Annotated in this window: 53 protein-coding genes and 2 tRNA genes (1 of these 55 running past the window's edge); 28 read left to right on the top strand and 27 right to left on the bottom strand. The window is 66.9% G+C overall.

Annotated elements, in window-relative coordinates; translation table 11 throughout:
- From RMCN_RS07440 to RMCN_RS07410, 7 genes are all read left to right on the top strand, one after another.
- On the top strand, positions 1-287 hold the 3' end of the coding sequence (locus tag RMCN_RS07440; protein WP_067388091.1) for a UTP--glucose-1-phosphate uridylyltransferase. 625 nt of this gene lie to the left of the window's left edge; the window shows 287 of its 912 coding nt (coding positions 626-912); its start codon lies beyond the left edge, outside the window; the stop codon is at positions 285-287.
- Positions 288-315: 28 nt separating this feature from the next.
- Positions 316-1,572 (top strand): molybdotransferase-like divisome protein Glp, encoded by a 1,257-nt coding sequence (glp, locus tag RMCN_RS07435; RefSeq protein WP_067388089.1) that lies wholly within the window; start codon positions 316-318, stop codon positions 1,570-1,572.
- Positions 1,573-1,589: 17 nt separating this feature from the next.
- The gene (locus RMCN_RS07430; protein ID WP_067388087.1) at positions 1,590-2,243 is read left to right on the top strand and encodes a GNAT family N-acetyltransferase; all 654 of its coding nucleotides are present in this window, start codon (positions 1,590-1,592) and stop codon (positions 2,241-2,243) included.
- Between the two features lie 222 nt (positions 2,244-2,465).
- Positions 2,466-3,455: a divisome protein SepX/GlpR gene (gene sepX, locus RMCN_RS07425; RefSeq protein WP_067388085.1), complete on the top strand. Its 990-nt coding sequence runs from the start codon at positions 2,466-2,468 to the stop codon at positions 3,453-3,455.
- A gap of 53 nt (positions 3,456-3,508) precedes the next feature.
- Positions 3,509-3,581: transfer RNA gene (locus RMCN_RS07420), tRNA-Ala, on the top strand.
- A gap of 236 nt (positions 3,582-3,817) precedes the next feature.
- Entirely contained in the window at positions 3,818-4,816 is a 999-nt protein-coding gene (locus RMCN_RS07415) for an AAA family ATPase (RefSeq protein ID WP_067388084.1), read from the top strand.
- A 5-nt stretch (positions 4,817-4,821) separates the two neighbouring features.
- Positions 4,822-7,374 carry a S8 family peptidase gene (locus tag RMCN_RS07410; RefSeq protein WP_067388082.1) on the top strand — a complete coding sequence of 851 codons (2,553 nt, stop codon included), beginning with the start codon at positions 4,822-4,824 and terminating at the stop codon, positions 7,372-7,374.
- 433 nt (positions 7,375-7,807) lie between these two features.
- Here the strand turns inward: RMCN_RS07410 and RMCN_RS07405 are convergent, their stop codons facing one another.
- Positions 7,808-9,778, bottom strand: a complete 1,971-nt coding sequence (locus RMCN_RS07405) for a heavy metal translocating P-type ATPase (RefSeq protein ID WP_067388101.1) — start codon at positions 9,776-9,778, stop codon at positions 7,808-7,810.
- Between the two features lie 69 nt (positions 9,779-9,847).
- Between RMCN_RS07405 and RMCN_RS07400 the strand changes: the two genes are divergently transcribed.
- Positions 9,848-10,201, top strand: a complete 354-nt coding sequence (locus RMCN_RS07400; protein ID WP_067388080.1) for an ArsR/SmtB family transcription factor — start codon at positions 9,848-9,850, stop codon at positions 10,199-10,201.
- 186 nt (positions 10,202-10,387) lie between these two features.
- Here RMCN_RS07400 and RMCN_RS07395 read toward each other — a convergent pair whose 3' ends face one another.
- Both RMCN_RS07395 and RMCN_RS07390 read right to left on the bottom strand, forming a co-directional pair.
- Positions 10,388-11,188, bottom strand: a complete 801-nt coding sequence (locus RMCN_RS07395) for an SDR family oxidoreductase (protein WP_067388078.1) — start codon at positions 11,186-11,188, stop codon at positions 10,388-10,390.
- Positions 11,189-11,242: 54 nt separating this feature from the next.
- Complete coding sequence (locus tag RMCN_RS07390) at positions 11,243-11,863, bottom strand: superoxide dismutase (RefSeq protein WP_064412084.1); 621 nt, start codon at positions 11,861-11,863, stop codon at positions 11,243-11,245.
- A gap of 354 nt (positions 11,864-12,217) precedes the next feature.
- Here RMCN_RS07390 and RMCN_RS07385 point away from each other — a divergent pair, with 354 nt between their 5' ends.
- Positions 12,218-13,216 (top strand): acetyltransferase Pat, encoded by a 999-nt coding sequence (locus tag RMCN_RS07385; protein WP_067388077.1) that lies wholly within the window; start codon positions 12,218-12,220, stop codon positions 13,214-13,216.
- Positions 13,216-14,034 (top strand): shikimate 5-dehydrogenase, encoded by an 819-nt coding sequence (locus RMCN_RS07380; protein ID WP_201028802.1) that lies wholly within the window; start codon positions 13,216-13,218, stop codon positions 14,032-14,034. The genes RMCN_RS07385 and RMCN_RS07380 overlap by 1 nt, the downstream gene beginning before the upstream one ends.
- 1 nt (position 14,035) lies before the next feature.
- On the opposite strand, the gene lpqN is transcribed toward RMCN_RS07380, so the two are convergent.
- On the bottom strand, positions 14,036-14,740 hold the full coding sequence (gene lpqN / locus RMCN_RS07375; RefSeq protein ID WP_067388075.1) for an envelope biogenesis lipoprotein LpqN: 705 nt from the start codon (positions 14,738-14,740) through the stop codon (positions 14,036-14,038).
- Positions 14,741-14,928: 188 nt separating this feature from the next.
- On the opposite strand from lpqN, the gene RMCN_RS07370 reads away from it, so the two are divergent.
- Complete coding sequence (locus RMCN_RS07370; RefSeq protein WP_084377235.1) at positions 14,929-16,674, top strand: PE-PPE domain-containing protein; 1,746 nt, start codon at positions 14,929-14,931, stop codon at positions 16,672-16,674.
- A gap of 5 nt (positions 16,675-16,679) precedes the next feature.
- On the opposite strand, the gene RMCN_RS07365 is transcribed toward RMCN_RS07370, so the two are convergent.
- On the bottom strand, positions 16,680-16,991 hold the full coding sequence (locus tag RMCN_RS07365; RefSeq protein WP_064412319.1) for a hypothetical protein: 312 nt from the start codon (positions 16,989-16,991) through the stop codon (positions 16,680-16,682).
- Positions 16,992-17,015: 24 nt separating this feature from the next.
- On the opposite strand from RMCN_RS07365, the gene RMCN_RS07360 reads away from it, so the two are divergent.
- Both RMCN_RS07360 and RMCN_RS07355 read left to right on the top strand, forming a co-directional pair.
- A complete protein-coding gene (locus RMCN_RS07360; RefSeq protein ID WP_067388072.1) occupies positions 17,016-17,711 on the top strand; it encodes a DUF5642 family protein in 696 nt (231 codons plus the stop codon).
- A 29-nt stretch (positions 17,712-17,740) separates the two neighbouring features.
- Positions 17,741-18,403, top strand: coding sequence for a DUF5642 family protein (locus RMCN_RS07355; protein WP_067388070.1), 663 nt, complete (start codon positions 17,741-17,743; stop codon positions 18,401-18,403).
- Here the strand turns inward: RMCN_RS07355 and RMCN_RS07350 are convergent.
- Both RMCN_RS07350 and soxR read right to left on the bottom strand, forming a co-directional pair.
- Complete coding sequence (locus RMCN_RS07350) at positions 18,400-18,996, bottom strand: alpha-ketoglutarate-dependent dioxygenase AlkB (protein ID WP_067388068.1); 597 nt, start codon at positions 18,994-18,996, stop codon at positions 18,400-18,402. The two genes, RMCN_RS07355 and RMCN_RS07350, sit on opposite strands and share 4 nt — an antisense overlap.
- A 33-nt stretch (positions 18,997-19,029) precedes the next feature.
- A complete protein-coding gene (gene soxR, locus RMCN_RS07345; protein WP_064412077.1) occupies positions 19,030-19,464 on the bottom strand; it encodes a redox-sensitive transcriptional activator SoxR in 435 nt (144 codons plus the stop codon).
- A gap of 46 nt (positions 19,465-19,510) precedes the next feature.
- Here soxR and arcA point away from each other — a divergent pair, with 46 nt between their 5' ends.
- A complete protein-coding gene (gene arcA / locus RMCN_RS07340; RefSeq protein ID WP_067388066.1) occupies positions 19,511-20,713 on the top strand; it encodes an arginine deiminase in 1,203 nt (400 codons plus the stop codon).
- Between the two features lie 67 nt (positions 20,714-20,780).
- Here the strand turns inward: arcA and RMCN_RS07335 are convergent, their stop codons facing one another.
- A complete protein-coding gene (locus RMCN_RS07335; RefSeq protein ID WP_067388064.1) occupies positions 20,781-21,644 on the bottom strand; it encodes a type IV toxin-antitoxin system AbiEi family antitoxin in 864 nt (287 codons plus the stop codon).
- Between the two features lie 122 nt (positions 21,645-21,766).
- On the bottom strand, positions 21,767-23,308 hold the full coding sequence (locus tag RMCN_RS07330; protein ID WP_064412074.1) for a dolichyl-phosphate-mannose--protein mannosyltransferase: 1,542 nt from the start codon (positions 23,306-23,308) through the stop codon (positions 21,767-21,769).
- Positions 23,309-23,331: 23 nt separating this feature from the next.
- Between RMCN_RS07330 and rsmI the strand changes: the two genes are divergently transcribed.
- Positions 23,332-24,168 carry a 16S rRNA (cytidine(1402)-2'-O)-methyltransferase gene (rsmI, locus tag RMCN_RS07325; protein WP_064412073.1) on the top strand — a complete coding sequence of 279 codons (837 nt, stop codon included), beginning with the start codon at positions 23,332-23,334 and terminating at the stop codon, positions 24,166-24,168.
- Here the strand turns inward: rsmI and RMCN_RS07320 are convergent.
- The 7 genes from RMCN_RS07320 to metG all read right to left on the bottom strand — a co-directional run bounded on the left by RMCN_RS07320 (position 24,124) and on the right by metG (position 32,695).
- Positions 24,124-25,377, bottom strand: coding sequence for an aminodeoxychorismate synthase component I (locus RMCN_RS07320; protein ID WP_067388062.1), 1,254 nt, complete (start codon positions 25,375-25,377; stop codon positions 24,124-24,126). The genes rsmI and RMCN_RS07320 overlap by 45 nt on opposite strands.
- Positions 25,378-25,389: 12 nt before the next feature.
- Positions 25,390-26,292, bottom strand: coding sequence for an RNA polymerase sigma-70 factor (locus RMCN_RS07315; RefSeq protein ID WP_064412071.1), 903 nt, complete (start codon positions 26,290-26,292; stop codon positions 25,390-25,392).
- On the bottom strand, positions 26,289-27,458 hold the full coding sequence (locus RMCN_RS07310; protein ID WP_064412317.1) for an NAD(P)/FAD-dependent oxidoreductase: 1,170 nt from the start codon (positions 27,456-27,458) through the stop codon (positions 26,289-26,291). The genes RMCN_RS07315 and RMCN_RS07310 overlap by 4 nt, the downstream gene beginning before the upstream one ends.
- A 127-nt stretch (positions 27,459-27,585) precedes the next feature.
- The gene (sigJ, locus tag RMCN_RS07305; RefSeq protein ID WP_064412070.1) at positions 27,586-28,491 is read right to left on the bottom strand and encodes an RNA polymerase sigma factor SigJ; all 906 of its coding nucleotides are present in this window, start codon (positions 28,489-28,491) and stop codon (positions 27,586-27,588) included.
- Positions 28,488-29,693: an NAD(P)/FAD-dependent oxidoreductase gene (locus tag RMCN_RS07300; protein ID WP_067388060.1), complete on the bottom strand. Its 1,206-nt coding sequence runs from the start codon at positions 29,691-29,693 to the stop codon at positions 28,488-28,490. The genes sigJ and RMCN_RS07300 overlap by 4 nt, the downstream gene beginning before the upstream one ends.
- Positions 29,694-29,754: 61 nt before the next feature.
- Positions 29,755-31,104 (bottom strand): NADP-specific glutamate dehydrogenase, encoded by a 1,350-nt coding sequence (gene gdhA / locus RMCN_RS07295; RefSeq protein WP_064412068.1) that lies wholly within the window; start codon positions 31,102-31,104, stop codon positions 29,755-29,757.
- A 7-nt stretch (positions 31,105-31,111) separates the two neighbouring features.
- Positions 31,112-32,695 carry a methionine--tRNA ligase gene (gene metG / locus RMCN_RS07290; RefSeq protein ID WP_064412067.1) on the bottom strand — a complete coding sequence of 528 codons (1,584 nt, stop codon included), beginning with the start codon at positions 32,693-32,695 and terminating at the stop codon, positions 31,112-31,114.
- Between the two features lie 24 nt (positions 32,696-32,719).
- Between metG and RMCN_RS07285 the strand changes: the two genes are divergently transcribed.
- From RMCN_RS07285 to rsmA, 3 genes are all read left to right on the top strand, one after another.
- Positions 32,720-33,568 (top strand): TatD family hydrolase, encoded by an 849-nt coding sequence (locus RMCN_RS07285; protein ID WP_064412316.1) that lies wholly within the window; start codon positions 32,720-32,722, stop codon positions 33,566-33,568.
- Positions 33,569-33,658: 90 nt separating this feature from the next.
- Positions 33,659-34,786, top strand: coding sequence for a resuscitation-promoting factor (locus RMCN_RS07280; RefSeq protein ID WP_064412066.1), 1,128 nt, complete (start codon positions 33,659-33,661; stop codon positions 34,784-34,786).
- The gene (rsmA, locus tag RMCN_RS07275; RefSeq protein ID WP_067388058.1) at positions 34,783-35,691 is read left to right on the top strand and encodes a 16S rRNA (adenine(1518)-N(6)/adenine(1519)-N(6))-dimethyltransferase RsmA; all 909 of its coding nucleotides are present in this window, start codon (positions 34,783-34,785) and stop codon (positions 35,689-35,691) included. Before RMCN_RS07280 ends, rsmA begins: the two co-directional genes overlap by 4 nt.
- Here the strand turns inward: rsmA and RMCN_RS07270 are convergent.
- On the bottom strand, positions 35,678-36,475 hold the full coding sequence (locus RMCN_RS07270) for a serine/threonine-protein kinase (RefSeq protein ID WP_067388056.1): 798 nt from the start codon (positions 36,473-36,475) through the stop codon (positions 35,678-35,680). The two genes, rsmA and RMCN_RS07270, sit on opposite strands and share 14 nt — an antisense overlap.
- A 77-nt stretch (positions 36,476-36,552) precedes the next feature.
- Between RMCN_RS07270 and RMCN_RS07265 the strand changes: the two genes are divergently transcribed.
- From RMCN_RS07265 to RMCN_RS07245, 4 genes are all read left to right on the top strand, one after another.
- A complete protein-coding gene (locus tag RMCN_RS07265) occupies positions 36,553-37,527 on the top strand; it encodes a 4-(cytidine 5'-diphospho)-2-C-methyl-D-erythritol kinase (RefSeq protein WP_064412063.1) in 975 nt (324 codons plus the stop codon).
- A 391-nt stretch (positions 37,528-37,918) separates the two neighbouring features.
- Positions 37,919-39,553, top strand: coding sequence for a fatty acyl-AMP ligase (locus RMCN_RS07255; RefSeq protein ID WP_064412062.1), 1,635 nt, complete (start codon positions 37,919-37,921; stop codon positions 39,551-39,553).
- A 115-nt stretch (positions 39,554-39,668) separates the two neighbouring features.
- Entirely contained in the window at positions 39,669-40,628 is a 960-nt protein-coding gene (locus tag RMCN_RS07250) for an efflux ABC transporter ATPase subunit, DrrA-related (RefSeq protein ID WP_067388054.1), read from the top strand.
- Complete coding sequence (locus tag RMCN_RS07245; protein WP_067388051.1) at positions 40,625-41,491, top strand: ABC transporter permease; 867 nt, start codon at positions 40,625-40,627, stop codon at positions 41,489-41,491. Before RMCN_RS07250 ends, RMCN_RS07245 begins: the two co-directional genes overlap by 4 nt.
- Here the strand turns inward: RMCN_RS07245 and RMCN_RS07240 are convergent.
- Complete coding sequence (locus RMCN_RS07240) at positions 41,488-42,537, bottom strand: phosphotransferase family protein (protein ID WP_067388049.1); 1,050 nt, start codon at positions 42,535-42,537, stop codon at positions 41,488-41,490. The two genes, RMCN_RS07245 and RMCN_RS07240, sit on opposite strands and share 4 nt — an antisense overlap.
- 82 nt (positions 42,538-42,619) lie before the next feature.
- Between RMCN_RS07240 and RMCN_RS07235 the strand changes: the two genes are divergently transcribed.
- Positions 42,620-43,462 (top strand): alpha/beta fold hydrolase, encoded by an 843-nt coding sequence (locus tag RMCN_RS07235; protein WP_067388047.1) that lies wholly within the window; start codon positions 42,620-42,622, stop codon positions 43,460-43,462.
- On the opposite strand, the gene RMCN_RS07230 is transcribed toward RMCN_RS07235, so the two are convergent.
- Positions 43,437-44,006, bottom strand: a complete 570-nt coding sequence (locus RMCN_RS07230; RefSeq protein ID WP_067388045.1) for a TetR/AcrR family transcriptional regulator — start codon at positions 44,004-44,006, stop codon at positions 43,437-43,439. The two genes, RMCN_RS07235 and RMCN_RS07230, sit on opposite strands and share 26 nt — an antisense overlap.
- A gap of 105 nt (positions 44,007-44,111) precedes the next feature.
- Between RMCN_RS07230 and RMCN_RS07225 the strand changes: the two genes are divergently transcribed.
- From RMCN_RS07225 to RMCN_RS07215, 3 genes are all read left to right on the top strand, one after another.
- Positions 44,112-45,044: a metal-dependent hydrolase gene (locus RMCN_RS07225; protein WP_067388044.1), complete on the top strand. Its 933-nt coding sequence runs from the start codon at positions 44,112-44,114 to the stop codon at positions 45,042-45,044.
- A 9-nt stretch (positions 45,045-45,053) separates the two neighbouring features.
- Positions 45,054-46,214: an Rv3169 family protein gene (locus RMCN_RS07220; RefSeq protein WP_234787604.1), complete on the top strand. Its 1,161-nt coding sequence runs from the start codon at positions 45,054-45,056 to the stop codon at positions 46,212-46,214.
- A 91-nt stretch (positions 46,215-46,305) separates the two neighbouring features.
- Positions 46,306-47,013 (top strand): cutinase family protein, encoded by a 708-nt coding sequence (locus RMCN_RS07215; RefSeq protein ID WP_067388040.1) that lies wholly within the window; start codon positions 46,306-46,308, stop codon positions 47,011-47,013.
- 2 nt (positions 47,014-47,015) lie between these two features.
- Here RMCN_RS07215 and pth read toward each other — a convergent pair whose 3' ends face one another.
- The 8 genes from pth to RMCN_RS07175 form a co-directional block, all read right to left on the bottom strand.
- Positions 47,016-47,594, bottom strand: coding sequence for an aminoacyl-tRNA hydrolase (pth, locus tag RMCN_RS07210; RefSeq protein ID WP_067388038.1), 579 nt, complete (start codon positions 47,592-47,594; stop codon positions 47,016-47,018).
- 6 nt (positions 47,595-47,600) lie between these two features.
- Positions 47,601-48,278, bottom strand: coding sequence for a 50S ribosomal protein L25/general stress protein Ctc (locus RMCN_RS07205; protein WP_064412052.1), 678 nt, complete (start codon positions 48,276-48,278; stop codon positions 47,601-47,603).
- 135 nt (positions 48,279-48,413) lie between these two features.
- Positions 48,414-49,283, bottom strand: coding sequence for an oxidoreductase (locus RMCN_RS07200; RefSeq protein WP_064412051.1), 870 nt, complete (start codon positions 49,281-49,283; stop codon positions 48,414-48,416).
- Between the two features lie 91 nt (positions 49,284-49,374).
- Entirely contained in the window at positions 49,375-50,055 is a 681-nt protein-coding gene (locus RMCN_RS07195) for an LpqN/LpqT family lipoprotein (RefSeq protein WP_084377233.1), read from the bottom strand.
- The gene (gene arsC, locus RMCN_RS07190) at positions 50,052-50,396 is read right to left on the bottom strand and encodes an arsenate reductase (glutaredoxin) (RefSeq protein ID WP_067388034.1); all 345 of its coding nucleotides are present in this window, start codon (positions 50,394-50,396) and stop codon (positions 50,052-50,054) included. The genes RMCN_RS07195 and arsC overlap by 4 nt, the downstream gene beginning before the upstream one ends.
- Positions 50,397-51,377: a ribose-phosphate diphosphokinase gene (locus RMCN_RS07185; RefSeq protein WP_064412048.1), complete on the bottom strand. Its 981-nt coding sequence runs from the start codon at positions 51,375-51,377 to the stop codon at positions 50,397-50,399.
- Positions 51,378-51,469: 92 nt separating this feature from the next.
- Positions 51,470-52,948: a bifunctional UDP-N-acetylglucosamine diphosphorylase/glucosamine-1-phosphate N-acetyltransferase GlmU gene (glmU, locus tag RMCN_RS07180; protein WP_067388032.1), complete on the bottom strand. Its 1,479-nt coding sequence runs from the start codon at positions 52,946-52,948 to the stop codon at positions 51,470-51,472.
- An 84-nt stretch (positions 52,949-53,032) separates the two neighbouring features.
- A tRNA-Gln gene (locus RMCN_RS07175) sits at positions 53,033-53,104 on the bottom strand.
- Positions 53,105-53,263: 159 nt separating this feature from the next.
- Between RMCN_RS07175 and RMCN_RS07170 the strand changes: the two genes are divergently transcribed.
- Positions 53,264-53,869 carry a TetR/AcrR family transcriptional regulator gene (locus tag RMCN_RS07170; RefSeq protein ID WP_064350709.1) on the top strand — a complete coding sequence of 202 codons (606 nt, stop codon included), beginning with the start codon at positions 53,264-53,266 and terminating at the stop codon, positions 53,867-53,869.
- A 77-nt stretch (positions 53,870-53,946) separates the two neighbouring features.
- Positions 53,947-57,582, top strand: coding sequence for a transcription-repair coupling factor (gene mfd, locus RMCN_RS07165; RefSeq protein ID WP_067388099.1), 3,636 nt, complete (start codon positions 53,947-53,949; stop codon positions 57,580-57,582).
- Positions 57,583-57,671 lie beyond the last annotated feature (89 nt).

Genomic DNA, 57,671 nt, shown 5'->3' with positions numbered 1-57,671 from the left:
CGCCGTACGCCGCGGCCGGCCGGTACGTGCTCGACCGGGCCATCTTCAACGCGCTCAGACGCGTCCCGCGCGGCGCGGGCGGGGAGATCCAGCTGACCGACGCCGTCGCCTTGCTGATCAACGAGGGCCACCCGGTCCACGTGGTCGTGCACCGCGGCGATCGACACGACCTCGGAAATCCCGGCGGCTACCTTAAGGCTGCGGTTGACTTTGCGTTGAAGCGCGACGACTACGGGCCGGAACTCCGGCGGTGGTTGGTGGAGCGATTGGGGCTGGTGGACTGCTGAGAGCCCTGCCGCATAGATAAGGGGTGCAGTGCGTTCGGTCGAGGAACAGCAGGCACGGGTTGCGGCCGCGGCGGTGGCGCCGCGGCCGGTTCGGGTGGCGATAGCCGAAGCGCAGGGATTGATGTGCGCCGAGGAGGTGGTCACCGAGCGTCCGCTGCCCGGATTCGACCAGGCCGCGATCGACGGCTATGCGGTGCGCAGCGTCGACGTGCTCGGGGTCGGCGGCTCCGATGACGGCGAGGAGGCGGCCGACCAAGAGGTCAGCCTGCCGGTGATGGGCGTCATCGAGGCAGGCGCCCGGACGCCAAGTCGGCTGCAGCCGCGCCAGGCGGCACGCGTGCAGACCGGCGCCCCGATGCCGACGCTCGCCGATGCGGTGCTGCCGTTGCGCTGGACCGACGGCGGCGACGCGCGGGTGACGGTGTTGCGCGGTGTGCGGTCGGGCGCCTACGTGCGGCGCACCGGCGACGACGTTCAGCCCGGTGATGTCGCGGTGCGCGCGGGCGCCATCATCGGCCCGGCACAGGTCGGACTGCTGGCCGCCGTGGGCCGCGAACGGGTTCTGGTGCATCCGCGCCCGCGGCTTTCGGTCATGTCCGTCGGTGGCGAGCTCGTCGACATCTCCCGGACTCCCGGCAACGGCCAGGTTTATGACGTCAACTCGTACGCGTTGGCGGCCGCGGGGCGCGATGCCGGCGCCGAGGTGAACCGGGTCGGCATCGTCGACACCGACCCCAAGAAGTTGCGCGAGGTTGTCGAGGGCCAGATCAACCGCGCGGAGGTGGTGGTGATCGCCGGTGCGGTCGGCGGCGCTGCGGCCGAGGCCGTCCGCTCGGTGCTCTCCGAGCTGGGCGAGATGGAGGTGACCCGCATCGCGATGCACCCCGGTTCGGTGCAGGGCTTCGGCCAACTCGGCCGCGACGGTGTGCCGGTCTTCCTGCTGCCCGCCAATCCGGTGAGCGCGCTGGTGGTGTTCGAGGTGATGGTGCGTCCGCTGATCCGGCTGTCGTTGGGTAAGCGGCAGGCGCACCGACGGATCGTGCAGGCGCGCGCGCTGTCTCCGATCGAGTCGGTAGCGGGCCGCAAAGGGTATCTGCGCGGTCAGCTCATGCGGGACCAGGACACCGGCGAGTACCTCGTGCAGGCGCTCGGCGGGGCGCCGGGCGCATCGCATCTGCTGGCGACGCTGGCCGAGGCGAACTGTCTTGTCGTCGTGCCCACCGAAGCTGAGCAGGTCCGCACCGGCGAGATCGTCGACGTCGCGTTCCTGGCTCAGCGCGGCTGATCCGCACGGGGGGCGATGTGAACCTGTGGCGGTCCAGTTCGGCGCATCCGGGTTGGCCGATGGCCGCCGGACCGCTGCGTGTGGCCGCCGGCGTGGTGCGGTTGCGGCCCATCCGGCTGCGAGACGGTGGCCAATGGAGCCGCATCCGGCTGGCCGAGCGGGCCCACCTGGAGCCGTGGGAACCGGCTGCCGGTGTGGATTGGGAGGCGCGCCACGCGATCACGTCGTGGCCCTCGGTGTGTTCGGGGCTGCGGTCCGAGGCCCGCAAGGGGCGGATGTTGCCCTTCGTAATCGAGCTCGACGACCAGTTCTGCGGGCAGCTCACGATCGGCAACGTCACCCATGGGGCACTGCGCTCGGCCTGGATCGGGTACTGGGTGGCCAAAGGGGTCAACGGCGGCGGCGTCGCCACCGCCGCCCTCGCGCTTGGCGTCGACCACTGTTTCGGTCCGGTCGGACTGCATCGCGTCGAAGCGACGGTGCGCCCCGAAAACGCCCCCAGCCGTGCGGTTTTGGCGAAGGTCGGCTTTCGGGAGGAAGGACTGCTGCGCCGGTATCTCGATGTCGACGGCGCCTGGCGCGATCACCTTCTGGTGGCCATCACGATCGAAGAGGTCACCGGATCGGCGGCCGCCACGCTGGTGCGGCAGGGACGCGCCGAGTGGGCGTAGCGGGCGTGATTTCGCGAGACGTACAACAGGGTCGCGAACCGCGGCGAAGCACCACCCTGGTGTACGTCTCGCGAAAGCCGAACGCCCTTGACTGTTACCAATGTGACATTTGTGACTGTTGGTGCTTGTCTTGTGCGAATTACAGGTGTGTAATTGCTTCGGCGCGCCGCCCACGGATGCGCAGGTCACAGACCTAGCCTTTAGGGGAAAGGAGCAGGCGACATGCCAAGCATCCCCCAATCTCTTCTGTGGATATCTCTCGTCGTTCTCTGGCTCTTCGTGCTCGTGCCGATGCTGATCAGCAAGCGCGACACCGTGCGTCGGACCAGTGACGTGGCGCTGGCGACGCGCGTGCTCAACAGCGGCCGAAATACGCGGCTGCTGAAACGGCGCGGGCCGGCAGCCGGTCATGCCAGCGATCCGGACTGGCGCCCGTCCGAAGAAGACCTCGACGAGGAGACCGAACCGGAACCCGTCAGCCGAGCGGTGGTGCGCGCCGCCGCGGTCACCGTCGAGGAGAAGTCCGAACCCGACTACCTCGACGTCGATGTCATCGGCGAGGACTCCGGCGCCTTGCCCGTCGGGGTGTCAGACCGGCCGGAAGCCGAAAAAGAAGAGCTCACACTGCAATTCGACCAGTCGGCGGGCGAGACCGACGCGGTCGCCGAGGAGCAGGAAGCTGAGCCGGAGGACCTGGACGACGAGTACGAGACCGTCGACGATTCATCCGGGCTGGAAGCGCCGTCCGAGGCCGACCTGCAGATGGCGGACTCGCTGTCCGAGGCGCGCCGGCGCAGGCATGAGTCCAAGACGGCGGCCGCGGTGAGCGAGCGCAAGTATCGGTTCCGCAAGCGGATGCTGACGGCGCTGGGCGTGCTGTTGGTGGCGTCGGCAGCCGCGGCGTTCACGCTCAGCCCGTCGTTGTGGTGGCTGTGTGGCGCGGTCAGCGGGTTCACCGTGCTGTACCTGGGTTACCTGCGGCGGCAGACCCGGATCGAGGAGCGGCTGCGTCGCAGGCGGGCGCAGCGCATCGCCCGCTCGCGGCTGGGCGTCGAGAACACCGATGACCGTGAGTTCGACGTGGTGCCGGCCCGCTTGCGGCGGCCGGGTTCGGTGGTGCTGGAGATCGACGACGAGGACCCGATCTTCGAGCATCTGGACTACGCGCCGTTCGCGCGGCACTTCGACCTGCCGCGGGCCGCGGGCCAGTAAGCCCGTCGATTTTCGACGGTCGTCCGATGGCTGGTAGCCTGCTACCGGTATCAGGGGCTATGGCGCAGTTGGTAGCGCGACTCGTTCGCATCGAGTAGGTCAGGGGTTCGATTCCCCTTAGCTCCACAGAAATCGACAGCCAAGTGTCCTTACTCGAACCCCTCGGTGTTTCTTAATTCCAGACTTTTGTCGGTGACGACGAGCATGCTTTGCTCCGCAGCTATAGCAAGCTGCGCGTCGGTCTCAGTCTGTGTCAGGGCTGCACGGGCGTGGTTTCACCTGATAGCGCTGCGCCCCTGGGTAGACTGCACATACGATCTGCCGACCTAGTCACGGCGCCATGAACTGGAGGGAGGTCGGCGATGGCAACGAATGACCAGCTTAAGGCGCTTGTTAAGAGTCATGCCGACCGCGACGATCCCCAGTTCTATTCCGTAGCTATGCAGGTTGCGGCGAAGGCGGCCAGGGCCGGGCAAGCGAAGTTTGCACAGGAGCTTCGTGACCTGATCGATGAGCTGCGCGAGCGGGGAGTGACGCAGTCGCGAGTCGCCGCAGTCGTACCCGTGACGCAACCGCGCGGCGAGCTCGGCTCGCTGCTCACTGTCACTTACCCTGACGCGCGCGTCGGTGACCTTGTTCTGTCGCCCGTCCTTGACCAACAACTGCGACAGATTCTGCTCGAACAGCGTCAACGTGACGTCCTGCGGCGCCACGGCCTTCGCCCGGCCAGTCGCGTCCTTCTGATAGGCCCTCCGGGAACAGGAAAGACGTCGACTGCGCGGGTCATTGCAGGCGAACTCGGGCTGCCGCTGTTCGCCATCAGACTGGACACGATCATCACCAAGTTCATGGGCGAGACCGCGGCCAAGCTGCGACTGATTTTCGATGCGCTTGTTGAAACGAAAGGTGTCTATCTTTTCGACGAGGTGGATGCGCTCGCTGGTGATCGCGCGGCATCAAACGACGTCGGAGAGATTCGTCGCGTGCTCAATTCGTTTCTTCAATTCTTGGAGGAAGACCAGTCAGAAAGCGTTGTGATCGCTGCGACGAACCATCCGCAACTGCTTGACAATGCGCTCTTGCGGCGGTTCGACACAGTCATGGATTTCGCACTGCCAGATGACGAGGGGGTTCGCGCAGTGATCAGTAATCGGCTTGCCGCCTTCCTCAATGCCAACGTGAGCTGGAAGCGCGTAATAGATGCTGCTCGGGGCCTCAGTCACGCCGAGATTACGACCGCTGCCGAAAATGCAGCGAAGCGGACCGTGCTCTCGGGCCGAAACCGCATCCTGACTGAGGATCTCGTGGCGGCGCTCAAAGAGCGCCCGCGGACAAGAACGCGGCGCGAATCGACTTCATAGGCAGCATGGCTGAACGTGATAGGCCGCACATCGTGGTGCGAGCTCTCCCAACATCCGAGCCATTCACACTCGCGGCAGGCGGCGGCGGAACCGAAAAGGAGTCGTTCACCGGAGACCGGGCAGGTCACGGACGTCGGCTCACTCAGGAGTTGCGGGATGCGTTGGCTCCCGCAGTCGATGAACCGGAAACCGCCGGAACATACATAACTTTCGTGTCTTTCCCGGGTCTCGACCTTGCACTGGAGAGTCTCGACCCGCAGTCCTCGGGCGAACAGCCTGAGCTGCTTGCCGTACGCGATGTCGAGACCGAGGACGGCGCAGTTCAAATGGCGACTGTCTACATACCCGACGGCAAGAAGGAGTACTTCCTCAAACGTCTTTCGACTTACACCGAGACAGCGACGAGCGATAAGGTGCGGCACGCTGCGCTCGTCGAAGGCATCCAGTCCATTCGCCGCGCGACGATTCGGGAGCTGTGGACCGACCCAGACACCTTGTTCCCGGATGATCTATCTGAATTGCGATGGTGGGAGGTGTGGTTACGTAACCGCGATGGTCAGGAGCGCATCCGATTCACCGCGTTCGCGGCACATCGACAGTTGCCTACCAGCCACCACTACCTCGGATTCGGGGATCGGACCGTCGTGCTGCTGCAGGCGACAGCCGATGAGCTTTCGCAGACGTTCGAGTCGCTCGATGACATCGCTGAGTTGCGTCGACCGCATGACGTGGCAAGTTTTCTTGCGGAGCTGCCAGTATCGGAGCAGATGCCCTGGGCGCAAGATCTACTGAACCGCCTGCATCCCGCCGGTAAGAACGCCCCGGTAGTGTGCGTCCTCGACACGGGTGTGCAAGATAGTCATCCCTTGCTAGCCGCGTCACTTGACGCGTCCGATGTCCATGTCGCTGACGCAAGTTGGCAACTGCAGCCTGTACATCCGCACGGCACCGAAATGGCAGGTCTCGCGCTCTACGGAGATCTTCAAGCTGCTATTTCTGACAATCACTCAATCCAACTTGCGCATCGCTTGGAATCCGTGAAGTTTTTACCCGATGCAGGTGCCAACGATCGCGATCTCTATGGCGCCATCACTGCTCGCTCAGTCGACCGCCCCGAGATCGAGGCGGCCGACCGTACCCGTGTCTTCATGCTGGCCGTGACCGCGCCTAGGCCAGAACCAATCGCCGACGACTCCGAACCGACCGAACGACATGAAGGTGGCCGGCCGACCTCCTGGTCAGCAGCCATCGACGCGCTCGCCTTCGGCAGAGCGATCGACGACACTGACCCCGAGTTCACCTATCTTGATCGTGATGAACCGCGCCGACCACGACTATTCGTTGTCTCAGCCGGCAACATAAGAGATGTCAGAGCCAGCGACGACCACCTCGCCCGGAGCGATGTAGAACCCGTCGAAGATCCCGCCCAATCATGGAACGCGCTTACGGTAGGCGCCTACTCTGCCCATGACGACATGGCCGGCGCGCCAACTGGATTCGAAGGTTACATACCAATTGCGCCCCGCGGTGAGCTCGCCCCTGTAAGTCGTACTTCAGTGGTGTTCGACCGGAAGAAATGGCCATTTAAGCCCGACGTTGTCGCAGACGGCGGGAACGTAGCCGCTTCGCCGGACGGTACTAGTGTCGATACGCCTCCGAACCTCGCGCTACTCACGACACGACTTCAAGGATTAGGACAGAATCTTTTCACGACAACGCGCGACACGTCGGCCGCGACGGCACAGGTTGCGGCGATCGCGGCTGATATCTCAGCCGCCTACCCAGATCTCAAGCCCGAAACCATACGAGGTCTCATCATCCACTCCGCGCAGTGGACGGAAGCGATGCGAAGCCGCTTCGGCTTGGAGTCCAGCAAGTACGGCCTCGCTACGTTGCTGCGTCGATACGGCATGGGCGTGCCCGACGCTGCACGGGCCCTGCGCAGTGCGGCAGACGCCCTGACCCTCATTGCTGAGGCGCGAATACATCCGTACGAGCAGGAAGCCGGAAGTGCCGGAAAGGTACGGGAGATGAACTTACATCAGCTCCCGTGGCCCACGGATGCGTTGACGGCGCTGGGCGAAGTACGAGTGCGGCTACGCGTCACGCTGTCCTATTTTATAGAACCCAATCCCTCAAGCCGCGGTTGGACGGGCAGATACGTATATCCCTCTCACGGCTTGAGATTCGCGACGCGACGACCGGAGGACAGCGTCGATACATTTCGTCAGCGAATTAACACTCGAGCACGGGCGGAAGGGCAGCGACCGCCATCGCTTGACACCGAGACGGGATGGCTGTTCGGTGCTAATCAGCAACAAAGTGCCGGTTCGGTGCACACCGATATCTGGTCGGGCGCTGCCATTGATCTGGCAAGCAAAGGTGCTATTGCGGTGTATCCCGTCGCGGGGTGGTGGAAGAATCGGCGTGCGCTCGACCAGAGCGATCAGGGAGTCGACTATTCGCTGATCGTCAGCATCGAGGCACCTGAAGTCGAAATCGACCTGTGGACACCTGTCGTGCAGCAGATCGCAGCCGAAGTGAAGGTCGAGGCATAGATCGCGTCGGTGCTATGGCGCAGGCAATCTTGCTCAGCTTTGACAACGGCGGTAGCCAGCAGGGGCAACATGCGACTTGATCGATGCAGTCAGCTTAGGCGACCAAGCCACTGGTCGTTGCCGACCGAACGTCAGGTCCAGCCGGGGCGACTTCGCAACAAGACCCTGGCGGCAAAGGGCGGTGACGACGGTTGGATGCGAGAGTCCCTACCGACTAATAATGCATGGCAGGGATTCACCGCCACATAGGGTGTTGCCGCCTCGTCGATCGTTTGTTTGTCCGCAGCAGTAAGGAAGCGTTTAAGGAGAGGTTTCGGGCTGTCTTGGGTGACGGAGATGTCCGGAGTGGATTCGGTGACGCATTTGCGCAGTCACGTTCTCCAGAGGTGGCTGGGCTTTGAGGTTCGATTCCCCTTAGCTCCACCAAATTCGATCAGGTCAGGGCCGAGGCCTTCCGCCAAGCACGATTGCTCAGCAGGCGCAGCCCGTTCAGTGCGACGATGATCGTCGACCCCTCATGACCCGCCACGCCGAGCGGCAGGGGAAGATGGCCGAACACATCCCACAACACCAGCACCGCGATGAACGTCGCTGCGATGGCGAGGTTGGCGATCACGATACGACGCGCCCGACGCGCCAACGCCACCACGGCAGGGACCGTCGCGAGCTCGTCACGGACCGTAACGACGTCGGCCGTTTCCAGGGTGAGGTCGGCTCCGTTGCGCCCCATCGCTATCGAGCCGTGTGCGGCAACCATGGCGGGTGCGTCGTTGATCCCGTCGCCAACGAACAGGACGCGCTCGCCGTCGGCCTGCAACCCCCGCACAGCGGCGACTTTGTCATCGGGCAGCAGGTCGGCGCGTACATCCATGATGCCGACTCCGACCGCCAAGTGTTCTGCCGCACGCCTCGAATCGCCGGTCAACAGGACCGGTGGCTTCGATGTGAGCCCGGCTATGTCGCGCACAACTTTGTCGGCATCGGGCCGCACGGTGTCGTCGAGGCCGAGCACTCCGATCGCCGTGCCATCGACGGTGACCACGACGACGGTGGTTCCTCGGCTCTCCAGATGATCGACGACTGGGCTGGTGACCGAAAGTGATTGCGCGCTCAGCACTTCGACCGTCTGGCCCGAGAGACGCGCGCGCACGCCGCGACCGGGTAGCGCCCGGAAGTCGGTGGTGCCGGCCGGTACGAGACCGCGGATCCGGGCGGCTTCGACGATCGCGCGACCGAGCGGGTGCTCGCTGAACTGCTCTGCGCCTGCCGCGATTCGCAGCACGTCGTCCTCGGCGTAGTGGCTGTCGAGCGTTGTGACATTGGTGAGTTGCGGTGCGCCCGTTGTCAATGTGCCCGTCTTGTCGATCGCGACCCGGGTGACGTCGGCGAGGTGTTCCATCGCGATCGCCGATTTGACCAGTACACCGTTTCTTCCGGCGGTGGCGATGGCCGATAACAGCGGCGGCATGGTCGCCAACACCACGGCGCATGGCGACGCGACGATCATGAATGTCATCGCCCGGAGCAGCGTGGACGCGAGATCGGCACCGAGCAGCAGCGGGATCGTGAACAGCGCGAGGGTCGCGACGACGACTCCGATGGAATAGCGCTGTTCGATCTTTTCGATGAACAGCTGCGTTTTGGCTTTGGTGGCCGACGCCTCCGCGACGAGGGCGACGATGCGAGCGACCACGGTGTCGGACGGATCCTTGGTGACCAGGATGCGCAGTGCGCCTGACCCATTGAGCGTCCCCGCGAAAACCTCGTCATCGACCGACTTGCTCACCGGCAGCGGTTCGCCCGTGACCGATGACTGGTCGACGTCGGACGCACCGAGGACGACGACACCGTCGGCCGGGAGTCGCTCACCGGGCCGCACGCTCACGATGTCACCGACGCCAAGGTCCTCGGCGTTGACCGCTTCTTCGAACCCGTCGGAGTCGATGCGAACGGCACGATCGGGTGCCAGGTCAACCAGTCCCTTGACCGAGTCCTGCGTGCGCTTTGTCGCGGCGTCCTCCAACGCTCCCGATATGGCGAAGATGACGATCAGCAGTGCACCGTCGAAGATCTGGCCGATACTCGCCGCGCCGATTGCCGCGACCACCATGAGCAGGTCCACATCGAGCGTACGGTCCCGCAACGCTTGCACGCCTTCCCGCGCCGGTAACCAGCCGCCGGTGAGGTAGCAGGCCAGATACATGGCCCAAAACAGCCACGCCGGACCGCCTGCCAACTGCGTTGCCAACCCCGCCAGAAACAACCCGAGGGCGGCCACCGCCCACCGCACCGAACTCACCGACCACAGGCTGGTCAACCCGAACGGCGTCGGGTGGGCGGCCGATGCGTGTCCGGTCGGCACGGTCGCGGTGGTCCTCGAGGCATCTTCCGAAACGCGTATCATGACCACATCTAAACATGTAGAACTCTACATGTATGTCATCGGCCGGACGGCCATGCTTCAATTGACAGCATGGGGCACGGAGTCGACGGCAGGGTGACGCCACCGGCCACGCTCGACCCCGCCTCGGCGGGCAAGATCGCCGAGACGTTGCAAGCCCTCGCTTCGCCCAACCGCTTGATGATCCTCACCCGACTACGCCAGTCGCCCTGTTCAGTGGGGGAGTTATCGACCGCGGTGGGAATGGAGCAGCCGGCGGTGTCTCACCAGCTCCGGCTCCTACGCGCACTCGGACTGGTCGCGGGTGACCGCAACGGTCGCAGCGTTGTCTACCGGCTCTACGACAACCACGTCGCTCAGCTCCTCGACGAGGCCGTCTATCACATCGAGCATCTACGCCTCGGGGCGACGGAAACCACGGCCTAGAGGCGAATTCGATAGCGATATCGCGCCGAATCGTCGTTTACATTCCCGCGAGGCGGGGCACAGATCGCGGCAGTGGGCGGCGATCGGTGAGGGTTGCATCGGTGTCGCCCGCGAGGCGGTCGGCGGGGTCAACCTCTTTGTTGAGCAGACAGCTCTGCCTCGCTGCACCGTCGCCCGCGCGTTCGGCTACTTGCTCGCGGTCGTCGCGAGCCCGCCGTCGACGGGAATGACCGCGCCGGTGAGGAAGGCGCCCGCCCGGCTGGCGAGAAAGACCGCGATGCCGGCCATGTCGTCGTCGCGCCCGATCCGGCGCAGCGGCGCCGACGCCGCGATCTGGTCGCCGAACGCGTCGAGCGTCGCGGCCATCATCTTCGACGGGAATGCGCCTGGTGCAACGGCATTGACGGTGATGTGCTGCGGCCCCAGCTCGCGGGCGAGCACACGGGTGAGATGATGCACCGCTGCCTTGCTGCTGCTGTAGGAATACGTCGGCAACTCGGGGACCCGAATGCCGTCGACGCTGCCGAGGTTGATGACTCGGGCGGGGTCATCTGCGGTGCCGGCGGCGCGAAGTGCGGGCAGCAGCGCCTGAACGAGCCAGAACGGCGACTTGACGTTGACGTTGAGGATCTTGTCCCACGCGGAATCGGGGAAACTCTCCAGCGGCTCGCCCCATGTGGCCCCCGCGTTGTTGACGAGGATGTGCAGCGGCTCGCCGCCGCCGGTCACCTCCTCGGCCAGCCGGATGCACTCGTCGTGTCGTGAGAGGTCGGCGGGAATGGCCCGCACATCGCCGAACCGGGACAGTTCGGCCTGCGCGCGTTCGCATGCGTCGGCCTTTCGCGAGCTGATCACCACGCTGGCGCCGGCCTGCAGCAGCCCGCGGCTCATCATCACCCCGATGCCGCTCGTGCCACCGGTCACGATGGCGCGCTTGCCGGTGAGGTCGAAAAGCTCTGTGTGAGTGCTGAACTGACCGTTGCTCATCGGCAAGTGCCTCCATCGTCGCCGTGGCGGCACGCAAGGCCGCCCCGCTAGAGACTAGAAGATGAGCCCGGATGCCTTGCTGGTGGCCGCGGCGAACCGGTTCTGGACGTCCTCCCAATTGACCACGTTCCAGAATGCCTTGACGTAATCGGCTTTCACGTTCTTGTACTGCAGGTAGTACGCGTGCTCCCACATATCGACCTGCAGCAGGGGGATGATGCCCAGCGGGACGTTGGCCTGCTGGTCATAGAGCTGGAAGGTGAGCAGCCGCTGCCCGAGGCTGTCATAACCGAGTACGCCCCAGCCCGAGCCCTGCAGGCCGTTGGCGGCAGCGGCGAACTGCGCCTGGAATTTGTCGAACGACCCGAACTGGTCGTCGATCGCGGCGGCCAGCTCTCCGGTCGGCTTGTCGCCGCCGTTCGGTGAGAGGTTCTTCCACCAGATCGTGTGGTTGACGTGCCCACCGAGGTGGAACGCGAGGTTCTTCTCGTTGAGGAAGATTGCGGCATGGTCGCCGTTGGCGCGGGCCTCTTCGAGTTTGGCGATCGCGTCGTTGACGCCCTTCACGTAGGTGGCGTGGTGCTTACTGTGATGGATCTCGTTGATCTGGCCCGAGATGTGCGGCTCCAGGGCGCCGTAGTCGTAGTCAAGGTCAGGCAGTGTGTACTCGGCCATGAACTTCCTTTCTGAAGGGGGTCGACGCTGTGTACCCGTGCTGGGCCGGATCTCACAGATGGCTTCGGCGTCGCGCAGAAGGGCCTCCGCGAAGCCTATGCGCGAGCCCAATATCTGTCTAGGTGTTCAGATGTTGTGCTAATTTGAGGTTGCGGGCGGCCGCGGAGTACATCGATGCAGCACATCATGTAGCGACTTGTCTTCCGACGGTTAGCGGCGCGACGCGGCCGACCCGCGCCCACCTCCACGATTTGCTGATCGACCGATTCGGTGATTGCCGTGCGGGCGGTGCGGGCCACGGGCCACCCGCTGCGCTTCTTGCTCGTGGCGACAAGCAGCCCGTAGCCTCGTGAGGTGGCCGGCCTGACCGGCGTTCGCGCCGACGAACTCACTGCCCTGGAAGTTTTCGGTGGCTATCGGGCCGAGGATCTCGTTCCGCTCGCGGCCCAGCTGACGCCTCTGAACGCCGCCTCCGGACAGGTGCTCATGCACCAGGGCGAACTCGCGCTGTCCTTCCTGTTGATCGGCTCCGGCGCGGCCGAGGTCACGCATACCGGAGACGACGGGCACGACACAGTCGCGAGGCTGACGCCGGGCATGATCGTCGGCGAGATCGCATTGCTGCGGGACACGACCCGCACCGCGACGGTGATCGCCACCGCACCGGTGCGCGGTTGGGTCGGGGGGCGTGAGGCGTTCGCGACCATGCTCGAGATCCCGGGCATGCTCGACCGGCTGCTGAGTACCGCCCGACAGCGCCTCGCCGCGTACGTCAATCCCGTTCCGGTCCGGATGCGTGACGGAACGGAGTTGTTCTTGCGGCCGGTGCTGCCGGGCGACAGCGAACGGTCGTCCAAGGGTCCCGCCGAATTCTCCAGCGAGACGCTGTACCGGCGTTTCCAATCGATGCTCGTTCCGAGCAGGTCGCTGATGCGGTACCTGTTCGAGGTCGACTATGAACACCACTTCGTCTGGGTGATGACCGACGGTCCGGAGGGGCCGGTGGTCGCCGATGCGCGTCTCGTTCGCGACGAGACCGATCCTGCCGTCGCCGAGGTCGCGTTCATCGTCGCCGACGCCTACCAGAACAAGGGCATCGGGTCATTCCTGATGGGGGCGCTAGCAATCGCAGCGAAATACCTTGGTGTCCAACGCTTCACCGCGCGAGTGCTCACCGACAACTATCCGATGCGCACCATCCTCACCCGTCACGGCGCGCACTGGGAGCGAGAGGACCCCGGGGTGGTCACCACGACCATCGACGTGCCGCGCCCGACCAATCCGCCGTTCTCGGCTGAACTGACCAAGCAGATCCGCGATATGGCCACGCAGGTCGTGCGGGCGGTCGGCTGATGCGGGTTCCGCTGTCCAAGGACACCAGGCTGTGCATTTCGCTGGCGGGCCGGCCGAGCAACATCGGTACCCGGTTCCACAACTACCTCTACGATCTGCTGGGCCTCGACTTCATCTACAAGGCCTTCACCACAACGGATATCGCGGCGGCGATCGGAGGGGTGCGGGCACTGGGCATCCGCGGCTGTTCGGTGTCGATGCCGTTCAAACACGATGTGCTGGCGCTGGTCGACGAGATCGAGCAGTCGGCCCGCTCCATTGGCGCCGTGAACACGATCGTCAACGACGACGGTCGGCTCACCGCATCGAACACCGATTACCTTGCCGTGCAGGCTCTCATCGCCGCACACGGATTGCAGCCGTCGCAGTCCGTACTCGTGTACGGCAGCGGTGGGATGGCCGGTGCGGTTGCGGCCGCGTTCTGCGACGCCGGATTCGACCGCGGCACCATTGCGGCCCGCAATGCCGAGACCGGACGTTCGCTCGCAGACAGGCTCGGCTACGAGTACCGCTCCGAGGTCGGTGCGCGCACCGCGGACGTACTGGTCAACGTCACCCCCGTAGGGATGGCCGGTGGTCCCGAGGCCACCGGAATCGCCTTCGGCGAAGAGGCTGTCGCCAACGCGCACACCGTGTTCGATGTGGTCGCGATGCCGTCCGAGACACCGCTCATCAAGGCCGCGCGCGAGGCGGGCGTCGGCGTGATCACCGGAGCTGAGGTGATCGCGCTGCAGGCCGCCGAGCAGTTCGAGCGTTACACCGGGGTTCGGCCGACGGACGAACAGGTCATGGCCGCGTCCGCGGTCTCGCGCGCTTGAGTCAGGGCGTGATCTTGGTTTGTTCGTCGATGACGGACGTCGCGTCCATCAGGGCCATCATCTGATCCTCGCGACCGTCGGCGTTGAGTTGCAGGACATACAGCCCGTCTTGCCCGGGGATGACGACGGTCTTCTGTGCGATCGCCCGTAGCACACCGTCTTTGGTGTAGGTGCCGCCGATCTGCACCGCTTCGAAATCGGAGAGCGTGGACGGTGAACCTTCCTGTGCCCCATCATATCCGGGTAGGTTCTTGATCTCGCCGGGAGCGAATTCGAGGATCTTCGCCGGGTCGACGTTACCGGTCAGCTTCGACACCAGCGCGATGATGGTCGGAGGGTCCTCGGCCATGGCGGGGTCATCGGAAACTATCGCGCCCCAGGCCCATTCGGGTGTGCGCGGCCCGGCATCGCTCCAGCCGGGTGGGAACGGCAGGTCGATGGTGGGCGAACCGGGGTCGCCGCGCTTGACCGGGGTCTCCGTGATGTCGTTCTCGCGGATGTAGTCGACGATCGTGTAGTTGGCGCCTTGCGCTTGAGGCGACGTGGTTGGTGCGGGCGAGGCGCTGGTTTCCGATGTGGTGGTGGGTTCTGAGGTCGTTGTATCCGACGCCGCCTCACCCTCGGTGTCCGAGCTGCAGCCGGCAAGGCCGAGCCCGAGTGCCACGGCCGCGACCGCGACGATGCCGGCCCTCATAGACGTGCCCATTTGCTCCTCCATCGGTGTGGTCTGCGCCGTAGCCTACGGCCGCCCTCCGGCATTTGCAGTCGAAAACGCGCGTAACAGCGGTTACGCAGTTGTTCCCGTTCGGAACAATATTTTGCTACGGGGCTTCATCGTGGTTAGCTGGGACGAGGTTTTGGCGGGGCGGCGGCCAGGGGTGAGAGGGAGACGCGATGCGGGGGCAGAGTGCTCGACTGACGACGACGTTGCGTTCGCTGGGGGCGATGATCCTGGCGGTGTTCGCGGCGATCGTGGTGGCGGTGGCATGGACGACCGCAACCGCGGTCCACCTGGCGGCAAGCGCGTTGATCATGGGCGGGACCGAACACCCGTTGACCACCCCGCCGGATGACCCCATGTACATCTCCGGATACCTGAGCAACGCCGTCAACGGATTCATCAACCCTGCTGCGGGAGAGCCCACCGATGCCGACGGCGGCCCCATCGACGGCGTCGACGACAACGTCTATGCGGTCGTCTATCCGGCGGCGTTCTTCCCGGTGTTCGGCAGCCAGACCTTCGATGACTCTGTCGGCGAAGGCGTGACGAGCCTTAACGGCTGTGTTCGCGGGAGCGCGTCCTGCGTCTACAACGACGACGCCAGTTACGACGTGGAGAACCCGCTGGGGCCCGAACCCGCCGCCCCGTCCGCCTATGAGGATTACGTCATCTTCGGCTACTCGCAGAGCGCCGTGGTGGCTTCGCTGGTGAAGCGGGAACTGATTGCTGATCCTCGAGAGCCCGAGAATCCCGGCGACCCCGCTCCCGAAACGTCGTTCTTCCTGCTGGCCAATCCGATGCGCCCCAACGGCGGCATCCTGGCGCGTGGCCCCGAAGGCCTCACGATCCCGATCATCGGCATCACGTTCTACGGCGCGACCCCGACGAACTCATGCGAGGGCGGTGGGGAGTGCATGCCGACCGTCGACGCCGCGGCACAGTACGACCTTCTCGGCGGCGACGCACCTGCCAGCCTCACCAACGTGTTGGCCATCGCCAACTCGCTCGCCAGTTACTACTACCTGCACGGCGATCTGCAGAACGAGAACTTCGACGACGCCGTCTACCAAGGCTCGTACGGCGACACCGACTACTACCTCTATCCGGCCGAACGGCTGCCGATCCTGATGCCGTTCGAAGCATTCGTGCCCTCGCCGATCCTGACGGCCCTGGATGCACCGCTGCGGGTGCTGATCGAGGGGGCCTATGCCCGCGACGTGAACCCGGGTGTCGCGACGAAGGTGGGCCTGCTTCCGTTCCGGAACCCGATCCGCACCGCGATCAACTTGGTGCAGTCGATCCCGACCGGTCTCGATGATGGGATCGAGGAGATCACCGGCGACCGCCCGCTGGGTACCGAGGAGACCACCAGCCCCTTCGGTGTCGGTGGACCCGAATTGCCCGATCCACCAGAAGACACCGCTGCGAGGACGATGTCGTGGGCGCGTTCAGGAAACGCCGACCTGGACGAGGGGAACGTCGTCGAAAACCTGCCGCCCACGAGTGAGCTCGAGCCCTCCGGAGGTCAGGTCGAGCAGGATCCATTGGGACAGCAGCCTATTCAGGTCATCGCCAACCCGACACCGCCCCGCAGCGAGGCAACCACGAAGCAACCCGAGGAAGTGGTGGTCGAGGAGCGCATCGACGCTACGGGCGCCGAGAAGGCCGGGAACGGCGCCCTCACCGGCAAGGCGCCGAGGGTCGGCCTCAAACCCGCGCTGCCCAAGCTGAATCTCCCGAAGTTGCCGAAGCTGCGCGGACCCATCGGTTTCGACTCTCCGGTGCGGCTGGGGCCGTCACCCGCGAACCGGCCGGATCGGACCGGAACGGGTGCAAACCAGACGGATGCGGAGCCCGACGACCCGCCTGCCGGCGGTGACACGGGCGGCGACTCCGACGCCGAAGGTGCCGCCGCCTGACGGGATCAGCGCGAGCAGTTGAGCGAGACGGTGATCGACCTGCTCACCACGACCGTGATGAACTCCCGGTCCTCACCCTTGCCGACCGCGAACGTCTGGGTGACCTCCTGCGGGTTGCGCACGCTGGTGACGATGCACTCGTTGATCGGGCCGCTGCCGACCCGGTCGATGACGACGTCGTAGCCCTGGTCCTCGAGCTCGGCGATCGTCCGCGGCGCGTCACCCGGTTGCACCGGTTGTGCGGCGGCGACCCCCGCGGGCACCACAATGGCGCCCGCCACCGCTGCTGTTGCTGCCACACTCCGAAGAGCACGCATGACAGCCTCCATTCATGAGGGTCGATGTCACTACCTGTTGATCGCCGACGGGCCGTCGATCGTTGCATCGTCGCGGCCGCTGCCACGGCCCTGACGATCTGCGTCGGGGCATGCGGAAACGATTCCGGCTCGTCGCCGGCCGGCGAGTCGTCATCCCAGAATCCGCCGCAGGTCAACCCGGCCAGAATCGATCGGGCGCGCACCGTCCTGCCCGCCGGATACGAGGTGACCGACCTCGTCGCGCCCCTCGGCCCGGTCACCGCGTGGGGATACGGTCCGCAGTGGACCGCCGAGCCCGCGAGGTGTGCGGCGCTGGCCGACCCCGCCGAGGGTGCCACTCGCGCCGACGGCTGGTCCGCGTCGGGGCCCGGCGGCATCGTGTACGCCGTGGTCGCGACCGCGCCCGGGGATCTCGACCCGACGGTGATCGACGAATGCGGGCGCTGGACCATGTCGGGCGGACGCACCACGGGGACCGTCACGCTCGAACCCGCCCCGCCCATCGACGCGGCGCCGACCATCGCGATGGCGACGGCGAGCAGAACCGTCGTCGAAGGTGGCACCGAAACGGTGTCGCACGCCGAAACCGTCACGGCCTACCTGGGTGACCATGTCGCCTTCGTCGCCGTCGTCACCGACCCCGGTTCGCCCAATCCCCAACTCGGTTCGGATTTCACCGCCCATCTGATGACCGAAACGGTGTCCGCGCTACGGGGCTGAGCCGTCGTTGGCCGGTACATTGTGCGGCGATGTCGAACAGGGCCTTGGTCGCGGTGGTGTGCGCCGCTGCGCTGACCGCGTGCGCGACCGGACAACCGGACGACGATCTGTCGGCTGCCGACATCGGGCGTGTCAAGGATGTGCGGGCGAGCTTCGGACCCGACTTCAAGGTGACCGACGTCGGCCCTACCGGTATCGACCCGAGACTGCTGGCGCGCCAGGAACTGCCCAAGGGCGTGAAGTTCGAGCCACCCGACTGTGCGTCGTTCGCCAATCAGCAGATGGTTCCGGCGGGCGCCAAGGGCAACATGGCGGCGACGACGGCCGAGGGCGAGGGCAACCGGTTCATCACGATCGCCGTCGAAACCTCGGAAAGCGCGTCGGTCAACGCGCCGGCCGACAACTGCCGCAGGGTCGGGTTCGCGGGCGGTGCGATGCGCGGGCTCGTCGAGGTCGTCGAGGCACCGCAGATCGAGGGTGCGCAGACGCTCGGAACTCACCGCGTGGTCCAGACGACGGTGGACGGTAAGCCCCGCACCGGCGAGCTTTACAACTATCTCGCCAGCTTCGGCCCTTTCCTGGTGATCGTCACCGCGAACCCGCTGGTGCTGCCCGACAAGCCGGTGGCGAAGGTCGACACGCAACGCGCTCGCGACCTGCTGGTCGCGGCGGTGAACGCGGTCAGGGCTTAGCGCACGTCGTGCGGACGGAACTGGATGCTGATCCGAACGCCCACGGGACGCGCCGTCTTGGGGATGGCGTGCTCCCAGGTGCGCTGACACGACCCGCCCATCACGAGTAGGTCGCCGTGCGCGTGCTGCAGGCGTAGCGACTTGCCGCCACCGCGAGGCCGCAGCGCGAACGTCCTGGTCGCGCCGAGCCCGATGATCGCGACCATGGTGTCTTCGGTGCTGCTGCGCCCGACGGTGTCCCCGTGCCAGGCGACGCTGTCGTTGCCGTCGCGGTACAGGCACAGCCCCGCCGTGGTGAACGGTTCGCCGAGTTCACCCGCGTAGGCGTCGTTGAGGCGACGGCGGAGTTGCTTGAGGCGCGGATGCGGCGGCGGGTCGTCGACCAGGTTGTGGAAGCTGACAAGGCGGGGGACGTCGACGACGCGGTCGTACATCGGTCGGCGCTCCGCACGCCACGGGACGACCTCGGACAGTTCTGCGAACAGTGAGTCGGCATCGTCCAGCCACCCGGAGCGAAAGTCGATCCAGGCCCCGTTGCCGAGATGGCGGCGTTCGGCGTGCTCGAACAGCGAGCTCTGCAGCGCCAGCTCCATGTCCGCGATTCTATCGCACAGACGTTCGATCTGTCAGAGACGTGCTGCGCCGGGTCCGTGTTCGGCGAGCACGTCTCCGGGATTGGTCAGTGCGCATGTCTTCAGGCTCAGGCAGCCGCAGCCGATGCAGCCGGTCAGGTTGTCGCGCAGGCGTTGCAGGTGCAGGATGCGGTCGTCGAGGTCTTGGCGCCAGCCCGCCGACAGTCTGGCCCAGTCCTTACTCGTCGGCACCCTGTCGGTGGGCAGGGTGGTCAGCGCTTCTCGTATGCGGGACAAGGGGATTCCGAGGCGCTGTGACATCCGGATGAACGCGACGCGGCGCAACGTCTCGCGCGCATAGCGCCGCTGGTTGCCCGAGGTGCGTCTGCTGTGGATCAGGCCTTCGCGTTCGTAGAAGTGCAGCGCCGAAACGGCGACACCGCTGCGAGCCGACATCTCGCCGGGAGTCAGCTCGGAAATCAACTCCATAACATCAACCATAGTTGAGGTGCTGTCGCGGGTTACGGTGCTAGATGTGACGCTGGGCTGCGACTCCGAGGTGGGTCGGCTGACTGCGGCCATCCTGCATCGGCCCGGGGCCGAGTTGCAGCGCTTGACGCCGCGCAACAACGATGCGCTGCTGTTCGACGGACTGCCCTGGGTGGCCAGGGCGCAGGCCGAACACGACGCGTTCGCCGCGCTGTTGGTCGACCGGGGCGTCGAGGTGATGCTGCTCGCCGATCTGTTGACCGAGGCGCTGTCGCACAGCGGCGCGGCGCGGATGCACGGGATCGCGGCTGCTGTCGATCCGAGGCGGCTGGGTCTGCCACTGGCGCAGGAACTTTCGGCGTATCTTCGCTCGCTGGAGCCCGCACCGCTGGCCCACGTGCTGATGGCGGGCATGACGTTCAACGAGTTGCCGCTCTCGGGTGCGGAGCTGTCGCTGGTGCGCCGGATGCATCACGGAGGCGACTTCGTCATCGATCCGCTCCCGAATCTGTTGTTCACTCGCGACTCGTCGTTCTGGATCGGCCCGAGGGTGGCGATCACGTCGCTGGCGCTGCCGGCGAGGGTGCGCGAGACCTCGCTGACCGACGTGATTTACGCGCATCACCCGCGGTTCCTCGGGGTGCGGCGAGCCTACGAATCGCGGTCGGCACCCGTCGAGGGAGGAGACGTGCTGCTGCTCGCGCCGGGTGTCGTGGCGGTGGGGGTGGGGGAGAGGACCACACCGGCCGGCGCGGAAGCGTTGGCGCGCAGCTTGTTCGACGACGACCTGGCCCATACCGTGCTCGCCGTGCCGATCGCGCAGTCGCGAGCGCAGATGCACCTCGACACGGTGTGCACGATGGTCGACGTCGACGCGGTCGTGATGTATCCGCCGGTCGTGGACTCGTTGTCGGCGTTCGTGATTCATCGCGACGGGAACGGCGGAGTCTGCATCGACGACGAGGTGCCGTTCGTCGACGCCGCGGCGACGGCGATGGGTATCGACCGGTTGCGGGTCATCGCCACGGGGTTGGATCCGGTGACGGCCGAGCGTGAACAGTGGGACGACGGCAACAACACGCTGGCGCTCGCCCCAGGTGTGGTGGTCGCCTACGAGCGCAACGTCGAAACCAATGCGCGGTTGGCGGATGCGGGTATCGAGGTGTTGCCGATCCAGGCGTCCGAGCTGGGCACCGGCCGCGGCGGACCACGGTGCATGTCATGCCCGGCCGGCCGCGACCCCCTGTAGCGCCGCGCGCCGTCGCTCGGGCCGGGTACTTCGCGAGACGTACACCAGGGTCGCTGAATCCGCGCGATCACGACCCTGGTGTACGTTTCGCGAGCGGAAACCACGCGCGACGCTCGGCGGCCTCCCGCAGTCTGTGCAAAATGAGCCCGCGGCTGTGCTCCTTGACCACGTGAATGTCCAGCCAACCGAGACACTCCACGAGCGCGTTGCGGTCAATGTCGTGAACGAATCGGCGCCGCTCCGTCTGATGCTGTTCACCGTCGTAATCCAAAGCGATCATCGGTTCGTCCCAACCCATGTCGAGGATCGCCTCAGCGACGCCGTCGCTGACGCGGATCTGAGTACGCGGCCGGGGATACCCTGCGTCGACGACAAGAAGCCGCAACCACGTCTCTTTGGGCGACTGAGCACCGCCGTCCATCAGATCCAGTGCGATGCGGGCACGCTTCATCCCTCGCCAGCCGCGATACCGCTCGAGAAGCGGTGCTACGTCGTCAACGGTCAGGCCGGTCGCCGCTGCCAGTGCGTCGAGATGCCTGACCGCCACGTCGCGACTGAGGTGTCGAGCCAGATCCAGCGCCGTGCGTGCTGGCGTCGTCACCGCAAGGTCGCCGATCGCACAGACCTCGTCCCAGTCGATCCGTTCATTTCGGATGACCACTCCACGCCGTGGACGCTCCCGGGGGCCGATCATGTCGATCGGTGTGTCGGGGTTTACCCATTGGGCTCCGTGCAGTGAAGCCGCAGCACGCCCGGCCACGATGCCGCGACGATCTGTCCACAGCCAGGCAGCATGTGCGGCCAGTTCAACCGACGGTGACGCACCGCGGGGCACGTAGACGCGTGGCTTGACGCGCTTGTAACGCGAGCGCAACTGGCCTCGGGTCAGACCCCTGCCGAGTAGTTCGCCGCCGACGAATGCTTCTTCCATGCGACGGATGCTGGCCGGAAGCGCCGACAATTCTGTCCCCGATTCGCGAGACGTACACCAGGGCTGTGGATAACTCGCTCATACGACCCTGGTGTACGTCTCGCGAATGAACAGCAGCGACCTCAACGCCAGGACGGCAGCCAGATCTGCATGTTCCAGGTGTTCTGCGATATCGGAATGCCGGTCAGGATCGGGTACATCCACGCGAAGTTCGTCAACACCAGTGCGACATAACAACTCACCGCGATCAGCCCGAGCGTTCGGCGCTCGGCGTTCTGGTTCGGCTTGTGCAGGATGTCGCCGAGGATCAACGCGATCATCATCACCAGGAACGGCGCCATCGTCGCTGCGTAGAAGAAGTACATCTGGCGGTCGATGTCGGCGAACCACGGCAAAAAGCCCGCGCTGTAGCCCACCAGCGCGACGGCATATCGCCAGTCGCGCTTGACGAATGCCCGCCACACCGCCCACCCCAGTACCGGCACCGCCAAGAACCACATCGCGGGCGTGCCGACCAGCATGACGGCCTTCACACACGACTGCGCCCCGCATCCGGGCACATCCTGGTTGTCGATCGCGTAGAGCACCGGACGCAAGGACATCGGCCACGTCCACGGTTTCGATTCCCACGGGTGATGGTTCCCGTCGGCGTTGGTCAACCCGGAGTGAAACCGGTACGCGGCATACGTGTAATGCCACAGCGAGCGCAACGCATCGGGAATCGGCAACACGCTGTCCGGGCCGATCGACTGCCCGACCTCATGCCGGTTGATGGCCGTCTCCGAGGCGAACCACGGCGTGTACGACGCGAGGTACACACCGAACGGGATGAGCACCAGAGCGTACAGCGACGGCCCCAGGTCGCGGCGGAACGCGCCGAGCCACGGCCGCGGAACCCGGTACTGGCGGCGCGCCAGGATGTCGAAGACCATGGTCATGACGCCGAAGAACGCGATGAAGTACACGCCCGACCACTTTGTGGCGCAGGCCAATCCGAGCAATACGCCCGCGCCGAACCGCCACCACCGGACCCCGAGCCTGGGTCCCCACACCGTCTCGCCGATGCGGCCCTCGAGCAGCGCGATATGCATGCGCTCGCGCACCTGGTCGCGGTCGACGATAAGGCACCCGAACGCGGCGACCACGAACGTCACCAGGAATCCGTCGAGCAGCGCGGTCCGCGAAGCGACGAAGCTGACCCCGTCGGCGATCACCAACAGTCCCGCGATACCACCGACCAACGTCGACCGGCTGATGCGTCGGGTGATCCGCGCGACCAGGATCACGACGATCACCCCGCACACGGCGCCGGAGAACCGCCAACCCAGCCCGTTGTAGCCGAACAGCGCCTCGCCGATCGCGATCAACTGCTTGCCCACCGGCGGGTGCACCACCAGGCCGTAGCCCGGGTTGTCTTCGACGCCGTGGTTGTGCAGCATCTGCCAGGCCTGCGGCGCGTAATGCTTCTCGTCGAAGACTGGGGTGCCGGCGTCGGTCGGGGATCCGAGATTGAGGAACCGTGTCACCGCCGCCAGCGCGGCGATGACGGCGGTCATCACCCAGCCCTGCAGCCGGTCGACCGGGCCGAAGTCCGCGGCAGGCAGCTGCGGCGCTGGGCTGATGACCGGGACCGCGCGCGGCGCTTTGGTGGCGGGGGCGGTCACGAGTGCGATCGTAGGCTGTCGGCATGAGCCCCGGACGACTGCTCATCGGCGCCACGCCGCTGGGCCAGCCCTCCGACGCCTCTGCGCGGCTGGTCAGCGCGCTGCGCAGCGCCGACGTCATCGCCGCCGAGGACACCCGCCGGGTCCGCACGCTGGCCCAGGCCCTCGAGGTGAGGCTGACGGCGAAGGTGGTCAGCCTGTACGACCAGAACGAGGCCTCGCGTATCGCGGGCCTGCTCGACGGGATCCGGTCGGGTGCGACGGTGCTGCTGGTCAGCGACGCCGGTATGCCGTTGATCAGCGATCCTGGCTATCGCCTGGTGACGGCGTGCATCGACGCCGGGCTCCCGCTCGCCTGCCTGCCGGGCCCCTCGGCGGTGACGACGGCTCTTGCGGTCTCGGGGCTACCGGCCGAGCGGTTCTGCTTCGAGGGATTCGCGCCCCGCAAGCAGGCCGCGCGCAAGACGTGGTTGACGACGTTGGCGACCGAGCAGCGGACCTGTGTGTTCTTCGAATCGCCGCGCCGCCTCGCGGGCACGCTCAGAGACGCGGTCGACGTGCTGGGCTCCGACCGCCGCGCGGTGGTGTGCCGGGAGCTGACCAAGACGCACGAGGAGATCGTTCGGGGCCGGCTCGACGAGCTCGCCGACTGGGCCGCAGACGGGGTGCTCGGGGAGATCACCGTCGTGCTGGCCGGCGCGGTCCCGAAAGCGGACCTCGAAACGCTGGTGGCCGCGGTCCACAAACTCGTCGACGACGGCGCACGGGTCAAGGACGCCTGCGCCGACGTAATTGCGGCGAACCCGGGCTCGCCGTCACGACGTGAGCTCTACGATGCGGTTCTGCGTTCCCGGCAGTGACCCGATGATCGGTGCCGCCTTGTGCAGGCACTCCTCCCATTCGCGATCCGGGTCGGAGTCGGCGGTGATACCGCCACCGACGCCCAAGATCGCATTCCCGTAAGCGTCGAATTCCACCGTCCGGATCGCCACGTTGAGTTCGCACCCCGCCACCGGAGACGCCAACCCGACTGTGCCGCAGTAGATTCCGCGCCTGACTGGTTCCCAGTCTTCGAGCAGCCGGCGTGCCCGCGCCTTCGGCGTTCCCGTCACCGAGGCCGGTGGGAACGTCGCGTCGAGCACCGTCGACATCGGCACATCGACGGGCACCCGCGCGGATACCGTCGACACCAGATGCCATACTCCGGGCGCCGGTTGCACCACAAGTAATTCGGGCACGCAGACGGTGCCGACGTCGGCGACGCGGCCCAGGTCGTTGCGCACGAGGTCGACGATCATGATGTTCTCGGCGACATCCTTGACCGAGCAGCGCAGCGCTTCCGGATCGGCCGAACGCGGCAGCGTGCCCTTGATCGGGCTCGACGCGATGTGGTCACCGCGCCTGCGCAGGAACAGTTCCGGCGACAACGACGCCACCGCCCCCCAGCTTCCGGCGAGATACGCCGCACGCCCGGGCGACGTGCGTTGCACGGCGTCGGCGAAGAAATCCAGGGACGACCCCTCGAGCCGGCCGCGGAACTGCGTGCACACACACGCCTGGTAGACCTCCCCTGCGGCGATCGCCTCCAAGCAGTCCAGCATCCCCCGGCGGTGGGCATCGCGATCGGCCTCACCCCACTCGACGTGCGACGGCCGCGGGGCGACCGGCACTCGCAGCGCATCGGCCACCCAATCGGGAAGCGTTGCATCGGACAGGCTTTCGAACCACCATCGCCCGTCGCCGTCCTGACGCAATACGCAGTCCGACCAGCCGCCGGCAGCCTCGGGGATCCGCGGACCGAGACCGTCGGCCGCCCCATCCGGATACGACAGATAGCCGAACCAGCCGCCCCCGACCGCCTCCCCATCGCCCGCAACGCAGGGGGCCTCGAAGGCGCGCGACGTGTCGACCGGCGCGACGTCCACAGAGGGCGCGATGACTGCGCCCGAGCCGAACCACTCGCCGATCAGCGCCGCAGGTGGCGCCAGCCCGCGATCGGCGGCGGCATATCCGACGGCGCGCAGAACCGCTGGGGCGCTGCCGAGGTCGCCGAGCAGGTCGATGCGCACCGACTCAGCTTGTCAGATGCTGCGCGTGACTTCCCGCGGGATCTCCACCCCGGCCAACTTGTCCGGGTTGCGCATCACGTAGAAGTGCGAGATCCGGCCCTCGGTGATCTCGAGGCTGACGAGCCCCTCGAAGTGGTCGCCCAGGTAGAGCTTGAGCGCGGGCGCGTTGTTGTACATCGCCGGTTCCACCCGGCCGGCCTCGCCCGCGACCCGCACCAGCCCGATGAGGACCCTGGCGACCTTGTCGGCGCCGACCACCGGCCGCCGCGCCGCGCTGACCTTGCCTGCGGAGTCGGCTGTCCATTCGACGTCGTCGGTCAACATCTCCAGCAGCGCATCGACGTCGCCGGTGGACGCGGCCGCGAAGAACCGCTCGGTGATCTCCATCGACACCTTGGGATCGACCGGCTCGAACCGCTTTCGCCGCGACTGCACGTGCTCGCGGGCCCGGTGCGCCATTTGACGTACGGCGGCCGCCGACTTGCCGACCGCCTCGGCGATCTCGTCGTGACCGAAACCGAACACCTCGCGCAGCACGAACACCGCGCGCTCGTCCGGGCTCAGGGTCTCCAGCACCACGAGCATCGCCATCGAAACCGACTCGGCCAGAACGACATCCGATGCCGGATCGTGTGCATCGAGCAACAGCGGTTCGGGAAGCCACGGGCCGACGTACTCCTCGCGCCTCCGCAACTGTGCCCGCAGCGCGTTGAGTGACTGACGGGTGACGAGCTGGGCGAGGTAGGCCTTGGTGTCGCGCACCGCGGCAAGGTCCACCTCGGCCCAGCGCAGGTAGCTCTCCTGCAGCACGTCGTCGGCTTCGGTTGCGCTGCCGATGATCTCGTAGGCGATCGTGAACAGCAGCGGACGCAGCACCGTGAACCGTTCGGCGTGTTCGTCACCCGTGCCGCTCATCGGATCGGTACCGTCTGGGTCGCGACAACCTGCTGCTCCCGGCGCGGGTTCGTCTTCCAGGTGTAGGAGCCAGGCTTGTCGGCCTCGCCGCGAATCCACTTCAGCGTCAAACGGCACACCTGCTCCTTGACCAGAGCACCCGTGCGGCCACCGATGTACCAGCGACGCGGGGTGTCGTCGACGTCGGCGAACTGGAACGTGCCTGCCTTGCGGCCCAGGCTGATGCACTGCCCGGCCATCGCGTGGTTCACCGCGGCCGGGTCATCGCCGGCAAGCCGCGCCAGCACGGTGTTCGCGGCCTGCGCGCCGAGCGGCAGGGCCGCCTGGCAACTCATGCGCCACGGCAGGTCCGACGGTGACGCCGCATCCCCCGCACCCACGATGCGCACGTTGTCGACGCTGGTCAGCGTCTCGTCGGTGAGGAGCCGTCCGAGCGCGTCGGTGGCCAGGCCGCTGGCAGCGGCCAGACCCGGCACGCCGAAGCCGGCGGTCCACACCGTCACGGCGGCCGGCACCTCACGGCCGTCGGCCAGCACCACCCGGTCGGCTCGGACTTCGCCGACCGCGCTGCCCTCGACGATGACGACCCCCAGCTTGGCCAACCGCTTGGTCACCGATCGGCGGCCGCCGGCCGCCAGGGAGGGCGCGAGCACGTCGGTCACCAACGTGACCTGACGGCCGGTCTCGGCCAGCTCGGTAGCGGTCTCGATACCGGTCAACCCGCCGCCGACCACGACCACCGGCGCCGAAAGCGGAACGTCGGCCATCCGGGCGGTCAGTCGCTGCGCCTGCTCCAATTCACTGAGCGGGTAAGCGAACTCGGCGGCCCCCGGTACCACTGCCGGAATCGTGCCGGTGCTGCCGACGGCGTACACCAGGTAGTCGTAAGACAGCGACGCACCGGACGTCAGCGTGACGGTGCGTGCCTCCGCGTCGATCCGCGAAGCCCCGTCGACCACCAGCCGGACGGCCCCCGACAGCACCGCCGAGTAGTCGGCGACGGCGTCGTCGTTGCCGACGACCAACTGGTGCAAGCGGATTCGCTCGACGAACTCGGCGCGCGGATTCACCAGTGTCACGCGGGCGTGCGGGGCCAGCCGGTTCGCGGCCATCACCCCCGCGTAGCCGCCACCGATCACCACGATGTTGTTGGTCATTTCGGTCATGTCGATCTCCTCGGTCATCCGGCCTGCCGTGGGCCGCCGGGGGTGGCGGTTGGGCTCAGAGCCGGTCTGACCTCGAGACACCGGACATCTCCGCAGTGTGACACCTCGGCCCGGAATGTGGCAGAGGTCACTGGCGGCTGATGCTGCGGGGGATCGTGATGCCGGCCAGCTTGTCCGGGTTGCGCATCGCGTACAGGTTCGTGATCTTGTCCTCGATCACCTCGAACATGAACAGTCCCTCGAGGTGGTCGCCGGTGTAGACGACGACCGCGGGCGCACTGTTGTAGACGGCCGTCTCGAAGCGCATCGCCGGCGTCTGTCTGGCCACCTCGAACAGCCGTGCCATGAGCGCGGCCACCCTACGTGCACCGACCACCGGCCTGCGGATGGCGGCGGCCTTCCCGCCGTGGTCCGCGGTCCAGGTGACGCCGGGGGACAGCAACGACATCAGGCCCTCCATGTCGCCGGTGGACGCGGCGGCCAGGAACTGTTCGGTGATCTGCTCGGTGCGCCGTTCGTCCACCGGGCCGAAGCGGTTGCGCCGCGCGTGGACGTGTTCACGGGCGCGGTGCGCCATCTGGCGCACGGTCGACGCGGATCTGCCCACCGCGCCCGCGATCTCGTCGTAGTCGAAACCGAACACCTCGCGCAGCACGAACACGGCGCGCTCGTCGGGGGTCAGCGTCTCGAGCAGGACCAGCATCGCCATCGACACCGATTCGGCCAGCACGACATCGGAGGCCGCATCGCGTGACTCGAGCAGCAGCGGTTCCGGTAGCCACGGACCGATGTAGTCTTCGCGCCGACGGGACCTGGCGCGCAGCGCGTTGAGCGCCTCGCGGGTCACCAACTGCGCCAGATACGACTTCGTGTCGCGCACCGTGCTCAGCTCGACCTCGGCCCAGCGGAGATAGCTGTCCTGCAGCACATCGTCGGATTCGGTTGCGCTGCCCAGGATCTCGTAAGCGATCGTGAACAGCAGCGGCCGCAGGACGGTGAACCGCTCGGCATGCTCGCCCGGTGTGGTGGTCACGGCTTGCTGACCACCTTCGGTCCGGGAACCGGCTGCGCGGGGCGCGGACCGCCCTTGAGCCAGAACGTCCAGGCGGGCTTGCGGGCCGAGCGCCGCATCGCCCACAGGGTGCCCCTGCAGACCGCCTCTTTGAACGTGGCGACCGCCCGCCCGGCGAGATAGACGTTCACCGGGGTGTCGTCCTTGCGCGTGACTTGCAGCGTCGCGGTGCGCCGCCCAAGGCTGATGCAGGACCCGGCGTACGCGTACTCGAACGCGGCGGGCGTGGTGCCCTCGATGCGGCTCAGCACGGTGTTCGCCGCCTGCGGAGCGAGTTGCGTTGCCGTGGCACAGCACATCCGCAGTGGTTGATCCGACGGGGCCGCACAGTCACCGGCCGCGACGATACGCTCGTCGTCCACGCTCGTCAGCGTCTCGTCGGTGATGAGGCGTCCTATCGCGTCGGTGCGCAGTCCGCTCGCTGTCGCCAGCTCCGGCACACCGAACCCGGCGGTCCAGACGGTGACCGCGCTCGGCCGCACCGCTCCGTCGGCGAAGACCACCGCGTCGGCGCGTACCTCGGTGACCACGTTGGCCTCCATGACCGTCACGCCCAGCTTGGCCAGCGCCTTGGCGGTGGAGCGCCGGCCGGGATCGGACAGCGACGGGCCCAGGCGCCCGCCGCAGACCAGCGTCACGTTGCGGCCCTGCTCGGCCAGCTCCGAGGCGGTCTCGATGCCCGTCAGCCCTGCGCCCACGACGGTGACGGGAGCCGCCGGATGCAACGCTTCCAGTGCGGTGCGCAGCCGCTGCGCCTGCTCGAATTCGGCTATCGGATAGGCGAATTCGGCCGCGCCGGGGATGGTTTGCGGCACCGTTCCGGTACTGCCGACGGCGTAGATCACGTAGTCGTAGTCGAGCTCGCGCCCGGACGCCAGGCGCACGGTGCGCGCGGCGGTGTCGATGCGCATCGCGGTGTCGACGACGAGCCGGATACCTTCGCCGAGCAGCGTGCCGTAGTCGACTCCGGCGTCGTAACCGGCGGCGACCAGTTGGTGGAGCCGGATCCGCTCGATGAACTTCGGTCTGGGGTTGACCACCGTGACGTCGACGTCGTCGCGCAGCCGCAGGTGGTTGGCCGCCAGAATTCCGGAGTAACCGCCGCCGATGACGACGACCCGGGTAGTGGGGACTGTGTCTGTGAGTGCGGTGAAATCAGTCATGCCCTCTAGACACCGGCGGGCGCCGGGGCGTGACAGATTGTGACGCGCGTCACATCAGGTGTCAGACCACCCCCAGCGCCAGCATGGCGTCGGCCACCCGGATGAACCCCGCGATGTTAGCGCCGGCCACGTAGTTGCCGGGCTGGCCGTACTCGTCGGCGGTGACCAGGCAGCGGTTGTGGATGCGCCGCATGATCTGCTCGAGTCGCATCTCGGTTTCGGCGAACGTCCACGAGTCCCGCGAGGCGTTCTGCTGCATCTCCAGCGCGCTGGTGGCGACGCCGCCGGCGTTGGCCGCCTTGCCCGGTGCGAACGTCACACCCGCGTTGGCGAAATGTTTGACCGCGGTAGGGGAGCACGGCATGTTCGCACCCTCGGCGACGACGCGGCACCCGTTCTCGATCAGCGCCAGCGCTTCGTCGCCGTTGATCTCGTTCTGCGTGGCGCACGGCACCGCGATCTCACACGGGACGTTCCACACATTGCGGTCGGCGACGAACTCCGCTGTGCCACCACGAATCTCGACGTAATCGGCGATGCGGGCCCTGCGTACCTCCTTGACCTCCTTGAGGATGTCGAGGTCGATGCCCTTCTCGTCGACGACATAGCCGCTCGAATCCGAACATGCGACCACGGTGCCGCCCAGTTCGTGGATCTTCTCGATCGCATAGATCGCCACGTTGCCCGAACCCGACACCACGGCGCGCTTGCCTTCGAACGTGTCGTTGTTGGCCTTGAGGATCTCGTTGACGAAGAAGATCGTTCCGTAGCCCGTGGCCTCGGTGCGGACCTGGGAACCACCCCAGGTCAGTCCCTTGCCGGTGAGGGTGCCGGACTCGTAGCGGTTGGTGATGCGCTTGTATTGCCCGAACAGGTAACCGATCTCACGCGTGCCCACGCCGGCGTCCCCGGCGGGTACGTCGGTGTACTCGCCGAGATGGCGGTACAACTCGGTCATGAACGACTGACAGAACCGCATGACCTCTTCGTCGGAGCGGCCCTTGGGGTCGAAGTCGGCGCCGCCCTTGCCGCCGCCGATCGGCATGCCGGTCAGCGAGTTCTTGAAGATCTGCTCGAAGCCGAGGAATTTGACGATTCCGAGGTAGACCGACGGGTGGAACCGCAGGCCGCCCTTGAACGGACCCAGCGCGGAGTTGAACTCCACGCGGAAGCCGCGGTTGATCTGCACGGTGCCGCGGTCGTCGACCCAGGGCACCCGGAAGATGATCTGGCGTTCGGGCTCGCACAGGCGCCTGATGACCTCGGAGTCGACGTATTCGGGGTGCTTCTCCACCACCGGTCCGAGGCTGTTGAGGACCTCGTAGACGGATTGGTGGAACTCGGTCTCGCCTGCGTTGCGCTTGGCGACCTCTTCGTAGAGGTCGTGCAGTTTCTCGTGTAGTCCGTTCACTTTTCGATCACTCAGCCTGGTAGCGGGGGAACACACCGGTCGGGGCCGGTAGGGCGGTGCCTGGCTTCAGCCGGATGCTGACAGCGGCGAAGGTTCGTTCGTCGGGGTTCTGCCCGAGCAAGTCGAGCAGCTTAGCCGATGAGTCGGGCATCACGGGCTGCGTCAGCAGCGCGGCGATCCGCACGACCTCGAGCGTCGTGTATAGCACCGTGCCGAATCGGCGCTGATCCTGCGCCGACTCCGACTTGCGCAGCACCCACGGTTCCTGGGCGGAGAAGTACCTGTTCGCCGCGCCCAGGACGGACCAGATCGCCTCGAGCGCCAGGTGCATCGCGACGGCGTCGTAGTGGCCGCGCACCCGGTCGATCAGCGCGTCGGCCGATTCGAGCAGTGTCGCGTCGTCATCGGTGAAATCTCCTGGCTCAGGGACGATTCCGTCGAGGTTCTTGGCGACCATCGACAGCGACCGCTGTGCCAGGTTGCCCAGCTCGTTGGCCAGGTCGGCGTTGATGCGGCCGATGATCGCGTCCTCGCTGTAGCTGCCGTCCTGACCGAACGGCACCTCGCGCAGGAAGAAGTAGCGCACCTGGTCGAGCCCGAAAGTGTCGACGAGGTTCACGGGGTCGATGATGTTGCCGACGGACTTGCTCATCTTCTCGCCGCGGTTGAGCACGAAGCCGTGCGCGAAGACCTTGCGCGGCAACTCGATTCCCGCCGACATCAGGAACGCCGGCCAGTAGACGGTGTGGAACCGGATGATGTCCTTGCCGATCATGTGCAGATCGGCGGGCCAGTACCGCTGGAAGGCCTCCGACGACGTGTCCGGGAAACCGACGCCGGTCAGGTAATTGGTCAGCGCGTCCACCCACACGTACATGACGTGGTCGGGATGGTCGGGCACCGGCACGCCCCAGTCGAACGTGGTGCGCGAGATCGACAGATCTCGCAGCCCGCCGGAGACGAAGCTGACGACCTCGTTGCGCCGCACGTCGGGCTCGATGAATTCCGGATGCGCCCGATAGTGCTCCAGCAAGCGGTCCGTGTAGGCCGACAGCCGGAAGAAGTAGGTCTGCTCCTCGGTCCATGTCACGGGCGCGCCGGTCTCGACCGCGACCCGCACGCCGTCGGCACCGACGTTCGTCTCGGCGTCGGTGAAGAACCGCTCGTCGCGAACCGAGTACCAGCCCTTGTAGGAGTCGAGGTAGATGTCACCGGCGTCGTTCATCCGGCGCCAGATCTCCTTTGAGGCCTCGAAATGGTCGGCATCCGAGGTGCGGATGAACCGGTCGAAGGAGATGTTCAGCTTGCGCTGCAGGCGCTCGAACACATCGGAGTTCTGCCGCGCCAGGTCGGCGGTGGGGATGCCCAGCGTTTTCGCCGCCTCGGCCATCTTCAGGCCGTGCACGTCGGTGCCGGTCAGGTACCGCACGTCGAATCCGTCCAGCCGCTTGAACCGGGCGATGGCGTCGGTGGCGATGTACTCGTAGGCGTGGCCGACGTGCGGATCGCCGTTCGGGTAGGCGATCGCGGTGGTGATGTAGAAGGGCGCGCCTGGGCTCGGCGCTTGCGCCCCGCGGACAGCAGTACTCATTTCAACTCAGCTTATGGTGTGGCGGTGAACGCTAAGCGCTCAGGCAGACGGGAGCGGCCGCCCGCCCCGACGCCGCTGAGCCCGCTGATCGACGCGCACACCCATCTCGATGCATGTGGTGCCTCGGACGCGGCCGACGTCACCGCGATCGTCGACCGCGCGGCGGCGGTCGGCGTCGGGGCCGTTGTCACCATCGCCGACGATCTCGACTCCGCACGCTGGGTCACCGAAGCCGCCGAGGCGGACGAGCGGGTCTACGCCGCGGTCGCCCTGCACCCGACGCGCACCGAGGCCCTGACCGATCAAGCCAAGACCGTCATCGAGCGTCTGGCCGGCCATCCGCGCGTCGTCGCGATCGGCGAGACGGGCCTCGACCTGTACTGGCCGGGCAAGCTGGAGGGCTGCGCGGAACCGGGCATCCAACGCGACGCGTTCGCCTGGCACATCGACCTCGCCAAGCGGACCGGCAAGCCGCTGATGATCCACAACCGCGAGGCCGACGACCAGATTCTGGACGTGCTGGCCGCCGAAGGCGCCCCCGACACTGTGATCTTCCACTGCTTTTCCTCGGGGCCTCAGATGGCGCGTCGGTGTATCGAGGCGGGCTGGCTACTGAGTCTGTCGGGCACCGTCAGCTTCAAGAACGCCAAAGCCCTGCAAGAAGCCGCGCAACTGATCCCGGCCGGGCAAATGCTCGTCGAGACCGACGCGCCGTTCCTGACGCCCCACCCGTACCGCGGCGCACCCAACGAGCCGTACTGCCTTCCCTACACTGTGCGGGCGTTGGCGGAGATTGTCGGTAAGCCGGCTGAGGTCGTCGCGCGGGAAACCACCACCACAGCCGAACGCGCGTACGGCCTTGCGAGTTGCTGACTCGAGGCCTCTCCGTTACCGTGCTGTGACCGAAAGCGAAGCACCGCAAGGACGCGGCGCTCCGTCCGATAGTCGGGGATATACGACGTTTTGAACACTTTCACAAAGCTCCACGAGGCGCGTTCACCGCTACTTCGTCTGCTGGTCGGTGCGACCTTGCTCGCACTCACCTTCGCCGGCGGCTACGCGGTCGCTGCACACAAGACCGTCACGCTGACCGTGGACGGATCGTCGACAACGGTGGCGACCATGAAGTCGCGCGTGATCGACGTGGTCGAGGAGAACGGGTTCGACGTCGGCGACCGCGACGACCTCTTTCCGGCCGCCGATCAGCCGGTGAACCAGGCCGACACCATCGTGCTGCGCCGCAGCCGCCCGCTTCAGCTATCGCTGGACGGCGAGGACAGCAAGCAGGTGTGGACCACCGCGTCGACGGTCGACGAGGCTCTCGCCCAGCTGGAGATGACCGACAAGGCGCCCGCCGCCGCCTCGCGCGCGAGCCGGGTCCCGCTGGCGGGGATGTCGCTGCCGGTGGTCAGCGCCAAGACCGTGCACATCGATGACGGCGGAACGACGCGCAGCGTGACCCTGGCCGCCCCGAACATCGCGGCCCTGCTCGCCGAGGCGGGCGCACCGCTCGAGCAGCGTGACGCCGTCGTCCCCGCCGCATCGGCTCCCGTCACCGACGGCATGCACGTGCAGGTGACGCGCAACCGGATCGACAAGATCGCCGAGCGCGTGCCGTTGCCGCCCGCCCTCAAGCGCATCGAGGATCCGACGCTGAACCAGAGCCGGCAGGTCGTCGAGGACCCGGGAATGCCGGGCACGCAGGACGTGATCTTTGCGGTGGCGAAACTCAACGGTGTGGAGACCGGCAGGTTGCCAGTAGCCAATGTCGTTGTAACGCCCGCCCGCGAAGGTGTGGTGCGAGTCGGCACCAAACCCGGCACCGAGGTGCCGGCGGTGTCCAACGGAGCCACTTGGGACGCCCTTGCGCGGTGCGAAGCCGGAGGTAATTGGGCGATCAACACCGGCAACGGATATTACGGCGGCGTTCAATTCGACCAAAACACCTGGGAGCGCAACGGCGGTCTGCGCTATGCTGCGAGAGCCGATTTGGCAACAAGAGAAGAACAGATCGCGATTGCTGAAGTCACTCGGGCGCGACAAGGGTGGGGCGCGTGGCCGACTTGTAGCGGGAGGATTGGTGCGCGCTGACCATTCGACTACTCGGGCGGACCGAGATAAGACAACTGGCGAAGGCGATCGACTTCCGGCCGCGCAAATCGTTCGGACAGAACTTCGTCCATGACGCCAACACCGTACGGCGAATCGTTTCGGCGTCCGGTGTCCACAAGCATGACCACGTTCTCGAGGTCGGGCCCGGACTGGGCTCGCTGACGCTGGCACTGCTCGACCGCGGCGCGCGGGTGACCGCCGTCGAGATCGATCCCGTGCTGGCGCGGCAACTGCCGACCACCATCGCCGAGCATTCGCACAGCGAGATCAACCGGCTCACCGTGCTCAACCGCGACATCCTCGGGTTGCGACGCGAGGAACTCGGCGAGGAGCCCACGGCCCTGGTCGCCAACCTGCCGTACAACATCGCGGTCCCGGCCCTGCTGCATCTGCTGGCCGAGTTTCCCTCGATCCGCACCGTGATGGTGATGGTGCAGGCCGAGGTGGCAGAGCGGCTCGCGGCAGAACCCGGCGGCAAGGATTACGGCGTGCCCAGCGCCAAGGTGCGCTTCTTCGGCAAGGTCCGGCGCCACGGCATGGTGTCGCCGACGGTGTTCTGGCCGATCCCCCGGGTGTATTCGGGCCTGGTCGGCATCGAGCGCTACGAGACGTCGCCGTGGCCGACCGACGAGAGCTTCCGTGAGCAGGTCTTCGCGCTGATCGACATCGCGTTCGCGCAACGGCGCAAGACGGCCCGCAACGCGTTCGCCGAATGGGCGGGTTCGGGTAACGAGTCGGCGCGCAGGCTGCTCGCCGCCAGCATCGATCCGTCACGCCGCGGCGAGACACTGTCCATCGCCGATTTCGTCCGGCTGTTGCAGCGGTCAGAAGAGGTCGACAAGCCGGTGGTTCAGGAAGCCAAGGGTTCGATCAGCGTCCGTTGACGGCGCGCACGACCAGCGCGATGAACTCGCGGCAGGACTGGTAACGGTCCGCGGGCGCCTTCGCCAGGGCTTTGGCCACAATCGAGTCGAAAGCGCGTGGCAGCCAGTCGAACTCACGCGAGAACCGTGGTGGCGGGCGATGCAGGTGCGCCTCGACCAATCCGACGCGGGAACCCTCCCGAAACGGCGGCGTCCCGGTGATCAGCTCCACCGCCGTGCAGGCCAGCGCGTACTCGTCGGTCGCTTCTGTCGGCGCCCGACCCGCGATCAGCTCCGGCGCCGAGTAGGGCAGCGAGGCCTCCACGTGCGTCGGTCGGCGGCCGATGTCGTCGGTGATCTCGACCGCCACCCCGAAATCGATCAGCACGGCCTGCGACCGGTCGGCTTCGAGCAGGATGTTGGCGGGCTTGACGTCGCAGTGCACGATCGCGCGGTTGTGGATGTAGTCCAGCGCGTCGGCGATCTGGCCGAGGGCGGCGAGGCGTTCGGGGACCGTCGGCAGGCTCTGCACTGCGCCGCCCGCGACGAACTGCATCGTCAGCCACCCCGGGCCCCGCTCGTACACGGTGACGATGTGAGGGTGGTCGAGCCGGTCGGCGAACTCGAACTCACGCCGCAGCCGGGCCACGTGCGCTCGATCGCGAGCGTGTTCGTCGAGGACCTTCAAAGCGACCACCCGCCGCGGGTTGTCGGCGGCGTGCACCCGGTAGACCGTGGCCGATCCGCCGTGGCCGAGGACCTCGTCGACCACGTAGTCGTCGAACCGGTCGCCGGCGGACAGCACGAGCTCAGATTAGTGCGGCGACGGCGCGCGCCTTCTGACACGCTGCCCGCCACTTGTCCTTTCGATAGTGTCGTGCCGTGCCGGGCTGGAACGGGAACACCGCCTCCGAATGGGTGCCGACGGGGTCGGTCACCGTGCGGGTGCCCGGCAAGGTCAACCTGTACCTGGAAGTGGGGGACCGCCGCGACGACGGCTACCACGAGCTCACCACCGTGTTCCACGCCGTCTCGCTGCTCGACGAGATCACCGTCAGCAACGCCGACATGCTGTCGCTGGAGCTCTCCGGCGAAGGGGCCGAATCCCTGCCGGCCGACGAGCGCAACCTCGCCTGGCAGGCCGCCGAGCTGATGGCCGAACACGTGGGGCGGGCGCCGGATGTGGCGATCTCGATCGACAAGTCCATACCGGTCGCCGGCGGCATGGCCGGCGGCAGCGCTGACGCGGCGGCGGTGCTGGTCGCGATGAACACGCTGTGGGAGTTGGGCGTGCCGCGGCGCGATCTGCATACGCTGGCGGCCCGGTTGGGCAGCGACGTGCCGTTCGCACTGCACGGGGGGACCGCGTTGGGCACCGGGCGCGGTGAGGAGCTGGCGACAGTGCTGGCCCGTACGACGTTCCACTGGGTGCTGGCCTTTGCCGACGGCGGATTGTCGACGCCGGCGGTCTTCGCCGAGATCGACCGGCTGCGCGACTCGGCGGGGTCCGGCCGCGAACCACCGCCACGGCTCGACGACGCCGAACCGGTGCTGGCCGCGCTGGCCTCCGGCGATCCGGCCCAACTCGCCCCGCTGCTCGGCAACGACCTGCAGCCCGCGGCGCTGAGCCTCGACCCCGGGTTGCGCCGCACGCTGCGCGCGGGCGCCGAGGCCGGCGCGTTGGCGGGCATCGTGTCGGGGTCGGGGCCGACGTGCGCGTTTCTGTGCGCCTCGGCGGGCCAAGCGGTCGACGTCGGCGCACAGCTCGCCGGCGCGGGGGTGTGCCGCACCGTGCGAGTGGCCAGCGGCCCCGTCCAGGGCGCGCGGGTGGTGCCGACGCCGTCGACGTCGGCGTGAGACCACCCCGTTCGCGCAGTCCGGTACGAAAGATGCGGGGGTTTCTGTACCCGGTTGAGCGCTCGGCTGCGATTTGGTCACAAGCGGGTGTGACCCAGACCTCAATACTCGCGAGAGTTTGGCGGCTACTTAAGAGTTGCATAAGATGGCCGATGGTGAAGATTAGCTGTCATGCATCGGACACGACTTACTTTCCCGCCGGACACCTCGGTGGGCGCCTCGTCGGATATGGCGACGGCCGCGGTGCATCACCATTTCGAGACTCAACCGCTCCCGATTCGTGTGCGCGCCTTCGCGACCGCGTCTGCGATCGGGCGGAGCATGTGACGAGGTTGTTTGCGCTGAGCCCCATGCCGCAGGCGCAGCGGCTCCAGAAACCGAGGAGGGTGTCGTGAGCCGATTCACCGAGAAGATGTACCGCAATGCCCGCACCGTGACGACGGGCATGGTCACCGGTGAACCGTACGAACCCGTCCGCCACACCTGGGGCGAGGTGCACGAGCGCGCGCGCTGCATCGCCGGTGGCCTCGAGAAGGCCGGCATCGGCCTCGGCGACGCGGTCGGCGTGCTGGCCGGCTTCCCTGTCGAGATCGCCCCGACCGCCCAGGGCCTGTGGATGCGCGGCGCCAGCCTGACCATGCTGCACCAGCCCACCCCGCGCACCGACCTCGCGGTCTGGGCCGAGGACACGATGAACGTCGTGCGGATGATCGAGGCCAAGGCCGTCATCGTCTCCGAACCGTTCATGGTCGCCATCCCGGTGCTTCAGGAGCAGGGCATCACGGTCCTCACGGTGACGGACCTGATGGCCTCCGATCCGATCGATCCGATCGACGTCGGCGAGGACGATCTCGCGCTGATGCAATTGACCAGCGGCTCGACTGGATCTCCCAAGGCGGTCCAGATCACGCACCGCAACATCTACTCCAACGCCGAGGCGATGTTCATCGGCGCCGAGTACGACGTCGAGAAGGACGTCATGGTCAGTTGGCTGCCGTGCTTCCACGACATGGGCATGGTCGGCTTTTTGACCATCCCGATGTACTTCGGCGCGGAACTGGTCAAGGTCACGCCGATGGACTTCCTGCGCGACACCCTGCTGTGGGCCAAGCTCATCGACAAGTACAAGGGCACGATGACCGCGGCGCCGAACTTCGCCTATGCGCTGTTCGCCAAGCGGTTGCGCCGTCAGGCCAAGCCGGGTGAGTTCGACCTGTCCACGCTGCGGTTCGCGCTGTCGGGCGCCGAGCCCGTCGAGCCCGCCGACGTCGAGGACCTGCTGGATGCCGGCAAGCCGTTCGGCCTGAAGCCCGACGCGATCCTGCCTGCCTACGGCATGGCCGAGACCACGCTCGCGGTGTCGTTCTCCCCGTGCGGTGCGGGTCTGGTGGTCGACGAGGTCGACGCCGATCTGCTGGCCGCGCTGCGCCGCGCCGTGCCGGCGACCAAGGGCAACACCCGACGCCTGGCCTCGCTGGGACCGCTGCTGCGCGACCTCGAGGCCCGGGTCATCGACGAGCAGGGCAACGTGATGCCCCCGCGCGGCGTCGGCGTCATCGAGCTTCGCGGCGAATGCCTGACGCCCGGTTACATCACCATGGGCGGATTCATCCCGGCGCAGGACGAGCACGGCTGGTACGACACCGGCGACCTGGGCTACATCACCGACGAAGGCAACATCGTCGTGTGCGGCCGGGTCAAGGACGTCATCATCATGGCCGGCCGCAACATCTATCCGACCGACATCGAACGCGCCGCCTGCCGTGTCGAGGGGGTCCGACCGGGATGCGCCGTCGCCGTGCGCCTCGACGCGGGCCACTCGCGGGAGACGTTCGCCGTCGCCGTGGAGTCCAACGCCTGGCAGGATCCCGTCGAGGTGCGCCGGATCGAGCAGCAGGTCGCCCACGAGGTGGTCGGCGAGGTCGACGTGCGTCCGCGCAACGTCGTCGTGCTCGGACCCGGCACCATCCCCAAGACGCCGTCGGGCAAGCTGCGCCGCAGCAACTCCGTCTCGCTCGTCACCTAAACCCCCAGTTGGGGCGAGCGACCGTGTTTGGCATACGACACGCCGCGTAGCGCGTGCACTTTGCGGTCGCTCGCCACGTAACGAGCGGTCGCTCGATGTCGATACGGTCGGTGCCATGTCTTCTGCACCCGCCGTCGAAGCGATCGATCTTGTAAAGCGTTTCGGCGACGGCGAACCGGCCGTCGACCATGTCAGCTTCACCGTTCCTCCCGGCACCGTGCTCGGCCTGCTGGGCCCCAACGGCGCCGGCAAGACCACCACGGTGCGGATGATGACGACGTTGACCGCACCCACCAGCGGCACCGCCCGCGTCGCCGGCTACGACGTCGTCCGCGAACCCGATCAGGTGCGCCGCAACATGGGTCTGACCGGGCAGGTCGCCACCGTCGACGAGTTGCTCACCGGCCGCGAGAACATCCGGATGATCGGCGGGCTCTACGGCATCCGCCGCAAAGACCTCACCCGGCTGGGTGATCAACTGCTCGAACAGTTTTCGATCGCCGACGCCGCCGATCGCGTGGTGAAGTCATACTCGGGCGGCATGCGTCGCCGGCTCGATCTCGCGGTGAGCCTGCTCGCCTCGCCGCCGGTGTTGTTCCTCGACGAGCCGACCACCGGGCTGGATCCGCGCAGCCGCAGCGAATTATGGGAAACGCTGCGGGATCTCGTCGATCAAGGCACCACGCTGCTGCTGACCACCCAGTACCTCGAAGAGGCCGATCAGCTCGCGGACAACATCCTGGTGATCGACAAGGGGCGCATCATCGCCGAGGGTTCGCCACTTCAGCTCAAACAGCAGGCAGGCAACGCCAGCCTGGTCGTCACTGTGACCAGCGTCGAGGACCTTCCCGCCGCCGAGGCGCTGCTCGCCGAGGACGGAAGCGAAGTGTTCGTCAACGTCGGCGCACGTGAATTGACCGCCGCCGCCGACGGTCTCGACGACATGATCCGCGTCGCGGGTCGGCTGCGGGACAACAACATCGCCGTCGACGACATCGGGTTGTCGCGTCCGAGCCTCGACGACGTCTTTCTCTCGCTGACCGGTCACCGCAGCGAACAGGAGGACGGCGCATGACCGCCGAAGGTGACACCACGACCGTGGCGGCGCCGGCGCATGCTGCGAGGCAACGAGTCTCGGTTCGGCGCACCAACATCGCCCAACAGTCCTGGATCATGGTCAAACGCAACATGATCCACACCAAGCGCATGCCCGAGATGCTCAGCGACGTCACCACCCAACCCATCATGTTCGTGTTGCTGTTCGCGTTCGTGTTCGGCGCATCGATACCCAACCCGGGAGGCACCAACTACCGCGAGTTCCTGCTGCCGGGCATCCAGGCGCAGACCATCGTGTTCTCGGCTTTCGTCGTGGCATCCGGTATCACCGCCGACATCGAGAAGGGCATCATCGACCGGTTCCGGTCGCTGCCGATCTCGCGGTCGTCGGTGCTCATCGGTCGCAGCATCGCCAGCTTGCTCCACTCGTCGCTGGGGGTGGTGGTGATGGCGCTGACGGGCCTGGCGATCGGCTGGCGCATCCGCGGCAGCGTCGCCGAGGCGGTGCTTGCCTTCGCTCTGGTCCTGGTCTTCGGGTTCGGAATGATCTGGTTCGGCATCCTGATCGGCTCACTGCTGCGTACCGTCGAAGCCGTCAACGGGGTGATGTTCACCGTCTTGTTCCCGATCACGTTCCTGGCCAACACATTTGTCCCGACAGAGCCGATGCCTCGCTGGCTGCGGGTCATCGCCGAGTGGAACCCGGTGTCATCGCTGGCTCAGGCGATGCGCCAACTGTGGGGCAACGGCGGACCCGCCCCGCCCGATGCGCAGCTGCCGCTGCACCATCCGGTGCTGGCAACCGTCATCTGGTCAATGCTGCTGACGGCGGTCTTCGCGCCGTTCGCCCTGCGCGCCTACGCCCGCCGCACTGGCCGCTAGGCGCGAATCGCCGCGACCGTCCACGCGGGCAGGATCGGCGCCCTGGTCAGGAAGTGCTCCGACTGACCGGTCGCCCGCAACAGCACCTGCGTCCGCAGGATGCAGCAGCCCATGCGGACCATCGCGAATATCTCGTACCAGTCGAGATCTCGCAGTGGCCTGCCCAACATCTCCTCGTAGCGTCCGACAACCGAGTCGCGGCTGTCGAAGCCTTCCAGTTCGGGGTCGAGGTCCAATCCGTTGACCTCGAGCATCTGCTTGCGGGTGGCCAGCCACCACGCGACGTCGGCTTCAGCGGGGCACACGCAGGCCTGCTCCCAGTCGAGTGCGCCGACCAGTTGACCGGAATCGTCGAAGATGGCGTTGGACAACCGCGCATCACCCCAGCAGATACTCAAATCGGTTGTGGCAGCGGGCATGCGACGTGTCAACCAGTCGAACGCCTCGGTGATGACATCGGGAACCCGGTCCTCGGTGCCCCATCTGACGTACTCCCGCCACCACTCGAGTTCGGCGCTGACGCCGACGCCCTCGGGGCGCGCCAGCCAGGGGGCCTGTTCGGGCGGCACCCGATGCAACCGCACCAACGTTTCGAGGAACGAGTCGTGCACGCGGCGTTGCACGGTCACGCCGGCGTCGTGCAGCCAACCGCGGGTCGCATAGCTGGTGTCCGACGGGGTGTGACCGGGGATCCGCGGCATCACAAGGAATTTCGAACCGATCCACGACTCGTCGGGCTCGTAGACGATCGGTGACGGGGTCGCGACGCCGTGGTCGTGGAGGAGTCTCTGTGTCGCCGCCTGCGCGTCGAGGTCGTAGTCGGGAAAGATACCGCCGCCCGCGGGCGGTATCCGGATGACATGTTCGCTGCGTCGTCCGCCGATTTCGGCCGCGAACACCAGTGTTTCGCTCGACCACCCCGCGGCCCGGTTCGCAGGCCGCAGTTCGGATACCACCACCTCGTCGGTGTGCCGGTGGGCGAACCAGTCCCGCAGCCTCGCGCGGGTGTCCTCGAGGTCGCGTCTGACCAGAGCGATGCCCGCCATGCTGAAAGGCTTACACGCGGCCGGTGCGATGTAAAGGCTCAAGTCGTTACATCCGGCGGTTCGTATGTAATACGCTCACCGCGTGACCCGACAGCAGGCTGTCACCTTCGGCGACATCGACGACCACGACCGGCCACTGGCGGTCCTGGTCCACGGCTTCCCCGACACCCCGTTCACCTGGCGCCACCTCGGGCCGCATCTGGTCGGCCACGGTTACCGCGTCGTCGCGCCGTGGCTCCCCGGATACGACGCACCAGTCGGGCGCCCGGTCAGCGTGGGCACCTACGTGCGTCATGTGCGCCAGGTGGCCCAGGCCGGCGGAGCCGACGACCGCGCCGTGCTGATCGGACACGATTGGGGTGCGCACGCCGGCTACGGCGTGGTCGCGGGCCCGTCCCCGGTGTTCGGGCGTTTCGTGGCGCTCGCCGTACCGCCGATCGGTGCGCTGGCGACCGGCCTGTTCACCTATCGGCAACTCAAACGGTCGTTCTACATCTGGTTCATCCAGCAGGCCGGGTTGGCCGAGGCGGCGTTGCTCGCACCCGGCTTCTGGGAGTCCCTGTGGGCGGACTGGTCACCGGGATACGACTGTGCGCAGGACATCGCCGAACTGCGGCGCCATGTCACCGCCGAGAACATCACCGACGTCGTCGGGCCGTACCGCGCGTCGTTCAATCCAGAGTTCGGCGACCCGGACGCCGTCGACGAGGCCGCGGCGACGGCGGTGCCGCCCCCGGTCCCGACGCTCTACCTGCACGGTCTGCAGGACGGCGCGATAGGCGCTGAGCTGCTGGGCGACCTGGATCAGTACCTGCCGACCGCCGGGTCGTCGTACGAAGTCCTCGACGGTGTCGGGCACTTCCTGCACCTCGAACAGCCCGGGCTGATCGCGGCCAAGATCACCGACTGGCTGGGCGCTGACTGAGCGACGCGGAACGGCCGTTGCGCGCGGCGTCGATGCCCGCGGCGTGGCGCAGCTCGGCAAGGAAGTTCTCGGGGCTGCCGCCACCGAGCAGGTAGTGACACACGGCGATGCGAACCACGGCCGCCGCGGCGACATCCTTGTTGTCGCCGGGAATGATCCGCGCGACCCGCTCGTGCATGATCGGCAACACCCGCCTCATCTGTGCAAGCACGTGTTCGGGTTCCACATCGGCGAGCGACCCGAGTGAGTAGGTGCTCTGGAACTCGACGATGAAGCGCAACGCCGCGTCGAGGCGGTCGGGGCCCACGAGACCCGTCATCGCGCTCGCGATTCCCGCGTCGAAGTTGTCCTGCTCGTAGAGGGCGAACGCCTCGAGCAACCCCTCCTTCGAACCGAAGTGGCGGTAAAGCGTCGGGCGAGACACACCTGCCTCGGCGGCGACATCGGACAGCTGCAACTTTCGCCGACCGTCTCGGGCCAGCACCACGAAGGTCGCGGCGAGGATGCGCCGCCGCGACTGCTCGGCATCCTCCGTGCGGGCCATGTCCAACCTTTACATCTACGGGGTCGAATGTCACACTTACGCTACATCAAACCCGAGCGCCACCGGATTGAAGCAATGTCGCATCCGGTGCGGAGGAGAGCAACGGTGCCCGACCTCATCGTCCGCAAGATCGGATGGGAGTTCGACGCGTCGGTGCCGTTCATGTGGCAGCCGGCCAACCCGAATTTCGGACTGTTCTGCAACGCGTTCACGTTCATCGCGGTGCCCTTCGAACGCTACATCGTCAGCGCGGTGCGGATGGCCGAGGACCGGTTGGCCGAAAGCCCCCACGTCGCGGCCGAGGCCAAGGGATTCCTCAAGCAGGAGGCGCAGCATGCCGCGGCGCATCGCAAGCACATGCTCGCGCTGATCGACCGCTACCCCGACCTCGAACAGTGCTACGCCGACGCCTGCGCGGCCTATGACGAGTTGCTGAACAACGAGCCGGTCGCCTTCCACCTCGCCTACATCGCGAACCTGGAAGCCACCTTCACCCCGCTGTTCAAAGTGATTCTCGACCACCGTGATTCGCTGTTCGGCGGGGGCGATGTCCGGGTCGCCTCGCTGATGATGTGGCACTTCGTCGAGGAGATCGAGCACCGCAGTTCGGGGCTGATCCTGTGCAACCACGTCAACCCCCACCCGTGGTCGCGCGTCAAGCACATCAAAAGAACATTCAGCCACGTCGGCGCCATCGCCGACGCGATCGCGAAAGTGTTCGACGAGGTGGTGCCGATCGAGGATCGCGGCGTCTCCACCCGCGAAATGTTGTCCGGCGACTTCTTGACCGGTGAGCTCAAACACCGACTGCCCATCGTGCGCCGCCTGCGCGACGGCGGGGGAGCACCGACGATCTTCCAACCGGTGCCCACCGGCGATTTGGCGAAAATGGTGTGGCGGCTGGCGCTTTCGCAGATGCCGTACCACGATCCGGCCGACCAACCGCTGCCCCTGTGGGCGCAGACCTGGATGCGCGCCTACGACAGCGGTGCAGACATGACGACGTTCGCCCGGTCGTCGGGTACCACGGGAAGGTGACATCGATTGTTGACGACGAACTACGGCGGTCTGGTACCCGAAGACGAGTCGCTCACCCACCAGATCGTCGACACGTTCGCGACGGTCAGCCAATCGGATCCATCGTGGACGGAGAAGATCTGGACGCTGGCGCATGCACGGGACAATTCGCTGCAGGTCGTCCTCGGCGTCGGAAAGTACACCAACCGTGGGGTGTTCGACGGTTCGGCCGGGGTGTGCCGCGGCACCGAGCAGTGGACCGTGCGCGCCGGACGCCGCCTGTCGGCCGACCCCTCCTCGACCGAGGTCGGGCCGATCCGCTATCGCGTGCTCGAACCGCTGCGGTCTATTCAGGTGAGCCTGGAGGCGACCGAACACGCACCGATCTGTTTCGACGTCGTCATGCGGGGCAGCTTCGACGCGGCGCTGGAGGATCCGTGGCCCGACCGCAGCCCGGACGGCTACCGCGTCACCCATAATGTGTTGCGCTACCACCAGATCGGGGTGGCGTCGGGCTGGGTCGAGGTCGACGGCCGTCGTACCGAGATCCAACCCGACGAGTGGATTTCGGTACGGGACCATTCCTGGGGCCTGCGGCCCGGGGTCGGCAAACCCATCCCCGGCCTGCCTCGCGGCGGTCGCAAGATCAAGCAGATGTTCATGACCTGGCTGCCGATGACACTGACACGCCCGGACGGCTCGGCATACTCGCTGTTCGTGATGTACCAGGAGGAGCGCGGCGACGGATTCCTCGAAATCCGTTGTCAGGCAGAACAACAGAACGACGACGGGACAACGCACCGGTTTGCCTCGGTGGAGCAGGATCTGCACTTCAACGACGAGAACCGGCGACTGACCCACGGGACGGTCACGTTGATCGACTCCGATGGGTCGCGCCGGCCGCTGACGATCACCGCGGCCGGGCCGACGGGCTTTCACCTCGGCACGGCCGGGTATTACGGCTGGAACGACTGGGTTTACGGCCAGTGGGTGGGCGATCTGCGGGTCGAGGGTTACCACGTGACCGACTGCGACTCCGCAGAGAACGCGCGCAAGCTGCATCAACTGCGCGATCTCCTGGTCCGCGTGGACGATCCGGTGGGCGGCGGTTCCGGGCTCGGCAACGCCGAGACGTTCGCACTGGGGGAGTTCCCCGAGCGGGGGCTCACCGCCGAGAACTCGTTCCTCTGAATCGCTGCCCCGATTCCGCGGCCAAGCACTGTGACGAGGGCCGCCGGGCGCACGCGGAATACATCGTCGTCGCCTCGGCGTTTGGCCATGCATGAAGACGAGACTGCCGCTGCGTCGGCTGATGGTCATGGTGGCGGCAGGGCTCATCTCGGGTGCAGCGCTGATGTCGGCAGCACCTGCCGTCGCGGCGCCCACCGGCGAGTGTCCCGATGTCCAGGTGGTGTTCGCTCGCGGCACCGGGGAACCGGCGGGCGTCGGCCGCGTCGGCCAGGCGTTCGTCGACGCGTTGCGACCGCTCGTGGGGGACAAGTCCGTCGCCGTATACCCGGTCAATTATCCTGCGACACGGGACTTTCTGCGCGCTGCCGAGGGCGCAAACGACGCCAGCATCTTCGTCCAGAACATCGCGACCACCTGCCCGGACACCAGGATCGTGCTCGGCGGCTACTCACAGGGTGCAGCCGTCGTCGACGCCATCGCCCTGGCGAACACACCGACGCTCGGCTTCACTCAGCCGATGCCGGCCGCGGTGGCCGACCACGTCGCCGCGGTGGCGGTGTTCGGCAATCCGTCGATCCGTCTGCTCGGCGGTCCGCTCACCGCGCTGAGCCCGGGCTACGGGGCCAAGACCATCGACCTGTGCAATGGCGCGGATCCGGTGTGCTCCAACGGAAACGATGTCGCGGCGCACAGCCTCTACGTCGAGACGGGGCTCGCCGCGCAGGCCGCGCAGTTCACCGCCGACCGCCTCGGTGCCGGGGCGCCAATCACCACGCCGTCCGGCCACGCCGGAACTTGAGGTCAGCCCCAGGCGTGCACGATGTTCTGCGCCGGTTCCACGCCCTGTGCCACCAGGATCTCCGTGGCATCGGCGGCCTGCTCACAGATCGTCGGGACGTCCTTCCACTCCGCGGAGGTGAAGGTGCTCAGCACGAACTTGGCGCCGTCGGTGCGGCCGGGCGGGCGGCCGATACCGATGCGGACGCGTTGAAAGTCGTTGCTGCCCAACGACGAAGCCACTGACCGTAGGCCGTTGTGCCCGGCCACGCCGCCACCGAACTTCAGCCGTATCCGGCCGAAGTCGATGTCGAGTTCGTCGTGGATCACGACGATGTCGGCCACCGGCACCGAATAGAACTTGGCCAGCGGCCCGACCTGCCGCCCCGACTCGTTCATATAGGTACGCGGTTTGGCCAACACCACCGAGCGTCCGGCGAGGTGGCCGGTGACCACCTCGGCGCCGGACTTCTTGTGCACCTTGAACCCCGAACCCATGCGGTCGGCGAGGATGTCGGCGACGAGGAACCCGAGGTTGTGCCGCGTGGTGGCGTATTGCGGTCCCGGATTGCCCAGGCCGACCACGAGAAGTGGTTCGGCCATGCCGGTCTACTCGGATTCTTCGGCGGGTGCCGCTTCGGCCGACTCGCCCTCGCCCTCGTCGGTGGCCTCGGCGACCTCGGCGGCTGCCTCCTCCGGCGCCTCTCCGCCGCCCTCGGCCTCGAGTTCCTCGGCAGACGGCGCCTCGACGACGTTGACCACCAGCATCTCCGGATCCGAGATCAGCGAGACGCCCGAGGGCAGCTCGATGGAACCCGCGGTGAACTGCGTGCCGGCCTCGACACCCTCGACGGACACCGTCAGCTGCTGGGGGATCGACAGCGCGTCGGCCTCGACCTCGACGGTGCTGGCGTCCTGGGTGACCAGCGTGCCGGGCACCGCCTCACCCTCGATGATGACGTTGACCTCGACGACCACCTTCTCGCCACGGCGCACGACGAGCAGATCGGCGTGCGTGATGGTGCGCCGGATCGGGTGGATGTCGAGGGCCTTGGTCAGTGCGAGCTGCTCCTTGCCGTCGACGTCGAGCGTCAGCACCGCGTTGGTGCCCGCACGGCGCAGGACGGCCGCGAAGTCATGGCCGTCGAGTTCGAGGTGCTGCGGATCGGCGCCGTGACCGTAGAGAACCGCGGGCACCTTGCCGTTGCGGCGGGCGCGGCGCGATGCGCCCTTGCCGGTCTCGGTGCGGACCGCGGCGGTCAGGTTGTTGGGGGCGTTCTTCGCCATGATGTGGGTGCTCCTGTCGTGTGCTCGGCACGGCGGGGCTCAACCACAAAGGTTCGCGTCGATAACGGTGGCCTGCGGGGCCACCCTCGCCGTGATCACCGGCCAGGGTAGCCGGAAACGCCGGTCAGGCCCAAATCAGAGCGGGAACTTGGTGTCGGTGAGCTGCTCGGAGAGCTCCCACAGCGCGCTCGCCGTCCGGCCGTCGCGAGCCAGCGGGCTGCGGAAGCCCGTCGGCCCGGTGGGCCCGCGACTACCGAAGCGCGGGCCGACGAACGTGTCACCCGGCAGGTCCTCGGCCACCGCGTACAGGGTCTGGCGGGCACCGAACTCGGGCTCGGTGGCGAACAGCCGGTTGGCGGCGAGCCAGAAGCGCGTTCCGATCGGGTTGCCCGTCTGGCCCTGCAGGTTCGTCGCGGAATAGCCCGGATGCGCGGCGATCGCCCGGATCTGCGAGCCCACCTCGTCGAGTCGACGCTGCAGATCCGACGTGAACAGCAGGTTCGCGAGCTTCGACTGACCGTAGGCCGGCCACGCCAGATACGGCCGGGCCTTCCAGTTGAGGTCCTTGAGGTTGATCCGGCCGAGGAAATGCATGACCGAGGACACCGTTACCACCCGGTCGCTGATCTTGGGCAGCAGCAGGTTCGTCAGGGCGAAGTGACCGAGATGGTTGGTGCCGATCTGGCTCTCGAACCCGTCGACCGTCAACGCGTAGGGGACAGCCATGATGCCGGCATTGTTGACCAGCACGTCGACCGCCTCGACGCCGTCGGCGAACGCGCGCACCGACGCCAGGTCCTGCAGGTCCAGCTTGCGGACCTCGACATCGCCGGTGATCGTGCCCGCGGCCTCGTCACCTTTGGCGGTGTTGCGCACGGCGAGGATGACCTTGGCGCCCGCGCCGGCCAGCTCGCGCGCCGTGATCAAACCGATGCCGCTGTTGGCGCCGGTGACGATGACGGTGCGTCCGGCGAAGGAGGGCAGATCCGCGGCAGTCCAACTCATGCCGACCACCCTAGTGAGTTGGCGCGAAATGGCATTCGCACAGGCCGCTACTCGCACTTTTCCTGCTGGAATGCTCGCGCAGAAACGGGGGCTACTTCGGCGGTGGCTTGGGGACGGCGACGTTGAACCCGCCGATGATCTTCTCGATGTCGGGCGCCTCCTCGGCGGCCTTCTGGGCGTAACCCGTCACCGTGAACTGGATGAGGTAGCGCTGCTTGGCGGGCGGTGCGCCGGTCGCGATCACGATGCGGTTGTAGCTGTGCATCCGGGTGCCGTTGAGGTCGTAGCTGCCCTCGATCATCGCCGACGGGAAACCCTTGAAGTCGTCCATCGACGCGTTGAGGCGCTTGAAGTTCTGCGACATCTCGGCGTCGACGTAGCCGTGCTTGATCGCCTCGCGCGGATCGAAGTCGCCGGTCAACTTCATCACCACCAGCATCGCGATCGGGTATGTCTCGCCCTTGGCGATCACCCTGGTTCCGGGCGCGAAGTTGGTGTTGAAGTACGGCTCCCACCCGGCCGGTGTCGGATACGAGACCGTCAGATCGGTGAGCTTCTCGGGGAACACCGGATCGCCGGTCACACCGGCCTGCTCAAGGAAAGCCGCGATGGGCACCGGCTTGGCATCCGGCGCGGCGGCGGTCGACGTCGGCGACGGCGATGTCGACCACACCGACTGGTAGTCGGGCGGTTCGGTGCCGCAACCGGACACGACGGCGATGCCGACGACCGTCACCGCAGCGGCAAGAACTTGAAAGCCTCGACGGCTCACAGAATCTCGCGTACCGCGTCGATCGGTCGGGCCAGCCGGGTGCCCTTCGGCGTGACGACGAACGGCCTCTCGATCAGGATCGGGTTGGCGGCCATCGCGTCGAGGAGCTCGTCGTCGGAGGCGTCGGCCAACCCCAGTTCGCGGTACAACGCCTCCTTCTTACGTACGGCGGTGCGCACGTCGATACCGGCGTCGGAGATCATCTTCTCCAGCTCGGCGCGGGTCGGCGGCGTCTTGAGGTACTGCACCACCGTCGGCTCGATTCCGTTCTCCCGCAACAAGTCCAACGTCTTCCGCGAGGTCGAGCACTTGGGGTTGTGGTAGATGACGCTGTTCGACATCTATGCCGACCCGTCGAAGAGGCTGGTGACCGAGCCGTTGTCGAACACCGCGCGGATCGTGTTCGCCAGCAGCGGGGCGATCGACAGCACGGTCAACTGCGGGAACTGTTTGTCCTCGCCGATCGGCAGCGTGTTGGTGACGATCACCTCGCAGGCGCCCGAGTCGGCCAACCGCTCGCGGGCCGGATCCGACAGCACCCCGTGCGTCGCCGCGATGATCACGTCGCCCGCACCGTCGGCCTTGAGCAGCTTGACCGCACCGGCGATGGTGCCGCCGGTGTCGATCATGTCGTCGGTCAACACACAGGTCTTGCCCCGCACGTCGCCGACGACGCGGTTGGACACCACCTCGTTGGGTTTGAGGGGGTCGCGCGTCTTGTGGATGAACGCCAGCGGGACGCCACCGAGGGAGTCGGCCCACTTCTCGGCGACGCGCACCCGGCCGGAGTCGGGCGAGACGACCACCATGTCGTGATGCGAGTAGTGCTCGGCGATGTACCCGGTGAGCAGCTTCTGCGCCCGCATGTGGTCGACGGGTCCGTCGAAGAAGCCCTGGATCTGGTCGGTGTGCAGGTCGACGGTGACGATCCGGTCGGCACCCGCGGTCTTGAGCAGGTCGGCGACCAACCGCGCCGAGATCGGTTCACGGCCGCGGTGCTTCTTGTCCTGCCGTGCGTACGGATAGAACGGAAGGATCGCGGTGATCCGCTTGGCGCTGCCGCGCTTGAGCGCGTCGATCATGATCAGCTGTTCCATCAGGTGCTGGTTCAGCGGCGCGGGATGGCTCTGCAGCACGAAGGCGTCGCAGCCGCGGACGGATTCGTCGAATCGGACGAAGATCTCGCCGTTGGCGAAGTCCCGCGCGGTCTGCGCCGTCACGGGTACGTCGAGTTCCTTGGCGACCTGTTCAGCGAGTTCGGGGTGCGCCCGACCCGAGAACAACATCAAATTTTTTCGATTGTCGGTCCACTCGGTGCCCACAGTGCGCCTTCAAGGTCGGGGATCGATACCGGGTAATCCTACGTAGCTTGACGCGTCGGGCGTGTCCGGGTGGCCAGATCGCTGACTGCCGGTCACCGCGATTCCGTGTCATCGGTAGCCGACCCGTCCTCGTCGGCCGATGCCTGTTGCGCGGCCCGCGCCGCCGCCGACCCCGGCCGTTTGCGCGTCACCCAGCCCTCGATGTTGCGCTGCGGCCCCGCCGACACGGCCAGCGCACCCGGCGGCACGTCGTCGCGCACGACGGTCCCCGCCCCGGTGTAGGCGCCGTCGCCGACGGTGACCGGGGCGACGAACATCGTGTCCGACCCGGTCCGGACGTGTGAGCCGATCGTCGTGCGGCTCTTGGTCTCGCCGTCGTAGTTGACGAAAACGCTGGACGCCCCGATGTTGCTGTGCTCGCCGATGTCGGCGTCGCCGACGTACGTCAGATGCGGCACCTTGGTGCCGGTGCCGATGGTCGAGTTCTTGGTCTCGACGAACGCGCCGAGCTTGCCGTCGGCGCCCAGCACGGTGCCCGGCCGCAGGTAGGTGAACGGTCCGACCGTCGCGCCGTCGCCGATCACCGACGAGCTGGCGTGCGTACGGCACACCGTCGCGCCGTCACCCACCGTGACGTCGGCCAAGGTCGTGTCGGGCCCGACCTCGCACCGCCCGCCGATGCGGGTGCCTCCGAGCAGTTGGGTGCCAGGCTTGACGACGGTGTCGCGGCCGATGGTCACGTCGACGTCGATCCACGTCGTGGCGGGATCGACCACGGTGACCCCGGCCCGCTGGTGCGTGGCCACGATGCGGCGGTTCAGTTCGGTGCCCAGCTCGGCCAGCTGCACGCGATCGTTGACCCCCGCCACCAGCATCGAGTCGTCGACGTGCTTGGCCCGCACGACGAGCCCGTCGGAGCGCACGATCGAAACGACGTCGGTCAGATACTGCTCCTGCTGGGCGTTGTCCGAGCTCAACCGGCCCAGCGCGGACCGCAGCGCGGTGGCGTCGAACGCGTACACCCCGGCGTTGACCTCGGTGATCGCGCGCTGTTCGGGGCTGGCGTCGGCCTGTTCGACGATGCCCATCACTTCGCCGTCCTGGGTGCGCAGGATGCGTCCGTAACCCGTCGGGTCGGGCAGCGTGGTGGTCAGCACGGTCGCCGCGGTCGGCCGCGTGTTGTGCGTGCTGATCAGCTCTGCCAGCGTGTCGGCGTCGAGGAGCGGCACATCGCCCGAAGTGACCACCACCGTGCCGGCGAAGTCGGGCGGCAGTGCCGTCAGGCCGCACTGCACGGCGTGTCCGGTGCCCAGCTGCTGCTCTTGGGTCGCGGTCACGATCGGGCGCCCGAGCTCGGCGGCCAGCCGCTCGACCTCGGGCCTCACCCGGTCCCGGTCCTTGCCGACCACGACGACCAGATGCGCAGGCGCCGCCTTGCCCACCGCGTGCAGCGCGTGCGCGAGCATGCTGCGACCCGCCAGCGTGTGCAGCACTTTGGGGGTGTCGGATCGCATCCGGGTGCCGGCGCCGGCCGCGAGCACGACCACCGCGGTTTCAGGGGCTGCCGTCATCCGGTCTCCTGCCTATCGGATGTGCGGTTTCATACGCGACACGCCGGTCACGCCGCATGTGAGCGCACTATCGCGGCCAAATCGCTCCGTCGCCAGGACTCGAACCTGAACTATCTGAACCAAAATCAGAGGTGCTGCCGATTACACCACGACGGATCGAACAACTCGTGATGCTAGTCCAATCGCCGGACCCCTCTTCGTTTGTTCCCCGCGGCCGCCGCCTCGCCGCGTGATCGCCGCCCCACCCCAACATCTGCATCTAACCTGGTAACCGTGGCAGCACCCGACAAGGAGGTCAGGGCACCGCGGGCGCGGATGACGGGCGCCGAGCGGCGCCACCAGCTCATCGAGGTCGCGCGCAAACTCTTCGCCGAGCGAGGCTACGAGGGCACCTCGATCGAAGAGATCGCCCAGCGCGCGAACGTCTCCAAGCCCGTCGTCTACGAGCACTTCGGCGGTAAGGAGGGCCTGTACGCGGTGGTCGTCGACCGCGAGATGTCGGCGTTGCTCGACGGGATCACCTCGTCGCTGACCCGGATGACCAACAACCGCTCGCGGCTGCGCATCGAACGCGTCGCACTCGCCCTGCTGACCTACGTCGACGAGCGCACCGACGGCTTCCGCATCCTGATCCGCGACTCCCCGGCGTCGATCACCTCGGGCAGCACCTATTCGACACTGCTCAACGAGGCCGTCAACCAGGTGTCCTCGATCCTGGCCGGCGACTTCTCGCGCCGCGGACTGGACCCTGAGATGGCGCCGCTCTACGCGCAGGCGTTGGTCGGCTCGGTGTCGATGACTGCGCAGTGGTGGCTCGATGTGCGTGAGCCCAAGAAAGAGGTCGTCGCCGCGCATCTGGTCAACCTGTGCTGGAACGGGCTGATGCATCTGGAGAACGATCCGCCGTTGCTCGACGAGTGACGTAGATCTCGTCACGGGATCGGTGCAAACCCTCGCCGCGGCAAGCGTTTCGGCGCGCGCATACGATGGAAGGCATCATGACCGCATCGGGGACCCTGTCCGTCCCAACCCCGATCGCCGGGCTCGTCGAACTGGCCCTACGAGATCCCTCCCTCAGCGAGATCTCGCGCCGTGCCGCCGACAAGCCCGCCGATCTGGCCATCGTCGGCCCGGCCGCCGCCCGGGTGTTCGTCGCGTCGGCGATCGCGCACGCCTGTCCGCTGGTCGTCGTGACCGCCACCGGGCGGGAAGCCGACGATCTGACCGCCGAACTGCGTGGCGTGTTCGGTGAAACCGTGGCGATGTTCCCCTCCTGGGAGACGCTGCCGCACGAACGGCTGTCCCCGGGTGTCGACACCGTCGGCGCGCGGCTCATGTTGTTGCGCAGGCTGACCCACCCCGACGACGCGCGTCTCGGACCGCCGCTGCAAGTGGTCGTGACCACCGTGCGGTCCCTGCTGCAACCGATGGTGCCCGACGTTGCCGACGTCGAACCGGTGACCCTGAGCGTCGGCGTCGAAGCGGAATTCGACAACCTCATCGAGCGACTCGTCGAACTCGCGTACACCCGCGTGGACATGGTCGGCAAGCGCGGCGAGTTCGCGGTGCGCGGCGGCATTCTCGACCTGTTCCCGCCGACGTACGAGCATCCGGTGCGCATCGAGTTCTGGGGCGACGAGGTGTCCGAGATGCGGATGTTCGCGGTGGCCGACCAGCGGTCGATCCCCGAGATCGACGTCGACACCGTCATTGCCGTGCCGTGCCGTGAGGTCCTGCTGACCGACGACGTCCGCGAGCGCGCCGTCGAACTCGCGCGCGAGCACCCCGTTCAGGAGAACACGCTGCCCGGCACCGTGCCCGACATGCTGGCCAAGCTCGCCGAGGGCATCCCGGTCGACGGCATGGAGGCCCTGCTCCCGCTGTTGCGTCCCGACGCGCTGTCCACGCTGTCGGATCTGCTGCCCGCGGGCATGCCGCTGTTGATCTGCGATCCGGAGAAGGTGCGCACCCGGGCCGCCGACCTGATCAAGACCGGCCGCGAGTTCCTGGAGGCGTCCTGGTCCACGGCGGCCGTGGGCGGCGACGCACCGATCGACCTGGAGTCGCTGGGCGCGTCGGGATTCGTCGAACTCGACGACGCCCGCGCCGCGGCCCGCGAGGGCGGACATCCCTGGTGGACGCTGAGCCAGTTGTCCGACGAGGCCGCGCTGGAGATCGACATCCGCCCGGCGCCGTCGGCCCGCGGACAACAGAGCAATGTCACCGAGATCTTCGCGATGCTGCGTGCGCACGTCCTCACCGGTGGCCATGCTGCCGTCGTCACGCCCGGCACCGGAACGGCTCACCGTGTCGTCGAGCAGTTACGCGAAGCAGACACAGCCGCAGTCTGTTTGGAGCCGGGCGAGGGTCTGAAGGACAGAATCGTCAACGTGCTCAAGGGACCGCTGCACGACGGTGTGGTGATTCCGGGCGCGAACCTCGTGATCATCACGGAGACGGACCTCACCGGCAACCGCGCCACCGCGACCGAAGGCAAACGGCTGGCCGCCAAGCGCCGCAACGTCGTTGACCCGCTGGCCCTGTCCGCCGGCGATCTGGTGGTGCACGATCAGCACGGCATCGGACGGTTCGTCGAGATGACCGAACGCGTCGTCGGCGGTGCGCGTCGCGAGTATCTGGTGCTGGAGTACGCATCGTCCAAACGGGGCGGGGGCACCGACAAGCTCTATGTGCCGATGGACTCGCTGGACCAGTTGTCCCGCTACGTCGGCGGGGAGTCGCCGACACTGTCCCGGCTGGGCGGCAGCGACTGGACGAACACAAAGACCAAGGCGCGCCGCGCAGTTCGCGAGATCGCCGCCGAACTGGTGTCGCTGTACGCCAAGCGGCAGGCGTCGCCCGGGCACGCGTTCGGCCCCGACAGCCCGTGGCAGGCCGAAATGGAGGACGCGTTCGGCTTCACCGAGACCGTCGATCAGTTGACCGCCATCACCGAGGTCAAGGCCGACATGGAGAAGCCCGTCCCGATGGACCGGGTGATCTGTGGTGACGTCGGCTACGGCAAGACCGAGATCGCGGTGCGGGCCGCGTTCAAGGCGGTGCAGGACGGTAAGCAGGTCGCGGTGCTGGTGCCGACGACGCTGCTGGCCGACCAGCATCTGCAGACCTTCTCCGAACGGATGGCCGGGTTCCCCGTCACCGTCAAAGGCCTGTCGCGCTTCACCGATCCGGCCGAGTCGCGCGCGGTGCTCGAGGGCATGAAGGACGGCAGCGTCGACATCGTGATCGGGACGCACCGGCTGCTGCAGACCGGCGTCACCTGGAAAGACCTCGGCCTCATCGTGGTCGACGAGGAACAACGCTTCGGCGTCGAGCACAAAGAACACATCAAGTCCATGCGCACCCACGTCGACGTGCTGACGATGAGCGCCACCCCGATTCCGCGCACGCTGGAGATGAGCCTGGCCGGCATCCGGGAGATGTCGACGATCCTCACCCCGCCCGAGGAGCGCTACCCGGTCCTGACGTATGTCGGACCCCACGACGACAAGCAGATCGCCGCGGCGCTGCGCCGCGAACTGTTACGCGACGGGCAGGCGTTCTACATCCACAACCGGGTCAGGACCATCGATCAGGCGGCCGCGCGCGTGGCGGCGCTGGTGCCCGAGGCGCGCGTGGTCGTCGCGCACGGTCAGATGCCCGAGGAACAGCTCGAGCGCACGGTCGAGGGGTTCTGGAACCGCGAATACGACATCCTGGTCTGCACGACGATCGTCGAGACCGGCCTGGACATCTCCAACGCCAATACGTTGATCGTCGAGCGCGCCGACACCTTCGGCCTGTCGCAGCTGCATCAGCTCAGGGGCCGGGTCGGACGCAGCCGCGAACGGGGTTACGCGTATTTCCTGTATCCGCCCGAGGTTCCGCTCACCGAGACCGCCTATGACCGGCTGGCCACCATCGCGCAGAACAATGAACTGGGCGCGGGCATGGCCGTGGCCATGAAGGACTTGGAGATTCGCGGCGCAGGCAACGTGCTGGGAGCCGAACAGTCCGGACACGTCGCCGGTGTCGGCTTCGACCTCTACGTGCGCCTGGTCGGCGAGGCGGTCGAGGCCTATCGCGCGGCTGCGGACGGCAAAACCGTTGCCGCACCGGAAGAGCCGAAGGATGTGCGGATCGACCTGCCCGTCGATGCACACCTGCCTCCGGATTACATCGGCAGCGACCGGCTGCGCCTCGAGGGTTACCGCCGGCTGGCCGCAGCCCCCGACCAGAAGGCGGTGGACGCCGTGGTCGAAGAGCTCGTCGACCGCTACGGTCCGCTTCCCGAGCCGGCGCGGCGCCTGGTGGCCGTCGCGCGTCTGCGGTTGCTGCTGAAGGAGTACGGAGTCACCGAGGTCAGCTCGGTGTCCGAGTCGACGGTGCGGCTCTCGCCGCTGCAGCTGATGGACTCGCAACAACTGCGGCTCAAGCGGATGTATCCGAGCGCCGGCTACCGCGCGACCACGTCGACGGTGCAGGTGCCCATACCCCGTGCCGGCAACGGTATCGGCGCACCGCGCATCCGCGACCTCGAGCTGGTGCAGATGGTCGCCGACCTGATCCTGGCGTTGGACGGGAAACCACAGGGCAGTGTCGACATCATTTCGGACTCGATTTCTGCGAACTAGCCCAGATTTTTCGCGCAATGTTGTGAGTTTCGGGGTGTAGATACGCGAAAGTGCCTGTCCTGCAAGGAATAATTGGACTTGTCTACGGT

This window comes from Mycolicibacterium novocastrense (assembly GCF_001570485.1).
Classification (GTDB): domain Bacteria; phylum Actinomycetota; class Actinomycetes; order Mycobacteriales; family Mycobacteriaceae; genus Mycobacterium; species Mycobacterium novocastrense.
Note: the sequence above shows the minus strand (reverse complement) of the source record. Positions and strands in the feature narration are given on the sequence as shown.

Excerpts from the sequence above, each read along its gene's own strand:
- RMCN_RS07310 (WP_064412317.1), bottom strand. The coding sequence starts at position 27,458 with ATGACCGAAATGACCAACAACATCGTGGTGATCGGTGGCGGCTACGCG.
- RMCN_RS07360 (WP_067388072.1), top strand. The coding sequence starts at position 17,016 with ATGTCACTACCTGTTGATCGCCGACGGGCCGTCGATCGTTGCATCGTC.
- RMCN_RS07410 (WP_067388082.1), top strand. The coding sequence starts at position 4,822 with ATGGCTGAACGTGATAGGCCGCACATCGTGGTGCGAGCTCTCCCAACA.
- lpqN (WP_067388075.1), bottom strand. The coding sequence starts at position 14,740 with ATGGGCACGTCTATGAGGGCCGGCATCGTCGCGGTCGCGGCCGTGGCA.
- RMCN_RS07230 (WP_067388045.1), bottom strand. The coding sequence starts at position 44,006 with ATGGCCCGCACGGAGGATGCCGAGCAGTCGCGGCGGCGCATCCTCGCC.
- RMCN_RS07365 (WP_064412319.1), bottom strand. The coding sequence starts at position 16,991 with ATGCGTGCTCTTCGGAGTGTGGCAGCAACAGCAGCGGTGGCGGGCGCC.
- RMCN_RS07315 (WP_064412071.1), bottom strand. The coding sequence starts at position 26,292 with ATGAGCGGCACGGGTGACGAACACGCCGAACGGTTCACGGTGCTGCGT.
- RMCN_RS07250 (WP_067388054.1), top strand. The coding sequence starts at position 39,669 with ATGTCTTCTGCACCCGCCGTCGAAGCGATCGATCTTGTAAAGCGTTTC.
- RMCN_RS07335 (WP_067388064.1), bottom strand. The coding sequence starts at position 21,644 with ATGGAAGAAGCATTCGTCGGCGGCGAACTACTCGGCAGGGGTCTGACC.
- RMCN_RS07370 (WP_084377235.1), top strand. The coding sequence starts at position 14,929 with ATGCGGGGGCAGAGTGCTCGACTGACGACGACGTTGCGTTCGCTGGGG.
- RMCN_RS07170 (WP_064350709.1), top strand. The coding sequence starts at position 53,264 with ATGACGGGCGCCGAGCGGCGCCACCAGCTCATCGAGGTCGCGCGCAAA.
- RMCN_RS07380 (WP_201028802.1), top strand. The coding sequence starts at position 13,216 with ATGCGGGTTCCGCTGTCCAAGGACACCAGGCTGTGCATTTCGCTGGCG.
- RMCN_RS07390 (WP_064412084.1), bottom strand. The coding sequence starts at position 11,863 with ATGGCCGAGTACACACTGCCTGACCTTGACTACGACTACGGCGCCCTG.
- RMCN_RS07245 (WP_067388051.1), top strand. The coding sequence starts at position 40,625 with ATGACCGCCGAAGGTGACACCACGACCGTGGCGGCGCCGGCGCATGCT.
- RMCN_RS07400 (WP_067388080.1), top strand. The coding sequence starts at position 9,848 with ATGGGGCACGGAGTCGACGGCAGGGTGACGCCACCGGCCACGCTCGAC.
- arsC (WP_067388034.1), bottom strand. The coding sequence starts at position 50,396 with ATGTCGAACAGCGTCATCTACCACAACCCCAAGTGCTCGACCTCGCGG.
- RMCN_RS07205 (WP_064412052.1), bottom strand. The coding sequence starts at position 48,278 with ATGGCGAAGAACGCCCCCAACAACCTGACCGCCGCGGTCCGCACCGAG.
- soxR (WP_064412077.1), bottom strand. The coding sequence starts at position 19,464 with ATGGAGTTGATTTCCGAGCTGACTCCCGGCGAGATGTCGGCTCGCAGC.
- mfd (WP_067388099.1), top strand. The coding sequence starts at position 53,947 with ATGACCGCATCGGGGACCCTGTCCGTCCCAACCCCGATCGCCGGGCTC.
- RMCN_RS07355 (WP_067388070.1), top strand. The coding sequence starts at position 17,741 with ATGTCGAACAGGGCCTTGGTCGCGGTGGTGTGCGCCGCTGCGCTGACC.
- RMCN_RS07405 (WP_067388101.1), bottom strand. The coding sequence starts at position 9,778 with ATGATACGCGTTTCGGAAGATGCCTCGAGGACCACCGCGACCGTGCCG.
- RMCN_RS07300 (WP_067388060.1), bottom strand. The coding sequence starts at position 29,693 with ATGACTGATTTCACCGCACTCACAGACACAGTCCCCACTACCCGGGTC.
- rsmI (WP_064412073.1), top strand. The coding sequence starts at position 23,332 with ATGAGCCCCGGACGACTGCTCATCGGCGCCACGCCGCTGGGCCAGCCC.
- RMCN_RS07200 (WP_064412051.1), bottom strand. The coding sequence starts at position 49,283 with ATGAGTTGGACTGCCGCGGATCTGCCCTCCTTCGCCGGACGCACCGTC.
- RMCN_RS07415 (WP_067388084.1), top strand. The coding sequence starts at position 3,818 with ATGGCAACGAATGACCAGCTTAAGGCGCTTGTTAAGAGTCATGCCGAC.
- metG (WP_064412067.1), bottom strand. The coding sequence starts at position 32,695 with ATGAGTACTGCTGTCCGCGGGGCGCAAGCGCCGAGCCCAGGCGCGCCC.
- RMCN_RS07215 (WP_067388040.1), top strand. The coding sequence starts at position 46,306 with ATGAAGACGAGACTGCCGCTGCGTCGGCTGATGGTCATGGTGGCGGCA.
- RMCN_RS07240 (WP_067388049.1), bottom strand. The coding sequence starts at position 42,537 with ATGGCGGGCATCGCTCTGGTCAGACGCGACCTCGAGGACACCCGCGCG.
- RMCN_RS07350 (WP_067388068.1), bottom strand. The coding sequence starts at position 18,996 with ATGGAGCTGGCGCTGCAGAGCTCGCTGTTCGAGCACGCCGAACGCCGC.
- glmU (WP_067388032.1), bottom strand. The coding sequence starts at position 52,948 with ATGACGGCAGCCCCTGAAACCGCGGTGGTCGTGCTCGCGGCCGGCGCC.
- sepX (WP_067388085.1), top strand. The coding sequence starts at position 2,466 with ATGCCAAGCATCCCCCAATCTCTTCTGTGGATATCTCTCGTCGTTCTC.
- pth (WP_067388038.1), bottom strand. The coding sequence starts at position 47,594 with ATGGCCGAACCACTTCTCGTGGTCGGCCTGGGCAATCCGGGACCGCAA.
- RMCN_RS07395 (WP_067388078.1), bottom strand. The coding sequence starts at position 11,188 with ATGAGCAACGGTCAGTTCAGCACTCACACAGAGCTTTTCGACCTCACC.